The following is a 56130-nucleotide window of genomic DNA, read 5'->3' on the forward strand; positions in this document are numbered from 1 at the left end:
CGACCCGGAATACGCGGCGCTGGTGCAGCTGCGTCCGATCCAGCAGGTGCCGCTCGCCAAGACCGGCGACGCGGAAAAGCGCATGCTGGTGGTGGAGTACGGGCTGAAGGTGAAGACCGAGAAGGCGCATGGCGTGGCGGCGGATCTCGAAACGTCGTAGACGTGAAAAAGGGCGGAGCCGCGAGGCTCCGCCCTTGATCCGCCGGATGGTCAGATATTGCGGCGGACGACGGTCTCGGTGGTAATCGTAACCGGCGCGACGGTGCCGAGAACGCCGCCGAGATAGCCGGCAATAGCGCCAAGCACGAGGGCGATGACACCCAGGATCGCCGTATAGGACGCGGCGCTGGCCGCAGTATCGGCCGCCTTGATGGACTCGCGGCGAACTTCCTCCGCCGTGGCGCGATATTCCTGCTCGTAGCGGGCGACCTGAAGGCGGGCGTCCTCGACCGGAATGTTCTGGGCGCGGGCAATGGCCTGGGCCGCGCGTTCACGCGCTTCGGAAGCACGGGCGGGGTCCCCGGTCACGGCCGCGCGCATGGCCGACACGGCGGCATCGCGCAAGGTCTGGGGATCGCTGCCGGTGGTCTGGGTCACTTGCTCTTCGATACCGGCGAACGGATCGGATTGGCCGATCGCGGGTGCCGCGGCTTGAACCGCGTTACCGACGCCGCCGGCCAGATTACTCAGGCCCTGGAAAGCGCCGCCGACAATACCGCCAACAGCGGAACCGAGCAGGAAAAGCACGACCAGGGTCGTGACGGCCCAGGTGGTGAGACCCTGGAGACCGCCTGTCGGCTTGAAGGGGCGGCCCGAGAGGCGGCTGGCGACATAACCGCCGGCGAAAGCGGCGATCAGTCCGGCGACGACGAACCAGATGGCCGCGGCGATGGAGAGCGAACTGGCGGATGGATTGTCGGCGGTGCCCGGATCGAGCGTGGCGATACCGATACCGACACCCAGCAGATTCAGAATGAACTGGATGATGAGCGCGAGGAACATGCCCGCGAATATTCCGCCCCAAGAGGCGCGGTAGAGATCGAACGGCCGTGATTCCTGCGCGGCGACGAGGACTCCGGGCGCTACCGGGTCGGACGTGACCACGTAATCCGAGCTGACTGACATGAGTTCTCTCCCTGTTTGCCGCCGGGCGGTTTCGCCTCTGTCACGGCCAGTAACGCAGGGAGAACGAGTGGTGCCGGAATGTGTTCCGGCGCGTGGCAGGATGACAATGGCTCGCGAAACGACCGGGGCAGGAAAATCACTCCAGAGCGTTGCGAGGAGGATCGTAATGGTGTGTTCTGCGGATGTGATGTTCGCCTTATTTCGGAGTTTGCATGAACCGCGCGATATACACCGCAATCTTGTTCCTTTTCTGCCTCGTACCGAGCGCCGCCGCTCTCGCGCAGGCGCCGGTGAGTCCGGCAGCGCCGCCTTCCGCCGAGAAGATTCGTCTCGTTCAGGAGATGTACCGTGTCATGGAGTTCGATGACTTGATGAACCAGATGACGGTGAACATGCTCGACCAGATGGATCCGTTGCGAGGCCGCGTGGTCTCGAAGCAGGACGAGGCATTTTTCGAGCAGCTGAAGGGCAGCATGAAACGGGGAATGGCGAGGCTCGTTCCTGAAATGATGGCGGCCACGACGGAGATCTATGCGAGGACATTCACGGAGCAGGAGTTGCGTGATGTCATCACCTTCTATTCATCGGCGTCCGGACAGGCTTTCCTGCACAAAGGCAAGATGGTCATGGCGGAAGCCATGACCGCCATGAACACCGTCATACCGAAGTATGTGGCGTACACCGAAGAGGATTACTGCGCGCAGGTGACATGCGGCGACACGGAACGGCGTCTGTTCGACAACATGCAGAAGGGTGTGGATATCTCGACGGGCAGAAAGCCGCTGGCTGAGTAGTCAGCCTTCGACTTCGTCGCTCCAGACCTTGAAACCGACGAGGTTGTTGGGGCCGAATGTGTGGGTGAGCGGCACATCGGCGGCGTCGCGGCCATGGGCGATCAGGACGCGGCCGATCCGGCGGGCGTTGTTGCGCGGATCGAAGACGTGCCAGCGGCCGCCGAGATACACTTCCATCCAGGCAGCGAAATCGCCGACGCCCCAGGGCTGCGGCGTGCCAATGTCGCTGATGTACCCGGTGCAGTAGCGCGCGGGGATGTTGAGGCAGCGGCAGAAGGCGACGGCCAGATGGGTGAAGTCGCGGCACACACCATGGCCTTCGGCATAGGCTTCGGCGGCGGTGCGGGTGTTGCGCGCACGCTGATAGTCGAAGGTGATGTGGTTGTGGACGAAGTCGCAGACCGCCTGGACTCGGAACCATCCGAGCGGCGTATTCTGGAACAGGCGCCAGGCTTCGTCGGCGAGCTTGTCCGTCTCGCAATAGCGGCTGCCGAGCAGGAACAGCAGCGTCTCGGGCGGAAGATCCTCGACGGGATGCTGGACGGCGCCGTAGTCCACCGGGTCGGGCAGGCCGTTCTCGCGGATGACCGTATCCGTGGTCATCGTAAAGCGTCCGGACGGCGCGACGAGCCGGCTGCACCAGTTGCCGAAGCTGTCGCGGTAGCTTTCAACCGGCACGGACGGTGAGGTCTTCAGATGGTCGGGGTGCTCGAGGCCGCTGACGCGGGAATAGTGGACGTTCAAAAGCGCGATCATGGGCGTCGGCTGGGGGAAGTCGTAGGTGAGTTCGTAGCCAAGCCGAATGCGCATGAAGGTGCCTCTCGAGGAAGGGGCCACATGAACACAGAAACCGTCCAATAGCGATGTGTTTCACCGCTGGTCAGTCCTGTCCGGGGCGCGGAGGGGAAATTTAACGCGAGTGCGCTTGCGGGGTGGTTTGTCCGCACCACATCAAACTCATGAGCGGCGATCCCCAGGCCGCCGACGATATTGGGAGGCATTGATGAAGGCGATGATTTTAGGGTCGTTTTTACTGAGTTTCCTCATAGCTGGCAGCGCGGCCGCAGGGCAGGTGACCTGCACCGATATCGGCAAGCAGAAGCATTGTTCCGACGGTAGCAGCGTCACGCGGGTGGGCAATTCGTTGTATGACAGCCGGGGCGCGTCCTGGAACAGGAACGGCGCTTTCGTGAACGGCACGGACGGCACGACCTATACGCGGCTGGGCAATACGACCTTCGATAACAAGGGCAACAGCTGGACCGAGCTTGGCGCTTTCACGCACGGGTCGGACGGGTCGGTCTGCACCAAGCTGGGACAGCAGACCCATTGCAGGGGCGGCGAGGGTGATCCGGCGCGCAAGGCCAAGCTGGACGGCCTTAACGAAGACTGACGTCACCATCATTCATGGTCTGAACGTCCGCGCGACCTGAGCGCGGGCGGCGGCCTGTCATTTCCGGAGACATCATGGACAGGGTCTTTTCACGGGACGCCTTCACGGGCGTCACGACCTATTGGCTGTACGATGACGGCACCGATACGGCCGTGCTGCGCAAGGAGCAGGACGTGACCGGGATCGTCGAGATGAACAAGGCGGACTTCAACGAGGCCCCTGGCCGCTGGGGCGACGGGCAGCGCGTGGCGTCCATCCCCATGACGGTCTATTGGGAGCTGAAGCGGACGGGCGTCGCGGACGACCAAGGCGCGCTGCGGCGCTGGCTGAACGATCCCGACAACCGGTTCTTTCGCACGCGGCCGGGTGCCGTATGAGGACCGTCGCCGTCTGCGTCCCCGCGCGCGACATGGTGCACACCGCTTTCGCCTTCGACCTGGCGCGCGCGGTCGCGTTTCACACGGCGCATTCGGCGGACAAGGTGCTGCTGTTCCAGTCCATGGGCACGCTGATCTGCAACCAGCGGCAGGAACTGGCGCGCGAGGCGATGGCCGCCGGCGCGGACTGGATCCTTTACCTGGACACGGACATGCGATTTCCCAAGGACACTATCGTCCGGCTGTTGGCGCATGGCGTGCCGGTGGTTGCGGCCAACTACGCGACGCGGCGCACGCCGGTGCAGCCGGTAGCCTTTCGGCAGGCAGGGCTGTCCGACCGGGTGCAGACCGGACCGCAATCGACGGGACTGGAGCCGGTCTTCGCGGTGGGCATGGGCGTGTTCCTGGTGAAGGCGGATGTGATGGCGGCCCTGCCGCTGCCCTGGTTCCAGATCGGCTGGTCGCCGGGATTGGCCGACTTCGTCGGCGAGGACATGCATTTCTGCCGGTTGCTCGGCGAGCACGGCACCGCCGTGGTCATCGATCATGACCTGTCCAAGGAGGTCCGCCATCTGGGCGGGTTCGAATATGACGTTCAACATGCCTGGCTGCTGCGGGAGCCGGCGGAACTGGAGATTGAGTGATGTCGATCACGACCTATACGGAGTTGCAGCAGGCCATCGCCGACTGGATGAACAGGGCCGACCTGTCGGCCACCATTCCCTCGTTTATCGCCAATGCGGAGGCGCGGCTGAACCGCCGCATCCGCTGCCGGGCGATGGAGACCTCGACAAGCCTGTCGCTGAACACGGAGGGGCAGGCGACGCTGCCCAACGACTATCTGGAATGGCGCTTCCTGACCGTGGCGACCTCGCCCGCGTCGGTACCCGAATTCGTGGAGCCGGACAGTCCGGAGTTCCAGTACAAGCACCGGCCTTACGCGCCGCCCCAGTTCTTCAGCATCATGGGCACCACCATTCAGGTGCGCCCGTCCTATAACGGGTCGGCGACCCTGTACTACTACCAGAAGATCCCGGCGCTTTCGGGCGCGAACACGGTCAACTGGCTGCTGACCAAGAGCCCGGAAACCTATCTCTACGCATCGCTGATCGAAGGCGCGATCTACCTGCGCGACGAGGCGGCGGCGGCCAACTACACCGAGCTGATGGTGTCGGCGGTGGAGGAACTGCTGCAGGAGGACCGGGCCGGGCGGAACCGGCGCAGCCCGCCGCCGCCGCTGGCGCCCGCGGCCAAGACCATGGATCTGGCGAAATGAGCATCGCCAGCCTGGACGAGCTGAAACACGCAGTGGCGAACCAGTTCGTCACCGCCGAAGTGGTGGCGCATCTGCCGGCGGCGATCCGGCTGGTGGAGGCCAACATCAATCGCAATGTGCGCGTGCGCCGCATGATGGGCCGTGCGACCGCGGAACTGACGGGGCCGTTCCTGAGCCTGCCCGACGATTTTCTGGCGGCGGCGGGCCTGCAACTGAACGGTGCGCCGACGAGGCGGCTGGAGTTCCGGACCGCCGAGGCGCTGGACGCGCTGAAGCGGGTCCATGCGGCAGGCGGCACGCCCGTCTGGTACTCGCTGATCGGCGGCGAGATCGAGGTGCTGCCTGCGCCCGACGGCGTGTACGAGGCGGAACTGACCTATTATCGCAAGCTGACGCCGCTCTCCGACGCGGCACCCGCCAACTGGCTGCTGACCGATTATCCGGACGTGTATTTCCACGGCACGCTGGCTCTGGCCGGCCCGTATGTGAACGATCCGCGTTCGATGAGCTGGGCTGCCCTGTATGACGCGGCTCTGGAACAGATGATCCTGGAGGACGACCGCGCCCGGTTTCCGCAGGGGCGTGTCGCCATCCGGCCGGTCGGGGTGTTGGGGTAAGAGGGCTTAAATGGCCCTCAAGAATTTACGAGATGCTTGTACCCAGGAGGTATATTGTTGGATTCTTATCCTTTTCATCCCGCTGAATCTGATGTGCCGGAGTTAAGGCAATGGTACTAAAATTTTATTCAAGACAAATAGAACCCCGGACAATTCCAGGTAGGAGTTTGGCAGCGGGAGTTTTATGTCTGTGCTTGGTCGTAGGCCTTATCTCATGTGAAAATGCTGACTCACCGCCCGTCGTCGACATGGATGGTGGGCCGCGCCTGTTCAAGGCCGTGCTGTACGGCAACTATCCCGACGTGAAGCGCTATATTGAAGACGGCGACGAGGTGAATTTCTCGTACCCTGAAGGCATGCCGTTGATAAAGACTGCCGTTGGTGGGTTCGTGGATCAAGATTTCACCGCATCGGTCAGCAGAGGTGAGAAGACGAGCCTGCCAGAGAATAACCATGTCCTGAAGCTGTTACTCGAGGCGGGCGCTGATCCCAACGCACTTGATCACTCGGGACATCCGCCTCTTGCGAGAGCGATTTTTCACGAAAGGCTAGGGTCTATGTATCTTCTCCTTCTGTATGGAGCGGATCCTGACCTTGCAGATTCTGGAGGAGGTACTCCCCGGTGTTTTGCCGCGTCGTACGGCGCCGAGGAGGCGATCGACATGATGTTTCGCTTCGATCCAGATCCTGTCGATTGCCCGAGAGTGAAATTCGACTCGCGCGGCAAACCACTTTCCGCAGAGCAGGAATAAGACCTGCCCTGATGAAAACTTTTCATCGGAAATATTTGAAGAGAACCTGAATGCCGTTGCGGTACATCGCGGCATCATTCGTTGAGCCCGAACGGGTTCAATCTCCATAACCATGGTTTGCGCTGCGATCCGGCGAGACGTTATCAGCGATCGACGCGCGCCACCAGGGGGCTCCTTGCCCATCACACGTGGCACTGCCGCAGGCAGACCGGGCTCTTGAGTAGAGTATCCAGAGGTCTCATGGCTCGTTCGTGAGACGGCTCCCGGAAATAGAAGACATCCAAGCACTACCAACAAGGGAACTCGGTCATGGCTGACACGACAACGACCAATCTTGGGCTGACCAAGCCCGAGGTGGGCGCCTCCTCGGGGACGTGGGGCGGCAAGCTGAACAATGGGCTCGATGCCATCGACGCCATCTTCAAGGGGGATGGGACCGGCACGTCGGTGGGCCTGAGGGTAGGATCGGGCAAGACGCTGGCGGTGGCGGGGACGCTGACCGTGACCGGCTCGACCAACATCGCGCATGACAGTCTGGCCGGCTACGCGGCGAACCGGCACGTGGACCATACGGGTGTCACGATCTCGGCCGGCGGCGCGCTGTCGGGCGGCGGGGATATCTCGGCCAACCGGACGATTTCGCTGAACATCGCGGGGCTGACGGAGGACACGTCGCCGGTGACGACGGCGGACTACATCGTCACCTATGACGCGTCAGCCTCGTCGCACAAGAAAGTGCGGCTGGACAAGATCGATCACGACGCGCTGGCCAATTTCAGCGCCAGCGAGCATGTGGACCATGCATCGGTTTCCGTTACGGCCGGGACGGGGCTGACGGGCGGCGGCACGCTGACGGCGAGCCGCACGCTGGCGCTCGACGTGAACGGGCTGAGCGCGGATGCCTCGCCCGACGAGGCGGCGGACTATCTGGTGACGTGGGATGCATCGGCCGGCACGCACAAGAAAGTGCTGATCCAGAACCTGCCGCTGCAGATCGACCAGTTCCTGATGGTGCGGGTGGTGGAAGCGGCGTCCAGCCTGGCCAACGGCGCCAATCAGGTGGGAAGGATCTACATGCCGCCGGGCGCCAGCTTTTCGGTGATCGCGGCGAAGGCCTATGTGGACACGGCGGGTTCGACCAATGCGACGGTGATCGACGTGAACAAGAACGGGGCGTCGATCTTCTCGTCCAATCTGTCCATTGCCTCGGGCGGCACGGGATCGACGGGCGGCAGCCTGTCCGGGACGCCGACGCTGGCCGAGGGGGATTACCTGACCATCGATATCGATTCCTCCTCGACGACAAAGCCGAAGGGCCTGCAGGTGCTGCTTCAGCTGCGGGCGACGTACTGATGAGCGCGGCCGAGATCGTGGCGTCGGTGGTGCTGCCGCTTGAAGTGGTGCTGGATGAGGGGCGGTCGGTGATCGTCAATGAGCTGCGCGACTGGAATGGCGTGCTGCGCGCGGATGTCAGCGTGATGGCGGGCGGCGTGGAGCAGGCGTTCGGCAATCCCTGGATGGTCGTCAATCCGCCCTGCTGCGTACGGGTGGACGGCGAGGCGGTGCATGACCCGGAAGCGGCGCTGCGCGAGATGATCCAGACATCGGGGTTCTTCCATGGCTAGCTATACATTCTATGCGGCGACGGGCGACGGCTTCCTGGCCTCGACGGCGCCGGACTGGGCAAGCTGCCAGTCCGGCAGCGGTGTGATCGCCAGCGACGACAGCACGACGGCGAGCGTCGGCACCACGTTCCTCGACCTCACGGCGGTGGGCGGCGGCTACAGCTATTCTGCGTATCAGTACTTCCTAGCGTTTCCGACGGCGTCCATTCCCGATGACGACACGGTGACGGCCGCGACGCTGTCGCTGTGGTGCCAGAGCAAGGTGGGCGGCGGGGAATGGTCGGTGGAGGCGGTGGCCTACAATTGGGGCGGTACACTGGAGACGGCGGACTGGCGCAGCGGGGCCGCCTATGGCGGGCTGACGGTGCGGGCGTCGCGGTCGATCTCGGCGATCACGACGGGCCAGTACAATGCCCTGGCAAGCAGTTCGCTGGCCGCGGCGGTGAGCCGGACGGCATCGACGCATCTGCTGGTGTGCTCGTCCCAGTTCGATGGTATTTCGCCCGGCGGTTATGATTTCGTCACCTTCCACACGGCCGACCAGACCGGCACCACCAGCGATCCGAAGCTGGAGGTGACTACGACCGATACGCCGCCGAGCGGTTCGGCGCCTCAAATCTTGTGGATATTGTGATGAGCTTCATTCCTCTGGCACTGCCGCCCGGCGTGTTCGGCAACGGCACCGAACTGCAGGCGTCCGGGCGCTGGTCGAGCGCCAATCTGGTGCGCTGGGCCAATGGCGCGATGTTTCCCGTGGGCGGCTGGTTGCCGTTCACGGACGGCCTGACGGGGCCTGCGCGCGGCGCCATCGCCTGGGTGGACAACAGCGGCGACCGGCATCTGGCGGTGGGTACGCCGGACCACCTGTACGAAGTCAACGAGGCCGGGACGGTCGACGAGATCACGCCCGGAGGGCTGACCAGCGGCAGCGATCATTCGGGCGCGCAGGCCGGCTATGGCTCGCAGCTTTACGGCGAGGAGCCGTATGGCACGCCGCGTAGCGCCACCAGTTCGATCACCGACGCGACCACATGGTCGCTGGATACATGGGGCGAGCATCTGGTTGGTTGTTCGACTTCCGACGGAAAATTGTACGAGTGGCCACTGACGGGTGATGCCGCGGTGATCGCGGATGCTCCGACGGGGTGTGCCGGGCTGGCGGTCACGGCCGAACGGTTCCTGTTCGCGCTGGGGGCCGGCGGCAACAAGCGGCTGGTGCAGTGGTCTGATCAGGAGGACAACACCAGCTGGACACCCTCGGCGACCAATCAGGCCGGCGACAAGGAGCTGGCGACCGTGGGCGCGGTCATGGCGGCGCGGCGGGTACGCGGCCAGACGCTGATCCTGACCACGGTGGATGCTCATGTGGCGGAATATCAGGGGCCGCCCTATGTCTACGGCTTCCGGTCGGTCGGCAGTGCGTGCGGGCTGATCGCGCCGAATGCCTGCGCGGTGATCAATGGCGATATCGCCATCTGGATGGGTGATGCCGGCTCGTTCTACGTCTATGACGGCGGCGTGGCGCGGGCGGTCCAGTCGGACATGGCGGACCTGCTGCGGCGCACCGTGAATTTCGACCAGAAGGCGAAGATCTTCGCCGTCACCAACTCGGATTTCGACGAGGTGACGTGGTTCTACCCCTCGGTAAACGGCACCGAATGCGATTCCTATGTGTCCTACTCGACGACCGAGGGGCACTGGATGACGGGAACGCTGGCGCGGTCCGCCGGCGTGGACAAGGGCGTCTGGCCGTTCCCGCTGTACGTGGCGCCGAGCGGCGGTGTGTTCGAGCACGAAGTGGGCTTCGACTATGACGGCGCCGTGGCGTTCGCCGAGAGCGGGCCGGTGCAGTTGGGCAATGGCGACCAGGTGATGATGGTGCGCCAGCTGATCCCGGACGAGCTGGTGCTGGGGGACGTGCGGGCCAGTTTCCTGACCCGGTTCTATCCGACAGGCGAGGAGAGGACCTTCGGCCCTTATGCCCTCGGCAATCCGACCGATGTGCGGTTTTCAGGCCGGCAGGTGCGGATGCGCCTGGAGGGCGCGCGGGCGACATCGTGGCGGGTGGGGGCCATGCGGCTCGAGGCGCAGCCGACGAGCCTGCGGTGAGGAGGGCGGCATGAGACTTCCCATACCGAACGAGGTCTGGACCCGGGAGTACCAGCAGCGGCTGAACGCCGAGCTGGAGCGTGCCGACGCGGAAAACCGCAAGACGGGGCGCGACATGGAAATGAGCCAGGGCGACGGCGTGCGCCGGGAGCGCTTGATCCTGCGCAGTCCCGACGGCACGCGCTGGGCGATCAATGTGGATGACAGCGGCATTCTGTCCGCGAGCAGTATCTGAGGAGCGAGATCATGGGTTTGCTGGGAATACTGACGGGCGGTGGTGGCGGAACGCCCAAATACGCCAAGAAGACCATGCTGGAGGCGTTCGAGAAGACGAAGCAGGTCGCCAATATGCCGTTCGAGGCCTATACGGCGCCGCGCGTGGCGGGCCTGTCGGGCACTCAGCAGATGGGCATCCAGTCGGCGATCAACAACGCCCGATCGAACGTGGGCGGCGGGGCGGTGAATTCGGCGATCAATCTGGCGCAGCAGGCCGCCGCATATCGCCCGACCATGGTGACACCCGGCACGATGGCGGCAAGCATGCTGGCGCCGGTGGCGGATGTAAGCGCCGCATCCATCGACCGCAACGCGATCGGCAATGTGGTGGCGGATTCGTTCCTGGGTGGGGACGTGTCGGCCTACATGAACCCTTACATCGGGCAGGTGATCGATACGACCATGGCCGATCTGGCGCGTCAGCGGGAGATGCAGCGGCAGGCCGACAATGCGCGGGCGGTGCAGGCGCGGGCGTTCGGCGGCTCGCGCCAGGCGGTGGTGGACGCGGAAACCAATGCCGGCTTCAACAACACGCTCGCCTCGACGGTGGCCGGTCTCTATAGCCAGGGATATGACCGCGCGTCCTCGCTGATGATGCAGGATTACGACCGGGCGATGCAGGCGCGGGCAGCCAATCAGGGCGTGGATGCGTCGGTGGCCGCCCAGAATGCCGGCTTCGGCCAGGCGGCGGCGCTCGCCAACCAGAATGTGCGCTATGACCAGGCCTATCAGAACGCCGCGCTGGCGCAGCAGGCGGCACAGAACAACATGAACGCGGCGATGGAGGCGCAGCGACTGAACCAGGAGGCGGGGCTGGCGGGCGCCAATCTGGGACTGGGTGCGTCGAGCGCGCTGGCCGGTTTCGGCCGGACGCAGCAGGAGATGGCGCAGGCCAACGCGCAGGCGCTTATCCAGGCGGGCACGCTGGAGCAGATGGTGGCGCAGGCCAAGCTGGACGCGGATTACGAGGAATTCATGCGGAAGACCGGCTATCCGGTGCAGATGGCGACCCTGATGCAGGGTGGTGGGCAGATGATGTCAGCGGCGAAGAGCAATCAGGGAAGCGGGCTGCTAAGCGGCTTAGGTTCTCTTGCAACCGGCTTAGGAAATCTAGGGGCAAATTGGTTGGCTCCAAAACCCCAGTAATCCTTTATATCAGTCCGTCTTTGCGCAAGGTGTTAATTGCTCCGCTTATTGCGGCACCAGCAATGCCAATTTTATAGTTTCCTTTCGCAACAGAGGTAGCCCTCCATAAGACCGTTCTATTTACATTGGTGCGTAGCTCGATATTAAATTTTCCCAATGGAGTTTTCCAGGTCCGGCCCGGTAATGTAGTTTCTTCTCCGGTTCTAAAGTCTTTTGTTACATGGGTTTTGGTGCTTCTCTCCTCAAAGCCTAACTCGATAGTCTTGACTAAAAGAGTTGCCTCTGCTTCTGAAGAAGACAGGATTTCGTCAGCCTGATCGTCGCGGGTGGGAGGGATGACCTCGATCCCGCGCGTTGCGTTAATTCCGAGCGCTTTGAGAAGATCTACGGCCGCTCCTTCTACATCTGCCCGCTCATCCAGTGGAACATCTGGTGCGTAAACGACAATTGACATAATCTTTTTTCCTGTAAATAATGGATCTGTAAATCCAAAAACTTTAACATTATAATCTAAAGAATTCGAAATTATGTCGGCTTTGCATGGATTATATGAAAATATCAAAAAAAATAAAAATGAATAAATGGTTATGTGTTCCTTCTTCATTCTGTCTTGCCCTAATTTTCTGATGGATGGATGTATGGGGTTGAAACTCTATCGTCGCTCTCATCCAAACTATCCCGCAATTCCGCCGGGTTTTCCATGGTGACCGGTTCGACGCGCATGACGATGATCAGGCCGGACCGAGAATACCACGTGGCGTAGTGGCCTTGCTTGCCGTTTCCGCCGCCGTCGCAGGTGGTGTGAAGAACACGGTAGATCGTGCCGTTGTCCTGGGTTTCGGGCGTCTCCAGTTCCACGGCGAAGCTGCCGGGGCAGCGGGCCGCCTCCTTGCCCATGAGGGCGCCGAGGATCGCGTCGCGGCCCGCGGGCTTGATGCCGCCGCGAACAGCGGTGGCGCCCAGTTCTCCCTCGGCGCCGCGCCACGCGACATCGTAGCCGGGCAGCAGGGTGGCGATCTCGTCGCCCATCAGGAACTGCTTGTCGGTCTCCTGATTGCGGGCAAAGACGTTGGCCATGATCGCCATGACCTGGGACGCCTCGGGCCTCGTGGAGCCGGGGAGGTCGAACAGGCTGCCCGCGCTCGGTGCGCCGCGCGCGGCTGGAGATGCTGACGGGGCCGGGGGCGTGACCACGCAATCATGCAGGGCGGGCATGGCCTCGGCCAGACCGGTGAGGTCATAGGTTTCGCCGCCCTTCCTGGTGCGGACGTCTAGAACCGTGGCTAGGCGCAGGCGTTCGAACACGGCCTGGTCGTCCGGGGGCGTGAAATAGGCCTGCAGCGTGTCGGCGTAGGGTACATTGAGCTGTGTCGCGACGGTCACGCCATCCAGCATCATGTCAGCCTCGGCGGTTTCCCTGGTGAATTTCCAGCCATCGTGGGCGGCGAGCAGGCTGAGGCCGCCATCGGCGAACAGGGCGATGGCCACCAAGGTGCGGCTGTTTGAGGCCATGGTCAGCGTGCAGGAATTGATGGTGTTGTCGGCCCTGACGAAGCGGGTGCCGATCCATTGCCCCAGGCGGAATGCCTTTTCCTGCCGGTATGCTTCTTCGTCGTTGCCAGCGGCAGCCACAGGCGCTGCTTGAATGAGAAGGCCGAGCGCGGCGGCGATGAGGAGAGGGTGCGTCATGTCAGAAGCTCTCCTCGATGCCGCGCCCGATGGCCGCGCCGGTCTTTTCCACATCCTCGGCATCGCCGGCGTCCAGCGCGATGGTCGCGGTGGCCAGGAGGATGCCCTCATTGGTGACGAACATGACGTAATAGGCTTCTTCGGTCGCGCCATCGGCGCCGCAGCGGGTAAAGACCTCCTTGATGAACGCCGTGTCGGTCTGTTCGGACTTTCTGACGCCGGAGACGAAATCGCCGGGACAGCGGGCGGCGTCCATGGCGACCGTGTTGGACGACGCCAGATCGAGATCGCTTCGCGCCGCGCTGGTGAACATGGTGGCCGCGCCCAATGTGCCGTCCGCATTGCGCCACACCACGTCGTAATCGGGCAGAGCTTCCTGAAATTCGGAGGGGGCGAGGAAGGTGTGGCCGGTCATGCCCGCTTCGGACAGAAGGTTGACTACATAGGCCATCAGCTCGGCGCGGTCGACACGGACGGCGCGGGACGCGGAAGTCGCGCCGGCATGACCGTCGGGCTGTTCCGCGGCGACAGCCTGTTCGGCGCACTGCACCAGCGCTCCGAGGACCGGGCTGGCGTCGGCGAGGCCGAAGGTCGCGCTGCCGGCGGGGGTGCGGACGGACAGGACGCGGCCGCGCGACAGCACCTGATAGGCGTTCATGGCCTGATCACCGTTCTCGTAGCGGATGAGCATGGAGCGCTTGTCATTGGCCCAGAGCTGATCGGCGAGGCTCTGGCCATCGACCGACAATGTCGCCATGAGGGTGGTGCCCTCCTTGAGCTTCCATCTGTCGGATGCGATGGAGATGGCCAGTTCACCGCCGCGGCCGATCGCCAGGACCAGCGCGTCCCGACCATTGGGCAGGGTCATGGCGGCGCAGTGACTGAACGCGCCGTCTTCGGAGAAGCGGAAGCCTTCCCACTGGCCGATGGTGAATATCTTGTCATCACTGGCGTGCGCGGCCGGCAACACGGCAAGCAGCCATAACAATACAGCGTAAAATAATCTCATTTCCCAAGCCCCGAGCCACGGCTGAAGCCGCTTGAAAAAGCCTATCAGCAGCGGGAACGAAAGGGAAACGGATTCCGGCGTAGATCTAGATGTCCAGCCGTCGTGGCGCGCTGGCTTCTTCAAAACAAGGAACTCGGATGGAAAGCGGTCAAGAGCCGCCCGCGCGCAGGTCGGCGGGCGGGTGGGAGCGGCATGTTCAGACCGGCATGCTGACGCTGATGCTGGGCGTGCTCGGCTATATCGGCAGCCAGTACACGGCGCAGGATACGCGAATCTCGGTCGCGGAGGTTCGTATGGGCGCGGGGGAGAAGAACGTCGCGGCGATGGCGGCGCGGATGACACGGTTCGAGGACCAGCGTGACCGCGAGATGGCGGAAATCCGGTCCTATCTGCAGCGCATCGAGGACAAACTGGACAGGAAGGCGGACAAGCCATGATCGATCCCAGGCAATTCAGGCGGCTGGTGAACGCGACGCTGACCGGCCTGAGGCCGGTGCCGTATTCGGCGCAGGCGGAAAATCTGCTGCTGATGACGGCGGCTCATGAAAGCCGGCTCGGGCAGTATCTCTGGCAACTGAAGGGGCCGGCGCGGGGCGCCTGGCAGATGGAGCCGGCGACGCTGGACGATCATTATCGCTGGATGCAGGCAACGCGCACGGACCTGTTGCAGGCGGTGGAAGGCCTGCGGCCGGCGGCGTTGAAGCGGGAGGACGCGCTGGTGGGGAACATCCCCTATGCATGCGCCATGGCGCGGGTGCATTACCTGCGCCGTGCGGAGCGGATCCCCGAGGATCTGGACGGCATGGCGGCCCTCGCGAAGAAGGTGTTCAACACCGAGGCGGGGCGGGCGACGCCGGCGGCTTACAAGCGCGCCTATCTGGAGTTCTATGGATGACCGGGGCGGGGGAGTCCGCGGAGCCCGGGTCCCGGCGCAACCGTTGGGGAACATGGCGCATCAGGCGGCGGATCATTCACGCCACCCTGGGCTTCTGCGCCATGCAGGCCGGGTATCTGACGCTCTGGGGCGCGGATACGAGGCTGAACGAGACGCTCGCCGTGGGCGCGTATGCGCTCGCGGGCTCGGTGATCGGGGCCTATGTGTTCGGCGCGGCGTGGGAAGACATCAGCATGAAGCGATCCGCCCGGTATGAGAGCGGGTATGGCGGCGGCTATTAGAATTCGCCTGATTTCTCATATTCCATCTGCAAATCATTGAAATCGTGGAGATATGAATGTGGCTTTCTCTGCTGCGCTGGATTGGTGCGCACAGGATGGCGCTGACGGCGGGCGCGGTCGTACTGGTTCTTGGGGGGATAGCCTGGGGGCTCTGGCATGTCCACCGGACCGGATATGTGGCGGGCGCGGCCTCGATGCAGGCCCGCTGGGACGCCTCGGCGCGGGAGGCGGAAAAGCGGGCGCGGGCCGAGGAACGGCTGGTCCAGCGAGCGGTGGATGCCATCGGCGCGCGGCTCACGGCCGATCTTGCCCGCATCCGCATCGAGCACAAGACAATCAACAGGAGAATCGTGGATGAGGTGCGTTCTGTTCCCCTTTATGGCGAGTGCCGTCTTGGTCAGCGGGTGTGGGACGACCTCAATACCCTGCGAGCGGCCACTGATACCGGCACTGCCGGCCGAGGCGGCGATGCCGTGTCCGGCGCTGCCGCCCCTTGGTGACCCGACCATGGGAACCCTCGCGATCGTTCATGGCGAGACCATCACCGTCTATGCCGAATGCCAGCGGCGGCAGGCGGCTTCGGTGGCGGCCTATGGCGCAGCAATGAAGATCGTAAACGGAGTAAAATAGTTAATTTACAATATGATATGGTTTATTTCTCGATGGATAAGTCAGTCTCGAATTAAGACTCTGGTGACCGTTATCCCGCTTCGAATGTTTGACTCCTCGTGTTCCATGAATTAGAACAAAAAGAGAACATTTGCGGTATGATGGTCCCATGGTAGGGATTCGGCACGATCAAATTCTGGCAGGCCTGCGTGAGCGTATCCGGCGGATCGAAGGCGTCGGAGAGGCGGCGGGTCATGGCATTCTTTCTCTGGGCATGGAGGCGGTCGATCGCGTGCTGCCCGAGGGCGGGCTGGCGCTTGCCGGTGTCCATGAGGTGCGCGGCAGCGGCGATGGGGCTGCGACGGGGTTCTGCGCGGCATTGCTCGCCCGGCTGAACCGCGTCGATGGCCGGCCGATCCTGTGGCTCGAGCGTGGCGAGGACCTCTACATGCCCGGTCTGGCGCGGTTTGGCCTTATGCCGGGGGCGGTGCTGACCGTGTCGGGCATCAGGCGCGACGCCGACATGCTGTGGGCCCTGGAAGAGGCGCTGCATTGCGGGGCGCTGTCCGCCGTGGTGGGCGAGATTCGGGCGGCCGACTTCACGGCCAGCCGGCGTCTGCAACTGGCGGCGGAGGCTGGCGGGGTCACGGCGCTGTTGTTGAGCGAGGGGCAGGGCGGCGGGGCCGCGACGGCGCTCAGCCGCTGGCAGATCACCTCGGCGCCCAGCCTGGGAGACGGCATGCCGGGCGTGGGCTGGCCATGCTGGCAGGTGGAACTGGTGCGTTGCCGCAATGGTCGCTCCGCGGCCTGGACAGTGCTGTGGAGACAGGACGGCTGGGCCGCCGTGGAGAGGATGTCGCCCGGAGAAGAGTTTAATTCCGGCATAAGGATGATGGGATAAGCCAATGGCTGGTCATCATAAAAAGAGATTCCTATGCGTCTGGTTCCCTTGGTTCATGACCGAGCGGCTCGTCCGCAAGGAACCGGAGTTGGCCAAGCGGGCGCTGGGCGCCATCGAAGAACAGCGCGGCCGCCTCGTGGTCGCGGCCGCCAACCAGAGAGCGCTTCGTGCCGGTCTCCGGCCGGGCATGGTGCTGGCCGATGCCCGCGCGATCGAGCCGACCTTGCAGACCCGCTTCGTCAACCGGGCCGCGGACAGGGCGGCCTTGGTGCGGCTGGCCGGCTGGGCGACCCGGTATACGCCCTGGGCGGCATTGGCGGAGCAGGACAGCCTGTTTCTCGATCTTTCGGGATGCTCACATCTGTTCGGGGGCGAAGAGGCTCTGGCCGAAGATCTGACGACGCGGCTGGAAGGCTTTGGTCTGACCTGCGCCGTTGGTTTGGCCGACACGCCGGGCGCCGCCTGGGCGGTGGCACATCAGAGCGGCGAGAAGATTACGATCCTGCCGCCATTCGGCGCGCTGACCGATGCAATGGACGCGCTGAAAGATATTTCAATCAGTGGGTTACGGCTTGCCTCTGATGATCTGGATGGATTGGCTTCCTTTGGATTGCGCAAGATCGGCGGTCTCTATCCCCTGGCCCGGCGGACCTTGACCGAACGGTTTGGCCCGGCGCCTGTGCTGCGGCTCGATCAGGCGCTGGGGGTCGTGGATGAGCCGATCTCGCCCTTCGCGCCGGTGGCGCCGCGTGAGCGCCGCGCGGCCCTGGCGGAGCCGGTGTCGACCCGGGAAGCCATCGAGGGCGTCCTGCATGGGCTGCTGGACGAGCTGTGCCAGACATTGAACCGTTCCGGAGAAGGTGCACGAGCGCTGACGCTGTCGTGTCACCGGGTGGATGGCACGGTGTCGAGGATCCGGATCGGTACCAGCCGACCATCCCGCTGGCCGCAGCCGCTGTTCAGGCTGTTCGCCGAACGGCTGGACGGGGTCGATCCCGGCTTCGGTATCGATGTCATGGTGCTGTCAGCGACGCAGGTAGAGCCGCTGAAAGCCATCCAGGGAAACTGGCATGTGAAAGGCGGCGCCAAGGCCGGACTGGCGGATCTGGTCGACCGGCTGGGGAACCGGTTCGGCTTTGGGCGTATCACACGGCCGCAGCCCCGCCAGAGCTGGCTGCCGGAGCGGGCGATCGATGACGGCCTGCCCTTCGCCGAACTGGCGGGGGAGGAATGGCCGTCGGGGCGCGAGCGGCCCTTGCGGCTGCTGGCATGGCCGGAAGAGGTCGAGGCAGTGGCGCCCGTACCCGATGATCCGCCCATGCTGTTCCGGCGCCGTGGCCGCTCCTACCGGGTGCGTGCGGCCGATGGGCCCGAGCGGCTGGAGGGCGAATGGTGGCTGAAGGATGAAGCACCGCGGGATTACTACCAGGTGGAGGACGAGGCCGGTCGCCGCTATTGGCTGTACCGACAGGGACTGTACGAGCCCGGCAGCCAACCGAAGTGGTTTCTCCACGGTGTGTTTGCGTGACGGCGTATGCCGAACTTCAAATCACCAGTAATTTCAGCTTTTTGAGGGGAGCTTCTCATCCTCATGAGCTGATGGGGCAGGCGGCTTCCCTGGGGCTTGCCGGGGCTGCCATCGCCGACAGGAACACTCTGGCGGGGGTGGTGCGGGCGCATGTGGCGGCCAAGGAACATGGTATCAGGTTGGCGGTGGGGGCGCGGCTGGATTTGACGGATGCCTCGAGTGTCCTTTGCCTGCCGACGAGCCGGCCGGGATATGGGCGACTTTCGCGCCTGATCACCAAGGGGCGCCGCGCGGCACCCAAGGGGGAATGCCGCCTGACGCAGGAAGATGTTGTCGAGGCCGCGGCGGATAATTTGTTCATCGCCTTGCCGCCGGTTTATCCCGGACCTGATTACCGCGACGAGCTGATGCGGTGGCGGGACGTTCTGAACGCGCCGCTTTATCTGGCTGCGACCCATTACTATCGCGGTGACGATGCCAAGCGCCTGAAGCGGCTGGCCGACCTGTCGGCCTCCCTTGGAGTGCCGATGGTGGCGACCGGCGACGTGCATTATCACGCGCCGTTCCGCCGCCGGTTGCAGGATGTGCTAACCTGTATCCGCGAGCACTGCACCATCACCAGCGCGGGATGGCGGCTGGGAGCCAATGCGGAGCGTCACCTGAAACCGCCGGAGGAGATGGCGCGGCTGTTCCGGGCCTACCCGGACGCCATCCGCCGCACCGTGGAGGTGCTCGAGCAATGCCGGTTTTCGCTGGATGAGTTGAAGTATGAGTATCCAGACGAAATCACAGAGAACGGCCGTAGCCCACAGGAAGAATTGGAGTTTCTGACGTGGATGGGTGCCCGGGAACGCTATCCCTGCGGGGTTCCCGCCAAGGTCGAAAGCGGTGTCCATAAGGAACTGGCGCTCATCTCCCTGAAGGAATACGCGCCCTATTTCCTGACCGTCCACGACATCGTGCGCTTCGCCAAGGACAACAAGATCCTGTGCCAGGGCCGCGGTTCCGCCGCCAATTCGGTGGTCTGCTATTGCCTCGGGATCACCTCGGTCGATCCGATGCAGATCGACCTACTGTTCGAACGCTTCGTGTCGGCCGAGCGGGACGAGCCTCCGGATATCGATGTGGATTTCGAACATGAGCGCCGCGAAGAAGTGATGCAGTACATCTTCGCGAAGTACGGGCGCGAGCGGGCCGGGATCGTCGCCACGGTCATTTCCTATCGCAGCAAGGGCGCCATGCGCGACGTGGGCAAGGCCATGGGGCTGAGCACGGATCTGGTCGAGCGCCTGACGCGCACCATCACCTGGTGGTCGGGACCGCTGGATCCGGACCGGGCGCGCGAGGAAGGGCTGGACCCGGAAGACCGGACCCTCATGCTGGCGCTGGAGCTAGCAGGCGAATTGCGAGGCTTTCCACGGCACCTGTCACAGCACACGGGCGGCTTCGTGATGTCGCGGGGGCCGCTGTGCGAGGTTGTGCCCATCGAGAACGCGGCCATGAAGGACCGCACCGTCATCGAGTGGAACAAGGACGATCTGGACGAACTAGGCCTGATCAAGGTCGATGTGCTGGCGCTGGGCATGCTGACCGCCATTCGGCGAACGTTCGCGTTCATCGAGAAACATGATCATCAAGTCTTTGATATTGCTTCTATTCCACAGGACGATCCCGGCGTTTACGAGATGATCCAGAAGGCCGATACGATCGGGGTTTTTCAGATCGAGAGCCGGGCGCAGATGGCCATGCTGCCGCGGCTGAAGCCGAGGGAATTCTATGATCTGGTGATCGAGGTGGCGATCGTCAGGCCGGGGCCGATCCAGGGAGACATGGTGCATCCCTATCTCCGGCGCCGGAATAATCAGGAAACGGTCGAGTATCCCAAACCTGAACTCGAGGCGGTGCTCAAGCGCACGCTCGGCGTGCCGCTGTTCCAGGAACAGGCTATGAAGATCGCGATCGTCGCGGCAGGGTTCAGCCCGTCGCGAGCGGACAAGCTCCGTCGCGCCATGGCGAGTTTCCGGAACATGGGGACCATCGAACAGTTCCGGGGTGAAATGGTCGAAGGCATGGTGGCGAACGGCTATGAGCGGGATTTCGCCGAACGCTGTTTCAAGCAGATCGAGGGGTTCGGGGATTATGGTTTCCCCGAAAGTCACGCCGCGAGCTTCGCGCTGCTCGCCTATGTGTCGGCCTGGCTGAAGCACCATTATCCGGAGGCGTTCACGGCCGGCCTACTGAATTCCTATCCCATGGGCTTCTACGCACCGGCGCAACTGGTGCGCGATCTCATCGATCATGGCGGAGAGGTACGACCTGCCGACATCAACCATTCCAATTGGGACTGCACCCTGGAAGCGGGTGCTGAGGGACGGCATGCCTTGCGTCTGGGGTTGAGGCAGATCAAGGGCTTACGTGAAGAAGAAGTTAAAAAGCTTCAAGCCTGCCGGGATGGCGGATATCGCTCCCCGCTAGATTTGTGGCAGCGGGCCGGTCTGCTGCCCGCCACGCTGGTGCGTCTGGCCGAGGCGGATGCATTCCAGTCTCTCGGATTGGACCGGCGGCAGGCTGCCTGGGCGGTAAAGAGCCTGACCGATGCCAAGCCGCTGCCGTTATTCGAAGGGCTGGATTATGGGGCCAAGGTGGAGCGGGAAGACTATCTGCCGGCCATGGGGCTTGGCGAGCATGTCATCGCCGATTACCAGACGACGCAACTTTCCCTGAAGCGCCATCCTGTGGCCCTGCTTAGGGAAAAGCTTGAGGCGGAGGGTGTGCAGCCCACGGGAAACCTGGTCGCGGCGAGGCACGGCCAGCGGATCACGATTGCCGGGGTCGTGCTGGCCCGTCAGCGGCCGGGTACGGCCAAGAACGTCATGTTCATCACGCTGGAGGATGAAACGGGTGTCGCCAATCTGGTGGTGTTCCCGGGAGTCTACGAAGCATATCGGCGTCCCACTCTGACGGCGCGTTTGATGGCTTGCCGGGGAAAGGTGGAAAAGGCGGAAGGCGTTACGCATGTGATCGTCGAGAAGGTTTTCGAGATCAATGCCTGGTTGGCGAGCCTGACCGAACAGGCCGGAGAGACGCCGGCTGCCTTTCTCGACAAGGGTCGCTTCTTTCATTGAGAGGGTGCTTGCCGGTGACGCGGATCGGGGTCACTCTGCGGCGGATTCAGTCAAAAGGAGCCGTCCGTGAAAGTTCATGGTTCACCTGCATCGCCTTATGTCCGCAAGGTCCGCGCCGTCGCGGTGGAACTGGGCGTGCCACTCGAGCTGGTGCTTGTCGACGCCCAGACGGCGCAATTCGATTTTGGCCGGATCAACCCGGTTCACCGCATTCCGGCTCTCGAACTCGAAGATGGGGAGGTGCTGTTCGACAGTCCGGTGATCTGCGAGTATCTGGATGCCACCTATGAGGGCGGCCTGTTTCCCCCGACGGGCCCGGAACGCTGGCGTGTGCTGAGACTGCAGGCGCTGGGCGATGGCGTCATGGATGCCGCCGTGCCCAGGCGCGGCGAGACAATGAGACCGGAACAGCAACAGTCTCCGGCACGGATAGCGGCGTATCAACGGTCGATCCGACAGGTCCTCGACGCGCTCGAACTTGAGACAGCCGGATTGAACGGTGTGAATATCGGCACGATCGCGATCGCGTGCGCGCTCGGATATCTGGATTTCAGATTTCCGGGCGATGAATGGCGAAAGGGCCGGCCAGCGCTGGCGGCATGGGAAAGCGAGTTCTCGCGCAGACCGTCCATGGCGCAGACAGGGCCGGATTAACCAGCATCAGCCTATTTTTTCTTGCTGGGTATCGTGCCCGTACCCTTGGGCAGGATGGCAAAGGGAAGCGCTGCGGGTGCGGCCGCCGCCTTGTCCTTCTTTGGCTTCTTGATCTCGCGATTACTTTTCTTCTGGCCCTTGGCCATGTCGTCTCTCCTGAGCGCCTGTGCTTGTGGGAAGAAAGCAGCGGCAACCTGCTAAGATAGTGTCCCGGACATCACCATGCCCGGCCTCAAGCATCAAAAATCGGAGGCTTGAAGTGTATAAAGTCCTTTGCGGCCGCGAGAATAAAGCCGGCTCGCCACCATCAGGATGCGTTCACGGTGGAAATCGAACGTGTCGAGAAATCCCTCCTCATCGCGCTGATTGCCCGGGTTTATACGGACGAGAGCATCTTCGCTGACTGCGAACGACACTTCATGCATGTCGTCATGACCCAGAAAACGAATGCATTGACGCTTTGCGTCGTAATTTCGGCTGGCATTGGGGAAGTTAATTGACATGCGCGCATCCTACTCTTTTTCGGATGCCTGTGTCCGATTTCTCTTCCGTGTTCAGCGATTAATCTGAAGCGTTCCAGTCTATTCCCGACATCAGGCCCGATTCTACAAGCGACCCTGATGTCAAATATTGGCGCGAGGCCTCGTAAGCCGCCGACAGGTTCGGTTCGATCTCAAGACGTTCCAGATATAAGCGGTACTCCGCCGACCCCGCATAGTGGTTATTCAACACCTTTGCCCTGACGGCCCGTTCGTGAAAATCTCCGAGAAGCTTGAAATGCGCCAGGCATCCGGTTGGAGTGCCGAAATTCAGCGTGAACGGATAGAGTGCATGGGAATAGATCTGCACCACGTCCGCATCCCAGCGTGCCAGCGGGGTCTTGGCGATGTCGGACCGAAACCCCTTTGCCGGTGTGCTGAACAGCCTTTGGCGCGGCCCGCCTTCGTGATGGACGATACGCGGCTGCACCCACCGCGCGGTCTCGGGTGCCGCGACGCTGTAACCGTCGCCATCATATAGCGGGCACAGATCGAACAGCCTGTCCGATGGCGCCGGGACCAGGTCACGAATAGCGCCGTCGCCATACATGTCGAGCATCATGCAGGGAAGCGATCGTCGTCCGGCGTGCTCCAGATGGCGAATGAGCCGGTCGAGACCATGATTTTCACAGCCATCATAGACCAGTTGCTCGTCCGCATCGGCATAGAGAACCCATTGTCCAGGCAACAGCCTTTGGATCAGGGCGTTCGCCCAAAGAACGCCGAACCGCGAATCCTTGAAGCTGGCATCGGTGGCGTAGAGATCGCTGTCGTGCTGATCAAGTATCAGGTCGCGGGTATGGTCGATCGACCCGTTATCGAGAAAAATGAAGCGGCTGATTCCAAGCTGGCGGTAGTGCCTGAGGAAATCAGGTAGGCGTAGCGCCTCGTCGCGGACGACGCAGATGCATGATATGCCTTGTGACGGCGCATGGCTATTCGCTCTGACTTGTCGGATCAGCGGCAAGGCGCGCTGGCTATGCAGCCGGACCTTTGCGGCCAGCAGCCTGCCCGCCGGCGCTGACCGCTTCAGCTTGTCGATGAATGAGGTTGGCATGGAAGAGAGGCCTGACCGGCGTGGGGCAATTGTTTGCGCACGCTATCGCGAGACGGGAAACCAGGCAATCGGCATGGCCTATTGCGGAGATTTAGCCCTTCGTATAGGGTTCCCGCCATCCACTGGGGAGTAGCCGCTTCCATCGAAGGAAGGGGCGCGTCAACAAACTTGGCTTCGGCCATGGCGCGTTCAGCCTGCGGGCTTGGCGAGACCATGGGTTCGGCGCGCCGATTATGGGTCGGGCGGTCGCCGAGCCATGGTTTATGCCCGACCCAGGGATGGATTAATGGACGCTTTCCTCGTGTCGACCGGTGTGGTGGCGATTGCCGAAATCGGCGACAAGACACAACTTCTCGCGCTTGTCTTGGCGGCGCGCTTTCGGAAACCCTTACCAATTGTTCTGGGCATTCTGGCTGCCACCCTCGCAAATCACGGAGTAGCAGCCGTTATCGGCATGGCGGCCGCCGGCTGGCTGCAAAGCGATATCTTCCAGTGGGCGCTCGGGGCATCGTTCGTCCTGATGGGGCTTTGGGCCTTGAAGCCGGATACGCTGGAAGAGTCCGAGAAGAGCCGGGCGAGCGGTGCCAGCGCTTTCCTCGTGACCCTGGTAGCGTTCTTTTTCGTCGAGATCGGCGACAAGACCCAGATCGCAACCATGGCGCTTGCCGCGCAGTTCCAAAGTGTTCTCTGGGTCACGGCCGGCACCACCCTGGGCATGATGCTCGCGAACACGCCTGTGGTCCTTCTCGGAGAGGCGGTAGCAACGCGTCTGCCGCTCCAGGCGATCAGATTGGTCGCCGCTGCCGTGTTCGTCGCGCTCGGCGCAGTGATCCTGGCGCGCGCGGCGGGATGGTTCTAGGCAGTGGCGTCGGAACCCGTTTGACTATTGGCCAGAAGCAGACGAATCCGGTCCGTTAACTGGGCCAGCGGGAAGGGCTTGCGCATGATCTCGAAGTCTCGGATATCGCCAAGATCGGCGATTTCCTCTGGATCTACATGGCCGGTCATGCACAGAATCCGGCATTCAGGTAATAGCGTCCGGACGGTCGTCGCAAATTGCAGTCCGTTGAAATTTCCAGGCAGCGCGATATCGGTCAGGACAATGTCCGGCCGGACACTGCCGCTCTTCAGCAATTGCAGCGCGACATGGGCGTCCGGACAGGCGTGAACGGTCAGCCCTGCCTGCTGCAGCACCCGAAGCATTGAGCGCCGCAGGGCATCGTCATCGTCCACAAGAACCATGACTTTCTCGCTCGTCGAGATCGGTGCGCGACTGGCCTGCGCTGGAGCGCTGTGAGCCATTCGGGGATGGAATGCCGTAGAGCGCGGGAAGAACAGATGGAATGCGGCTCCCCGTCCTGTTCCGCTGTCCAGATCGATGGCACCACCTGACTGCTGCACGAAGCCGTAGACCATGCTGAGGCCGAGACCCGTGCCCTTGCCAAGAAGCTTGGTGGTAAAGAAGGGCTCGAACAGTTTCGCCTTGATTTCATCGGAGATACCATGGCCTTCATCGACGACTGAAATCCTCACGAAGTCGCCTTTCAGTGGCTCCCCATCGACTGAGCTGACCTGACTGCCGTCCATTGCGGCATTAGCGGTCGCGATCATCACCCTTCCTCCCTGAGGCATGGCGTCGCGCGCATTGATGACCAGATTGAGCAGGGTATTGTCCAGCTGAGCCGGATCGACCTCCACCTCCCAGAGATCCGAGGAAAGATCCATGGCGATCGACACCGTGTCGCCCACCGAACTACGAAGGATCGGATAGAGGTCGCTGACCCGCTGGTTGAGGTCTATCCGCTGAGGCTTGAGCAGCTGCTGGCGCGAGAAGGCGAGCAGGCGATGCGTTAGATCGCCGCCGCGTTGGACGGCCGCGAGCGCGGTGGTGATCAGCGACTGATCTGGCAGATCTGACGGAAGGCCATCCTGCAGCAGTTCCATGGAGATCTGGATGGTCATCAGCAGATTATTGAAGTCGTGCGCGAGGCCTCCGGTCAGTCTGCCTACTGCCTCAAGGCGTTGTGCGTGGATCAAGGCCGCTTCAGTGGCACGCAGGGCCGTAACGTCGACGACCGCAGAAAGACGGCATATTTCATCCTCGTACTCGAACGGAATGATGTTGGCGATGATCGAAATCGGCTTTCCCGTGACGGTTCTGAGCTGAAGTTCGCGTCCCTCCACAAAGCCCTGCTCCTCGAACTCGGCATTCATGCGCATCCGGTCCGCCACGTTCCGGTAGGCGTCTTCCGCCAGCAGCGCCGAGAGATCTCCATTGAGTTCATAAAGATCGTGAAACGCCTGGTTGGCGACGAGAATTTCACCGCTCCCAGATCTGCTCAAGGACACCGGAATGGGCAAGGCCTCAATCAGCGACCATAGCGTGCGCTCCTGTTTTCGGACGGCCTCCTCGCGGCGGATATGCTCCGACATGTCGCGGGTGACGATAAGGACCTCGAAGACGCCGCCATCCGAGGTCTTGAGCGGCGTGACCAGCACTTCGTAGATCAGGGGAGGATCCCCGAAATCATCCGTGATGATCTCGCGCTGGACTTCGCCGGTGTCGAGAGCGGCGCGGACCATCGCCATCGCCTTTACCGCATTTGGCCCAGCCAGATCCTCGTAGCTTCGGCCCAGCATCTGCTCCGCTTGCAGGCCGAACACGCTGACCAGGGCATCATTGACAAAGGTCAGCCGTGCGTCCTTGTCAGCGATCCCGGCGGGGAACGGATATTGCGCCATGGCCAGCCCAAACCGCCTCTCGCGCAACGCCAACTCCGCCTCGAACCGCCGTACATTGGATATGTCTATAGCGGTCAGCAGCAACGCCTCCCGCCCATCCACAGGCTGTGGCATGCGCTGCATTCGCAGTTCGACGGGAATTTCATGTCCCTCCTGGACCAGGCTTCCCAGCCATTCCGCCGAGGTGGCGGCGCCGTCCAACACGGGCCGCCAGGACAGTTCATCCGGGAACAGGCCTTCAAGCCTGGTTCTGATTTCGGGCCGCGTCCGCCAGTCCAGCGAAAGTCCGAACAGTCGTCGGGCAGATTCATTGCACAACAACGTCCGATGAGGTGCCTGCGCTTCCGTGATGATCACGGGAACCCCAGCAACACGGAACACTTCCGCCAGCAGCTGACCGCGCTGTTCCAGCCGTCGTGAAAAGAGGAAGACCACGGAAAAGAGTAGACCAGCGCTCAAGACGACGAACGCGAGCCCCTTGACGATCTCCAACTGCACCAGATCGTCACGGCTGAAAGGCTCTCGGCCCAGCACGGTACTGGAGATAACGATATAGGCGGCGGTGATCACCAGGTAGGCTAAGGCCACCCCGATGGCGAAGCGAAGGGGTAGTCGAGATGCAGGTGTCGTCTGGTACCTCGAAGCGCGCTCTGAATGATCACTCATGGCAACCGCCTTTCCGAACTTCGCGGTGGGATTTACCAAAAGCAGGGGGCGCGGTCTTACCCCGTCTCAATGCATCTATCCCAATCGCTGAATTGTACCGCCAACCCGCCAAGAAGGAAATGGCGACGCAGACCACTGCTGTACTGCTGGTTATTTCACGCTACCCTAGCCGACTAGGCGGGAAGGGGAGAGCGATGCATGCGGCAGAGCCAAGCTTTCGGATTTGGACATGGTCCCGACATCGACATGTTGCGGGACAGTGTCTCGCGTTTCGCCGAGCGGGAAATCGCGCCGCGGGCAACGGAGATCGATAGGTCCAACGCTTTTCCCGCAGATCTCTGGCGCAAGCTTGGCGAGCTTGGTGTTCTCGGCATCACGATCCCCGAGGCGCTGGGAGGACCTGGTCTCGGTTATCTGGCCCATGTCGTGGCCATGGAAGAGATTTCCCGCCACTCCGCGAGCGTCGGCCTGTCTTACGGGGCGCATTCCAACCTGTGCGTCAATCAGGTCGTTCGTCATGGAAGCATCGATCAGCACGCCCGGTATCTGCCAGGGCTCATCGCGGGATCGACCGTGGGCGCGTTGGCGATGAGCGAGGCCACGGCCGGCTCCGATGTGGTTTCCATGCGGCTGCAGGCGGTACGGCGAGGTCAGAGCTACGTGCTGAACGGCACGAAGATGTGGATCACGAACGGGCCGGACGCCGACGTGATCGTGGTCTATGCCAAGACCGACCCGGGCGCCGGCGCGCGCGGCATTACGGCATTTCTGGTCGAACGCGGCATGCCCGGCTTCACCACCGGCGACAAACTGGACAAGCTGGGCATGCGCGGCTCGAACACCTGTGAACTGATATTCCGCGATTGCCTGGTGCCGGTGGAGAATGTTCTCGGCCGCGAAGGCCAGGGCGTGGAAGTGCTCATGTCGGGCCTGGACTATGAGCGGGTCGTTCTGTCGGGCGGTCCGCTTGGCATCATGGCGGCGTGCATGGATACGGTGCTGCCCTATATCCGCGAGCGCGAGCAGTTCGGGCGTCCGATCGGCACGTTTCAACTGATGCAGGGCAAGATTGCCGACATGTATACGACCTGGACCGCGTGCCGCGCCTATGTCTACGCGGTGGCCCAAGCCTGCGACCGGGGTGAGGCCACACGAAGGGATGCGGCTGGCTGCATTCTCTATGCGGCCGAGAAGGCGACGTGGATGGCGCTCGAGGCGATCCAGGCTCTTGGCGGTAACGGCTATATCAACGATTACCCTACGGGCCGCCTGCTCCGTGACGCCAAGCTCTATGAGATCGGCGCCGGGACCAGCGAGATTCGTCGCATGCTTATCGGCCGGGAACTCGTCGGAGCCAGCACCTGAACCTCGCGCGATTGTCATTCGCCATCTTCCCCAGTCTCTGTACGCTTTAGTCGGGGGCGTCGGGGGGAGACCATCCATGTTCAAGATTCTGTCGATCGATGGCGGCGGGATTCGCGGCGTCATTCCTGCTTATCTTTTGCGGGAGATCGAGACAGCGACAGGTAAACGGATCGCGGAGCAATTCGATCTTGTCGTCGGTACATCGACCGGCGGAATCATCGCCATCGGCCTGACGTTGGCCAACAACCGGGGCAAGCCGAAATACACGGCGGCGGATCTTCTCGATCTGTATGAGCAACAAGGAAAGCTGATCTTCGAACGATCATTCTGGGATGGTTTGACCGATGCGCACGGGATCATCGACGAGCTCTATGACGCCAAGAACATCGAGAAGATCCTCAAGAAGCTGACCGGGACCGCGCGTCTGAAGGATGCCATCAAGCCGCTGGTGGTCACCGCCTATGACCTGGAGAGGCGGGAGCCCTATTTCTTCAAGTCGATCCGGGCGGGCCAGCGTCCCGAAGAGCGGGACCATTTCATGTGGGCGGCGGCCCGCGCAACATCCGCCGCGCCCACCTATTTCGAGCCCATGTTACTGGATACCTCGACGACCGGAGACGCCGTCCGGCGCGCGCTGGTGGATGGCGGCGTGTTCGTGAACAATCCGGCGTTGTGCGCCTATGTTGAAGCGATCGATCTGGGCGCCCGGCCGGACGATATCATGATCGTGTCGCTGGGAACGGGGGTCAACACGCGCGCGATTCCCTATCAGAAGGCCAGGGACTGGGGCTACGCGAAATGGGCCAAGCCGATCATCAGCGTGATGATGGACGGAGCGGCCGACGCGGCTGACTACCACCTTCAGCTTCTGCTGCCCGAGCGGGAAGGCAAAAAGCGCTATTTCCGTTTCGACACCCAGTTGGACAAGGCGCTGGATGACCTGGATGCCGCCCATTGGGCAAATATCGAGGCGCTGAAGAGCGAGGCTCGGGATATTCTTCGTGAGCAGGCGGAGGACTTCACCCGGATGCTTGGCCAGCTCAATCCTGGCTGATCAGTGGAGTGTCGGGTCGAGGACGGTACGCACCTTGGCGGCAAGAGCCTGAAGTGTATAGGGCTTTGACAACAGTTCGACATCCGTCTCGAGCCGCGAGCGCATGACGAGGTCGTCGCCGATATAGCCCGAGGTGAACAGTACCTTGCCCTTGGGGAAGATTTCCAGAAAGCGGTCGGCCACATCCGGGCCTGTCATGCCACCGGGCAGGACGACGTCCGAGATCAACAGGTCGATCTTCTCGGCCTCATTGGCGACCTGCATGGCCTGAGGGCCGTTTTCGGCGGAAACCACCGCGTATCCGAGGCGCTTCAGCGCATTGACGATGAACTGCCGGACATCCGGATCGTCCTCGACGACCATGATCTTATCGCTGCCTTCCTGGATTTCTCTCAAATCACTCATGATTTCCTCCGAATTTCCCTGCTGAATCTCGGCGCGGGGCAGATACAGCGTCACCGTTGTGCCCTTGCCGGGTTCACTCTCAATATCAACGTTGCCTTTGGATTGGGTGACGAACCCGTACACCATGCTGAGGCCGAGGCCGGAGCCCGTCGCCCCTGGGCTCTCGCCCTTTTTGGTGGTGAAGAAGGGCTCGAATGCTTTCTCTAGAATCTCCTGGCTCATGCCAGTGCCGGTATCCCGGATGACAATCGCGACGATGTCTTCGCCGCGCCGTTGCCTGCCTTGTCCGCGGCGGGGATGCGCCTGGGTGGTGATGGTAAGCGTCCCGCCCTCCCGCATGGCGTCGCGAGCATTGAGCGCCAGGTTCAGGATCGCATTCTCAAGTTGTCCTGGATCGACGGTCGCACGCACCGACTCCGCGTCGAATTCTGTCCGGATGGCGATGGTCTCCGGGAAGGTCCGCTCCAACATGCCAGTCAGGTCACCGAGCAAACGGTTGACATCAGTCGTCCGTGGATGAAGCGCCTGCTGCCGCGAGAAGGCCAGCAGGCGCTGGGTCAGCTCCGCGCCTCGTTCCGCTGCCCGCGCCGCCGATTCGGCAAAAGCCTTCAGTTCAGTGTTGGCCGAAACCTGATCGGCGATCAGGTCGACATTGCCCAGGATGGTCGTCAGCAGGTTATTGAAGTCGTGGGCAACGCCGCCGGTAAGGCGGCCTACGGCCTCAAGGCGCTGCGCGCGGTCCAGCCGTTGTTCGATCTCGACCTGCCGTTTCAGATTGCGCTCCAGGGCATGTTCAGCGGCGACGCGCGCGGAGACGTCCAGCGCCACGCCGACAATGCCGGTGATCTTGCCGTCGGGCCCATGGCGGGGGCTGATATGGGCCTCAAAGGATACCGAGGGGCTGCATTGCCATTCGAAGCGCGCGGCCTTTCCGACGAGGACCCGTGCGAGGTAGCGCCGGATTTCGGGGACGTCGCGGAACAGATCGTACATCGATGTTCCCGGCGCGGGACGCACGATGTTCGCGCCTTCCTCGACCAGTTGCTTGATCCGGTCAAACCCGCGTCCGCAGACAAGGCTGATCTCCCCCGAAGCATCCGCGGTCCATAGCAGAATCGGCGCGTTCTCGACAATGTTGGTGAGCAGGGAATTGCTGAACTTGAGTTGCCGTTCCTTTTCACGGCTGTGGCTCATGTCGGCGAACGAGCCGATGATGGCCGTGGCGGCGCCGGACGAGTCATGGGTCAGCGAGGCGGACAGGTCTACTTCCCTGACCTGGCCATCGGCGCGGCGCGCGATTACCTCGCCCCGCCAACTGCCTTGCTCGCGGATCGCCGCGAAGATTTCTTCAGCCTTGCCGGGATCGCTGAAGAAATCGTGCGCGTGGTGACCGACGACGTCCTTGGTGGTGCGGGCGCCGACCAGCTTGATGAAGGAGCCGTTGGCATACTGCACTTTGCCGTCGAGGCCGGCGATCGCGACACCACTGAGGGAACTCGACAGCGCGGTTTCCTGTATACTGCGCTGTTGACGGTACTGGGCGCACAATAGGATGGCCAGGAGCATGGGAACGCTGCTGAGCGTCAGCAGGAGTTGGCTGGTCGCAAGGTTTCCAAAACTGACGCTGGCTGCGTCGATGATGCCCGCCTGCATGCTGGCGGCGATCGCAATGAGAACCACTGACGCCGTGCCCAGCAGAATGCGAAGGCCGCGGATCGTAATCAGTACGTAGAGTGAAACGCAGGCTGCGGCTCCCCATATAACCGCCCCTGCGGCATTGATGCCGCCTAAATTTGCCCCATCCAACATGGTGAGCCTGCGCCTTTGGCCGTTCTCGTCATCCCCAGCGCTACGCTCAGGTTATAGTAATGGCAAATAATTTTTTTTATTTAAAACTTGTATCAAACGGACGAATTCTTGGTGATTGCGGGTTGGGTAAAATTTTATTTAAAATTACAGAAAAAGTACAAGCCGTGGGTCAGCCGTTACGTATCCGTTGGGCGTCTGTGCGCAACGTGGCGGTGATCCGTCGGACAAGATCGGCGGGCGCGGGTTCATGCGCCCGACACTCGATCAATTCGCCGGACAGTCGGCGCATCAGCTGGATCACCGTATCGTTCCAAGGCCCCGTTTCCTGAACGATCACCAACGACATACGATCGGCTGGGGCGCCGTGCTGAAGGATGTCGTCGGCCGTCAAAAACACCAGAACGCCTTTACACATGCGATTGGAAAGGGCTCGAGCCATGCGCTCTGGAGCGGACAAATCGCCATTCTCGACCACGACGCCATCGAGCGTCATGGTCTGTCCGTCGACAACGGCAAGTCCGTCGAGGTTTTGGCTTCGGAAGGCCTCGCGACATGTCTCGGCCAGTGTCACACCCTTCGCCGCGTCGGTCACGACGACGGCGATTGGTATCCGGCCCAGCCCTGGGCCGAGAATCAGCGTTCCCAGCGCGACTTCGTCGAAGCCTGAGGCGCAATGGACATCCAGGCCGGGATTCAGGTTTATTTCAATGATCGCTCCCGGCAGCTCGCGCCACGAGCGCGCCACATCCGAAGTCATGTAGTCGATACCGATGGCGTGAGCCGCCACGTTGCGCGCGATGCATTCGGCCATGGCCTTCACATCGGGGTGGACTGCCTTGAAGACATCATCAGGTTCGCCGCCTGTGCTGATGTTCGCGTTGCTCCTCAGCCATATGCGTTGCCCTTTTGGCAGCACAGTCTGGAGATCAACCTCCTGCCGAACAAGCTGACGCACGAGCGTGTCATCGATCCTGACCTGTCTCAGGTAGCGAGCACTTGCCGGATTCTTTCTGCGTGTGGCATTCAGCTCGGCAATCAGGTTTTGAATGGTATTCTTGCCGTCTCCCAGGACGGAGGCGGGCCTGCGCCTCGCGGCCGCTACCAGCGTGCCGCCCACCACCAGAAGCCGGTGATCGTCGCCCTCGACCATTCGTTCGACGAGTACGGGTTGAGACGTGAAGACGCGGGCTTCGTCGAATGCGCGCCGAATATCTTCCGGCGCCTGTACACCGACCGTCACTCCTTTTCCCGTACCGCGATCGGCAGGCTTTATCACCACCTCCCCGCCCAGAGTCGCCGCGTGAGCGACGGCCTCATCCGCCGTCGCGGCTGGGAGGTGGACGCTGGCCGGGAAGCCCATCCGTTTGATGAACGCGGCCGATATCACTTTGTACCGCGCGACGTCACTGGCCTGGGCGCTGTCCAGATCTGACTGCGACTGGAAAAAGACACGAGAGGCATGGCCCCAGCCGAACTGCCAGAAACGCTCTTCCTTGATGGCTCTCGCGACAGGAATGTTCTGGGCATTCGCCGCGAGGATCAGAATGCGGGCCATCATGTCCGGATGCGACCTTTGACACCGTACCGATAATTGCCGCAGGGCTTCGATTGCGTGGTCGTTCCTTGCCGGGCGGCCGGCAGCGATGTCCTGAATGATCGAGAGGCCCATCAGCAGAGTCTGTTCGGCGACACCGGCATCGACATATCCCGTCCAGATGACAAAACGATTGCCTTCCGCGGTCCGCGCACCCGCGTTCTGGATCAGCGCGCCGTTGGCGTTGAGAAAGCCCCTGGTCCATTGTGCCGCCAGTTGAATGACCTGAACGGGCGTGGAAGCGGCAGGGTTCGGCGAGGGTGGAAGCCAAGTCGGGTAAGCCACTTGCAGAGCGGCGGCAACGTCGCCGTTTAGGGATAAAACTTCGTCGCTCGATAATTCGATCTCCCAGACTACAACGGCGTGATTGGCGAAGTGGTTAGGGCCACTGAATACTTTCCTGCGCGTGCGCCGCATTGTTGGGTCCCTTCAGAGATGATCGAGCCGGACCATACTATCGAATGAGTCAAAAACTTCAGTAAACCGCAGGGTCTCGGATCGAGAGGGAGATCGCGTCGCCGAGGAATCGTCACGCACTTCTGCAAATATCCGGCTCCTGTGGCATTCTCGCGACTGAAACCGCGCGAACTGAAAGGTGGGGCAGGTGGCACTGGGAGAGGAACTGCTGAAAGCAGGGCTGATCGAGGCAGAGGACGTCCGGCGCGCGCTCGATCACCAGAAAGTCCATGGCTTGCCGCTGGGAGAATGTCTGCTCGAGATCGGCGCGATCAGCGCCGCCCAACTCGACGGGTTCTTCAACTATGCATTGCCGCCCCTGTCGCGGATCGAGGACACCGGGCTCAACCGCTTCTTCCTGCTCGATCTCATGCTGAAGATCATGTTCTCGTATGGTCTGGAGACGAAGCGGGCGATTGCCGACGAGATCAAGCTGCCACTCGGTATCGTCGACAAGTTGATGGATCTGGCCTACGAGCGGCGTCTGGTCGAATCCCTCGGCGCGACCGACCAGTCCCGGCTGGTGGCGGAAATCCGCTACGGACTGAGCGACCAGGGGCGCCAGTCCGCGACCCGTGCCCTCGAAATTTCCCAGTACGCTGGACCAGCGCCCGTTACCCTGGAACAGTTCTCCGCGCAGGTGGGCCGGCAGCGGATCGTCAATGACAGGGTCGACAGCGAGAGGTTGCGCCGGTCGCTTGCCCGGCTCACCCTCTCTCCCGATCTGCTCGATGGTCTCGGACCGGCTGTCAACTCGGGCCGTTCGATCCTGTTCTATGGTGAGCCGGGCAACGGAAAGACGTCCATCGCGGTCGCCATCGCCGACAGTTTCGAGCAGTACATCTACGTCCCCTATGCGCTGACGGTCGGCGGGCAGGTCATCAATATCTATGATCCGGCCGTGCATACGCTCGTCGGCGCGAGCCACGACGCCGAACCGCACAAGGAAGCGCGGATTTCCCTGCTCAAGACCGCGGACGATCCCCGCTGGCTCCGCTGCCACCGGCCCATCGCGATTGCGGGCGGCGAGCTGACCCTGAGCATGCTCGACATCAACTACAATGACAGTCTGCGCTACAGCGAGGCGCCCTTGCAGCTCAAGGCCGTCAGCGGCGTCTTCCTGATCGACGACCTCGGACGCCAGGAAGCGCGGGTCGAGGACATTCTGAACCGGTGGGTCTTTCCGCTGGAACGCGGCATCGACTTTCTCACCTTGCCAACGGGCAAGAAGTTCGCGGTGCCATTTGGCAGCCTGATCATCTTTTCGACCAACAAGCCGCCGTCGCAACTGGTCGACGACGCCATGCTCCGGCGCATTCCTTACAAGTTCTACATCGGCGGCCCGTCACTCGATGAGTATACGGTCATCTTCCGGAATGCGTGCGCGGCCGCTGGCCTTGCGTTCTCCCAGGACCTGCTCGACGAACTGATCGAGAATTTCTATCCCGCCCACAATCTGCGCATCGCGCGCTTCCATCCCGCTTTCATGCTGCGCCACGTGGTCGCCAGTTGCCGGTACCACGGCAAACCGCCATCACTGGAGCGCGCTCTCCTCTTCGAGGCGGCCGAACATCTGGTGGTGCGGGATTAAAAGTCCGATGGCCAGAGAATCTGCCGTGAGGCGTCCCTGACATCCGTCAGACCGGTCAGGGCCACCGAGACATCCAGCTCGTTGCGGATGATGGACAACGCCTTGGCGACGCCCGTTTCGCCGCCCGCGGCCAGGCCATAGAGATGGGCGCGGCCCAGCAGACAGCCGCGCGCGCCCAAGGCGAGCGCCTTCAGAACGTCTTGCCCCGACCGCACGCCGCCATCGATGAACACTTCTCCCCGCCCGTCGACGGCCTCGACGACGCCGGGCAGGGCCGAGATGGTGGAGGCGGCGCTGTCCAGATGATTGCCGCCATGATTTGAGACGCTCACCGCGTCCGCGCCGCTATCCATGGCGAGACGGGCGTCCTCGCGATCACAGACGCCCTTCACGACCAGTTTCCCCGGCCAGATACCCCGAAGCCAGTCCAGATCCTTCCACGTGACCGACGCGTCGAGCTGCGCGCCCACGTTCGGCAAGGTCGCGGGCACCTGCATCCGGCCCTCGAAATTATGGAACGCGACTTTCTTTCCCGTCAGGGTCCGCAGCACCCAGCGAGGACGTGACGCGAAATCGTAAATCGTGCGCGGCGTCATCTTCGGCGGCAGCGACATGCCGTTGCGGACCATCCGGCTCTGCAGCCCTGATACCGTCCAGGTCGTGGTCAGGACGAGCACCGGGCTCTTCGCGTCGGTTGCTCGCTCAACGAAGGATCGCACCAGTCCCCGGTCCTTGAGGATGCTGAACTGGAACCATACGGGTCCGACGGCCGCGGTCACTTCCTCCAGCGAGCACACCGACATCATGCCAAGGGTAAACGGAATACCTGCGGCCTTGGCGGCGCGCGCGGCATGAATCTCTCCATTCCCGCCCCACAGGACGCCGGAAAGGCCCGTTGGAGAAATCGCCGCCGGCATGGAGACAGGCTGGCCGACCATGGTCGTGGCCAGTGATCGGGACGACACGTCCTGCAACACGCGCTGGCGAAAGCGCAGTCTGCGGAAGTCGTCGCGGTTGGCGCGCAACGTCACTTCATCGAAGGCGGCGCCGTCGATGAAGTCGAATACCGGGCGCGGCAGTGCCCGGCGCGCCGCCTCGCGCAGATCGGCAATCGTGGCGATACGGTCCATGCGCGTTTCCCTCCCCAAGACTCGCCTCGTGAGTATCGACGTGCACGGTGCGTCGCCGCAAGGGATTGCGCAACAGGCGTTGCATTTCCCCTCCGGCAGGCTTGAGGGGGTTTTCCTCCCATTGGCAAAGCGCGTGCCCGTGTCATTATGGGCGCTGGATCGAATGGGGAGTCTTGAGAATGGAACAGTTGAACGGGCGTGTGGCGGTCATCACCGGCGGCGCGAGCGGTATTGGTCTGGCGACCGCACGGCGCTTCGCGGACGAGGGGATGAAACTGGTTCTGGCCGATATCGAGCAGGCATCCCTCGACCGGGCGGTCGCGGAATTCCGCGACCGCGACGTTCCCGTGATCGGCCTCAGGACCGATGTGGGCGAGCGCGCGCAGGTGCAGGCACTTGCCGACGCCGCTTGGGATGCCTTTGGTGCCGTGCATGTGTTGTTCAACAACGCGGGCGTGGCCGTCTACGGACCGGTGCAGGAGATGAAGCACGAAGATTGGGAGTGGTCGATTCGCGTCAACCTCTGGGGCGTCATTCACGGCGTCGAAGCCTTCGTGCAGCGCATGCTGGATCAGGACGAGGAAGGCCACATCGTCAGCACGGCCTCATTCGCGGGTCTGGTGCCCAATAGCGGACTCGGCGTCTATTGCGTGACCAAGTACGGCGTCGTCGCGCTGTCGGAATGCCTCTATCGCGATCTTCGTGGCACAAAGCTCAGCGCGTCGGTTTTGTGTCCAATGCTGGTGAAAACCAATATTGGCGACAGCGCGCGCAACCGTCCCGAAGAACTTGGTGGATCGTCCATGGTGCGTAAACGCAATCAGGAAGAGCAGGAATCGCTGCAGGGCCGCACGCTTCAGGCGCCCGAGGTGGCCGATCGCGTGTTGCGCGCCATCAAGCGCCGCGAACTGTACATCATCACGCATGAAGAGAGCCGGGAGTTCGTGCGCCGCCGTTTCGAGCGCATCGATCGGTCGTTCGACGCTGTTTCCTGACTGCGGAAATAGGAGCAAACTCCAGTATTGATAATTCCAGCCCGCCCGATAGGCTGTAATCGAGAACGCGGTCAAAAGTCATATGTGCTGAATTTTTGTGGCAGCAATGCCCGGATGACTGTGTTATACCTAAAGTCATGCGTGCTTGTCCAAGGGGGTCTTGGCGCACGTCACAAGGGACGGAGGCGACATGCAGCTCACATCGAATACGGGTCGGGGGCGCGCTCGTGAGGGCACGCGGCAGGCGGAAAAAAGCGATCAGACGCGGCGCCTGATCCTGGACGCGGTGATCGTCTGCCTTGCCGATCTTGGCTATACCAACACGACCATGACGGTGATCGCCAAGACAGCGGGCCTGTCCCGCGGGGCGATGCAGTATCATTTCGAGACCATGACCGACGTGTTGCGCGCCACCTTGGGGCACATCCAGCAGCTGCGCCTCGTGGCGCTCAGGCGGACGGCCGCGGAGGCCCCCAGAAGCGAGGGCGGGGATGGTTTCAGCCAGCGTGTGGAAGGCCTGTGGCGTTTTCTGTTCGATCCGGTGAGTGTGGCATTCTTCGAGATTTCCGTGGCGTCGCGGACGGATCACGACCTTGCCGCCCTCATGCGACAGGCGCATCAGTCCTTCTGGGACGAATGGGTCGCCACGGCACTTGAGGCGTTTCCCGAGTGGCAGGGGCGACAGTCCGATCTCGAACTGGCCTGTGGTCTGGCCCACACATTGCTTGAAGGCCTGGCCCTGCAGCAGCTGACCCATCAGGGCAGCCCGGTGCGTGGGGAAGTCCTGAAGACCTACCTGATCGACCGCGTCCGCGAAATCTTCGAACACGGCGCACCGGGCGCGTCTCGTAACTAGTGGGTCGCCTCCGTTGCCGACTGCCTCGGTGCATCTCAGGGCATAATAAAATCATCTTTGATTAACTTTACGTTGATCCGACGCTTCAACAGTGAAATGTTACCATCCAGTACGGTGCGCTCAATGGGCGCCGTCAGGCGGCCTGCAAGAGCCGTGACGGGGGAGACAACCCCCACTCTGAAACGGATGGGGAAGATTTATGAGAGGGTTTATTTTAGCTGCGGCCGCATCGGCCGCGATTTCCGGTGCGCCGAATGTGGCTCACGCTCAGGTACAGGAGGCGGCGTCCCTCGAAGGGAGACGGCTCGAAGAGGTGGTGAGCACCGCCCGCAAGCGGGAAGAGGCCGCGCAGACCGTACCGATCCCGACAACGACACTCAGCCAGGAGTTCATCGAGAACAAGTTCGAGACCGACCTTTCCGATCTCGATAAATACGCGCCAAACGTCGAGCTGGGCGGCATCGATTTCACTGGCGGCGGGCTGTCCGCCAGTATCCGCGGTGTCAGCTTCAGCGATCTCGAGAAGAGCTTCGAGCCCGCCGTTGGTGTCGCGATCGATGGCGTTTTCATGGGCTCCAATTCCGGCGTTCTGATCGACATGTTCGACATCGAGCAGGTCGAGATCCTCCGCGGTCCTCAGGGCACGCTGTTCGGAAGAAACACCATTGGCGGCGTCATCAACATTCGCAAGGCGCGGCCGACAGGCGAGTTCGGCGCCAAACTCGGCATCCGCTATGGCAGCAGCAATCGCCAGGATTACAAGCTGTCGCTGAACGTGCCCATCATCGAGGGTATCCTCGCGGGCAAGGTGACGGCGCTCATCAACAAGGATAATCAGTTCACCCGCAACATCTACAGTGGCAAGCACGAGGACGGACAGGATGTAACGTCCATCGCCACCAAGCTGTTGTTCACGCCGAACGACAACTTCGAAGCACTGTTCAGCTTCGAATACCTGCATGACCGCTCCGAGTTTGAGGGCGCCGTCAACCTCACTCTGGACGAGGCGGGTATCGTCGCGGCCTTGTCCAATGATCCCAATCGGGTCGGGCGGACCACGTTCTGCACCCTGTTCGGCGCGATCCCGACGGTCACGGGCGGGGGCGCGGGCTGTGCCGCTGCCTCGTACGACTACGCCAGGGCCAACAAGTTCAAGGTGTCCTTCACCCCGCCAGGCATTCCGTTCAAGAGCTACATCGACAGCGTCTTTACCGCGCTGGAGATGAATTGGGACCTTGGCGACTACCGGATCTCGTCGATCACCGGGTACAAGGACCAGGACGAACTGCTGGACGAGGAGAACACGGGGTCGCCGTTCGCCGGCCTGCCGTTCCTGCCATTCACGGACCAGACCGGCCTTGCGCGCGCTGTCCGGACCCAGACATCCTGGCAGTTCAGCCAGGAGTTACGCGTTGCCAGCAACTTCGACGGTCCGTTCAATTTCGTCGCGGGCGCGTATTTCTATAAGTCTCACTATAATCTCGACCCTCAGGTATTCGGCGTTTTCGGCGGGCTGGCGCAGAAGTTCGAGACCGAGCAGACATCGCAGTCCTACGCCCTGTTCGCCGAGGCCAATTACAACATGACCGACAAGCTGCGCTTCACCGGCGGGTTACGCTATACCTGGGACAAGAAACACTTCATCACCAATACCTTCGATACCGCCGGCGTGCCGTTCGACTTTCCGGCGGTCCAGTCGCAAGTGTTCCCGTCGCTGGACTATGATGGCGACGGCATTCCCGACTGGCCCATCGACGAACGCGCCAACTGGTCCGAACCGACATGGCGGGCGGGTATCGACTATCAGTTCACCAACGACCTGATGGCGTACTTCATGTACTCCCGTGGCTATCGGGCTGGCGGCTTCAACGGTCGCTGCGCCACGCCGTCGGCGTGCAATACGCCCTACGACCCCGAAATCGTGGACAACTTCGAACTGGGCTTCAAATCCGACTGGTTCGACAACCGCCTGCGGTTCAACATGTCGGCGTTCTACCTCCAGTATGACGACAAGCAGGAAGAGGTGCTGACGCCCTCGCCGAATGGTCTCGCCACCGAAACCAAGGTGCAGAATGCCGCCAGCGTCACCGTCAAGGGCGTCGAGATGGAATTCCAGGCGCTGCCGGCCGATTGGCTCAACGTCTACGGGTCGGCGGGCTACATGCGTTCGCGCTACAAGGAATACCTGGTGTTCGATCCGGCGGCGAACGACTTCGTCGATGTCAGCGCGACGGCGCGTCTCCGCTCGGCCCCCAAGTGGAACTTCAACGTGGGCGCCGACTTCATGGTCAATGTCGGCAACAGCGGCCTGGTGACGTTCAATGCCAACTACAAGTGGACCGACGAGTTCTTCTCCTCGCCCTTCGCCGATCCGGTTGGTGACCTGACCGGCTGGTACCGTGAGGTTATTTCTGCATACGGGCAGGCGGATTTCTCGCTCAATTACAAAGGGCCGCTTTTCGGTAGCTCGGCGGAATACAACCTGTCGCTCTTCCTCAAAAACGCGTTCCACGGCGGCGGCCGCATCGGGCGCGTTCTCGATGCCGGACCATTCTTCTTCGGCTCGCTGCAGCCGGGCCGGATTTGGGGCATCGAGTTCAACGTCGCTATTTAGGGACCTCGACGCGCGGCTCTCCCCTGTGCCAGCGCGATGGCCGCCCGGAGTGATCCGGGCGGCCTTTTTTCATGGAGCCGCTTGCCGGAAATGAGAAGGGCGGCGCCATCGCTGACGCCGCCCTTCTGAAAGATGGAGACTGTCCGCTTTATCGGGCGCCTACCCAAGCCGCGTGGAAGCCGAACGGCACACGGTGCGGGATCGCGATACGGGCGACCGGCTCACCGTCGAAGTTCCGGGCATCGATCACCACGCACTCGCTGGACCGCGTGTTCTCGTCCCACACGAAGGTGATGACATAGCCGTCATCTTCGGCCGTGGCTCCCTGGATCGGCGCGAACACGCCTTCGCCGCCGAAGCGGCCAGGGCCGAAGTCGTGAACCTGGGTCTTGCCGGTCGCGTAATCGTGTTTCAACAGGGCATCGAACATGGCGCCGTGCCTGTCGTCGAAACGCGCCGAATAGATGTAGCGGCTCTTGCGCCCGGCATACTGGTCGTTGATCCGGGTAAAGTCGGAATGGTTCCGGTCGAGCGGGCGCTCGGTGACGGCCCCTGTCTTCATGTTCAGCCGCCATTCGTAGAGAACGCCGGTCATGGACTCGCTGCTGCCCTCATCCATGTTATCGGCCGCCCCGATCACGTCGGTTGTTTCCGCGCGAGAGGCGAGCACCACTACCTCGTCGCCGTCCTCCCACGCATTGGCCGTGTGAAAGGCGAAGCCGGTGGCGACATCGAACCACTTCACGTCCCTGTCACCGCCCATGCGCGGAACCACACCGATCCGTGTCCCATTCGTCGGTTCCCAGGCGAGCACCCGCCCTCCTTGCATCGCCCGCATGATGTCGAAGGTCAGCGGCATGTCGAGGAAAACGGTGTACTGCTCGGTGATCGCGCAATCGTGCATCATCACACCCTTGGGAATACTGATCGGGCTCGTGTGCACGATCTCGCCGGACGGATCGACGACGCTGTAGCTCACGAAAGGCGGCATCGGCGCATAGCCGAAGGTCATCATCTCGCCGGTCGCCGGGTCCACCTTGGGATGGGCGGTGAAGGCGTGCCGCAGCCTGCCATTGAAGTCGACCTTGCCGATCGTATCCAGCTCGGGAATCGCGATCTCGTGCGGCTCGCCGCCTTCCCACAAGGCATAGACCCGGCCGTTATGCTCAACCAGCGCCGTATTCGCGGCATTTTTGGAAATGCCTCCTTCCGGCGGTGCGTTGGGCGGGCCGGCCATGCGCGCCTTGATTCCCCGCCAGATCCAGCTGCCCTTGGCCTGCTCCTTCAGGAAGCCCTCCGTCCTGACATATCGGTTGCGATAGGTCGCCTGTCCGTTGCTGAATTCGACGCCATGGAGCATGCCGTCGCCATCGAACCAGTGATACTCGAACACGTCCGGGATGAATTGCGGGTTAGGGCCGATTCTGAGAAAACTACCGTTCAAATCCTCCGGAATCTGTCCGGCGACCGTGAGATCCCGGGCCGTATGCTCCTCCCGCACCGGAGCGAAATTGCCGCTCAGGAAATAGTTGAATGGCTCCGATTTAAGCTGGGTCGACATGGCGACCTCCCCCGTTTGTACATGGAAAAGGGGATTTTAGGCCTATTACCAACCGGTAACAATCGAATTCGGCTATCTGACGTCGACTATCAGCTTGCCGAAATTCTCTCCGGAAAACAGCTTGGCGAAGGCGGCGGGCGTGTTCTCGATGCCGGTGACAATGGTTTCGCGATATTTGAGTTTGCCGTCACGGAGCCACGCCGCAGCCTCGTCGATGTACTCTTGAATCTCGGCGGCGTGGTCACGGACGGAAAATCCTCGCATGTTCAGCCGCTTATTGATGAAGTCCAGGATGTTGGGCACGCAGGGTTGCGGCGCTCGCTGATATTGCGAGATGGCCCCGCAGATCAGGATACGTCCGCCCAGACGCATGTTCCGAAACACGGCGTCGAACACAGCGCCGCCGACATTCTCATAATCCACGTCGATTCCTTCGGGACATGCCGCTGAAACGGCGGCGGTCAGGTTCGATGCGGTCCGATGATTGAAGGCGGCGTCAAAGCCTAGCTCGTCGGTGAGCCAGGCGACCTTGTCGTCGGTACCGGCGCAGCCTGCGACACGGAGTCCCCGAATCTTGCCGATCTGACCCGCCATGGAGCCGACAGCACCGGACGCGGCCGAGACGAACAGCGTCTCGCCGGCAGTCAGGGCGCCGTAATGTTTTAGTCCCGACCAAGCGGTCAGACCGGTGAAGCCAAGGGCGCCGAGATAGGCCGATGCCGGCGCGACATTGATGTTCACGTGGCGGGCCGCGGTCCCCTCGACGACGGAAATCTGTTCCCAGCGGCCCATGGCGAAAACCCAGTCGCCTTCCTTGAAGTCGGGATGCCGCGACGCCCATATCTGTCCGACCACGCGGCCCTCCAGCGGGCGTCCGATCATCTCGGGCGTATTGAGTATATTGCGCATGTAAGGATCGAGCGACAGATAGTGGTTCCGGATCGCCACCTGTCCCGGAAGAGGGTCAGCAACTTCGGCGGAAATTATTTTGAAGGAGTCGGCACTAACGCCGCCATTGGGGCGTTCTGCGTACACGACCTGTATGGTAGTCGGGTGTGACATGCGTTCTCCGTCGCCTCGGGTCTGAAGGGTGTGGCATTTGGACCGGCAGCAAGCCGGTCTGTAAAGGAGTAAAAAAATGAAGTTCTCGACCTTGATTGCGGCGGTGGCCCTCGTTGGCGGTTTGGCGGTCGCTGGTTGCGACTCGAATGACGGCCCGATGGAAGAAACCGGCGAAAAGATGGACAACGCAGCCGAAGAAACCAAGGACGCGATGCAGGACGCGCATGAGGATGCGGGTGATGCCGTCGAAGACGCCGGCGACCGTATCGAAGACGCGACGGACAACGCCGACCCGGCGACCGAAGCGGCAGGTGACCGCATTGAGGATCAGACCGACAAGGCTGACTAAGTCGCCTGTCGCAAGAATAAAAGGGCGCACCGAGGTGCGCCCTTTTTTCGATCCGCGTGGCATGCCGAAAAAAGGCATCCAGATGAAGCCCGGGCTTTTTAAAGCCCTGCTTCCGCGCATCAGCCGATACCCAATCTGCCCCCGAACGCGCTGAGCAACAACCTAGCTGCTTCCGTAGGATTAGCCGTCCCGGGCGCGGCGGTGTCTTGCCTCATTCGGCGGGCAGCGCGCGGATGGCGGTCGGCGCCAGCGGTTTCAGCAGCGTCATCACGATGGCGGCTGGCACGAGAATGCCGATGAATATTTGCAGCGCCGTCTCGTAGCTGCCGGAGCCGTCGCGAAGATTGCCAGCGAACCACGGGCCCAGTGCGGTCACGAGGGTGAAGGGACCAACAAGGCCCATCACCCGACCGAAGGATTTGGGGCCAAACCGGGTACTGATGATGGAGGCGAGCAGTGGCAGGAAGCCGCCGGCGGCCAGGCCCAGCAGCGCGCTCGCCACCAGGAGCAGCCCATAGCCCGGCTGCAGCATGAACACGGCCATGCAGGCGACGAGGAGGGAGTTTGCCAGCCAGTAGAGCTGCCGCAGATCCCAGCGATCGGCGACGGCGCCAAAGAAAATCTTGCCGAGCGCCGCGCAGCCGGCGAATGCCGAGACAAGAAACGAGATATTCTGCGCGCTGATCCCCGAATCCTTCGCCAGCGGACCCAGATTATGCTGCACGCCGGCCAATGCGGTGGTCATCGGGACAAACGCGAATATCATGATCCAGAAGGTACGTTCGCGCAGGATACTCATGGTCGTCCACTCCGGGTAGACCGTCGCCGCGCGTGCCGCGCTTACCTCGGATTCAGGGTCCGCCTCGATGCCGATTTCTTCCGGCCCGTTACGGACGATCCACCACACGAGAGGAACGACCGTCGCCAGCGTGATCGCCGCCAGTATCAGATGCGCGTCACGCCAGCCCACTTGGACGAACAGCCACGTGACGAAAGGCGGCATGAAAAATCCGCCCAGAGATGTGCCGACGGTTGAGATGCCAACGGCGAAACCGCGCCGGCCGCGAAACCATTTGGCGGCCAGCGTCTGCGCGGCAAGCGGTCCGGCGAGCAACATGCCGAGGCCGATCAGCGTGCTGTAAATCGCCAGGATCTGCCAGACCGCCGTGACTTGGGAAATCAGCGCGATACCAAGCACCGAGAGGACCGCGCCGCCGCACACGAGCTTGCGGATGGACAAGGCATCCATGGCTCTGCCGGCGAAGGGCGCGAGCGCCCCTTGGACGACGGTGAAGATGGTGACCCCGAGCATGACCTCGCCGAAGGAGGCGTCGAACTCGGTCACCCATTCATTGGCCCACAACGTATAGGAAAACAGTGTGAAGCCGAACAGGATTGCCTGAAACGCCATGGCGACCGCGATAACGTTCCACCCGTGATACCACCGCATCGTTCTTCCTTCCCGCTCCCTCGGAGCGGCTATTCAGCCAGCGCCACGACAGGTTTGGGATCGCGATCCACATTGCGCAGAAATGCGATCGCGACGCCGGCGATGACGATCATTCCCAGAAACACTTCGAATGCCCTGACGTAGCTGCCCGAAATATCGAAGATATGTGCCGCCAGTGGTGGCCCGACGATGGCCACCGGCATGGTGAAGGGTCCGAGCAGCCCCATGACCCGGCCGAAGGCTCTGTGACCGAAGCGTCCGGCGACCACGGCACCCAGCAGCGGCAGGAACCCGCCGGTCGCCATCCCTAGCAGGCCGCTGGCCACCATCAGCAGCTCGAACGACAGTTCCTCGCGCAGCAGCAGCATTGCCGCCGCCAGGATGAGGGAGGCCGTATAGAACAGCATCCGATGGCTGAAGCGGTCTGCGGCGGCGCCGAAGGCGATCTTTCCGATGATCCCGGCAAAGGCCATGATCGACATCAGGATCGCCGGATTTTCGCCGGCAAGGCCCCGGTCCTGCACGTAGGGCACCAGATTGGCCTGCACCCCGCTGAACACCATGGTGAGAAAGCCGAAGGCGATGGCGGCGGACCAGAAGCTGCGTTCGCGCAGAATGCCGCGCGTCGTCCAGACGTGGGTTTGTGCCGCCTGGGCGATCAGATGTGGTTTGGTCGACTCCTCTTCGGGTTCCATGCCTTTGTCCTCGGGCGTGTTGGCCACGATGGTCCACACCAGAGGCACGATGACGGCGAGAACGATCACCGCCATCGTGAAGTGGGCGTATCGCCAGCCTTCGGCCGCGATCAGCAGCGTGACGATGGCCGGCAGTATCAGGCCGCCGATCGAGGTGCCGACCGAAGACCAGCCGATCGCCAGTCCCCGTCGGGCACGGAACCACTTTGCCGCGAGGGTCGAGGATGCCAGCGGCCCCGCGAGCAGGACGCCCACCGAAACCAGGAAAGCATAGGCCGCCACGAAGACCCAGATATTCGGCGCGGCACCCGCCAGTACGAAACCAGCGGCCATGGCGACGGCGCCTCCGATGACCAACCCTCGGATCGAGAGAGTGTCCATGGCGCGGCCGGCGAAGGGCGCCATCAATCCCATGACGACGTTGAGCAACGTCAGGCCGAGCATGACATTAAACCGGTCGACGCCGAATTCTTCGCTCAGCGGCTTTACCCAGAAGCCGTAAACATAAACGGTCAGTCCGAACGTGATGGCCTGGAATGTCATTCCAACGCCGACCACGTTCCACCCGTAGTACCAAGGCATCCCGCTCGTCTCCCCAGAGAAGCGTAGCCTCAGCTTAGGCAGGGTCGTCGGGCGGCGTCTACATTTATGTCTGCTTTTTTTGCGGGCCTGCCCGCGCGCGGCTAGGCCGTTATCTTGGCAGTGCGCGCCTTGTACAGGGTCATCGCCACGGTCTTGCTGTCGATGGCGTCGGTCATGGTGAACTTGCCGTCGCGGACCGCGTTCATCAGCCCGGCCATGGCGGCATCGGCATCGCCATCGATATCGTAGACCGCCATGTAACGGGCCGGACCATCACCCGTCTGGGCCGGCTCGAAGCGCTGCGCGGCGGTAAAGCCGGGCAGCCCCAGAACTTCCGGCATGTGCACGGTCTCATACCAGGTGTTGAATTCATCCTCGCGGCCGGACTGCGCGTTGCTGATCGCGACCAGCAGGTGATCCGCCATGGCTCGTCTCCCCTCATGATGTCTGTCGCCGTCAGGTTAGCCGAAGCGGGCGGGGGCGACTAGATTTCTTCGGTCTTGCGGATGACGCGGCCCACGACCTCGACGCCGTCGGTGGCCGCGATTGCCAGATATTCCGGATCGGTGCTTTGCGGCTCCAGCCTCGGCGGCGGACCCTTGCGCCACGTCTTGAACGTGGCCCGCCCTTCGTGGCGGAACACGTAGTGGCGGCCATCGACCAGAGTTCGGTCGGTCAGATCGACAATGATTGTCGTACCCTCCGGCGCGATCTTGTCCATGCTCTGACCCCTGACCGTCAGGGCGATCAGCTTGTCATGCCGGTGAAACACCGGCACCCATTCGGCGGCCTCGCCCGGCGGGTAGGCATCTACCGTTTCGGTCAGGCCGCCGGCCTCGACCCAGCTGATCAGCGGCGCCTGGACCAGCCCGGCCGCCGGGACGGCGGGCGGCGGGGGGTCACCGTGGCCATGCCCGGACAGCCATGCGGCGTCCACCTCGAGCACTTCCGCCAACTCCAGCAGATACCGCGGCGCGTCGACCTCGCCCTGTTCCAACTGGTTGACAGACTGTTGGCGCACGGCGCTTTTGCCGCGCATGCCGCGCCGTGCGCTGACCCGCCGGGCCAGTTCCGCCTGGCTCCAGCCACGGGCCTCGCGCGCATGGGTCACTCGTTCCGCCAATGTGCTCATCACGCCTATATACAATTTATTTTGTAAAACCGCCACCAAATTCGCCGAAAGGACAACTAGTAAATTTGTTGACGTCCAGCCGGCGACTCACCTAGCATACAAATGTTCTTGTTTTGTTCCTTTGGAGGGTCCTTTGAAAACTCCCGCTTACAAATGGGCACGATTGAAAGATGTGAAATCCCGCTGTCGCCTGTGCCAGATCGTGCTGGTCGGGGGTGCGCCGCCAAGTCCCTGCTTCCGCGCGGAATGCCGCTTTTCCCGGACACCACCCGAGTGGGAGGGGGTAAGCGCCATCGGCAGTTCGCTGGGCGGCGGAGATTATTCCGAGGCCCGCTAACGCCGCGCATGGATGCAGCCTGCGGCATCCCTTATTGTTATAAGCATGCACACAATGGGTAAGGGGCGCTCGACATGATCCGTGAAATCTGGCTGGCCGGTGCGTGCCTTCTTGCGGCAGGACTGCCGGCCGCGGCTCTTGCACAGGCGGCCCCAGAGCCCGGGCCACAAGTGCAGCAGACCCAGCCGGCCACTCCACCGGCGGGATACCTCGACGTCCAGATGCGTCTCGACGATCTGGTCGAATTCTACGGCTCGGGCACCGACTCGTTCAGCTTCATGCTCAGGGATATTTCGGTTGGGTATACCCTCACGGCCAAGGGCCGTGGCATCGCCAGCGGCATCCAGCTCAGCACGCCACGGCAAAGTGTCGACCAGTCCGTTCCCGCCGGCAAGGAGCCGCGAGCGTTCAGGATAGAGAAAGGGCGCAACGACCAGCCGCGTCTCGTCGTGCGCACCACCGCCGAAAAGAAGGCCTTTGCCGTCTATGGCCAGTTCGTGCGGAGCGACTGGAGTAGTTTTGCCGAAGGCCGTTCCGTCACCATTCTGGTCCCGGTCGAGGATTTCAAGCTGCTGAGGCTGCTGTCTCCGCCGCTCGCGGGCGGGCTCGTCACCGTGCTTCGGGCCGATATGGACCAGGCCGGCCAGCTTCCGGGCGTGGCCTTCGGCAAGCCGTCGGTGCTCGGCATAAGGCCCGAGGCGGCCCAGGTCGTGATCCAGGGAAATCGCAACGGCCTGACGGTCAGCTACCCCTCCGCCATGCTGACGATCGAGACGCCGTTGGCCGCGCCGCGCTGAATCAGTTGGATGCGGGACCTCCGCATCCTAGTTCCTGGGCGTGTGACAAGCGGAGACGGACGGCGCGATGAAGCCAGTGAGATGGTCTTGCCTTTTGGGCTTAGTCGGCTTTTGCCTCGCGGCGGGGCCGACGTCGGCGCAAGCGCCGGACGCCACGCTGGACGTCCGCATCCGCATCGAGACAATGAGCGAGCGATATGGGCGTGACCAGGAGCCTTTCAGCTTCGCCGTGCGCAGGCTGCAATTGGCCTATGTCCTGTCGGCGAGTGGGAGCGGCATGCTGGCCAGCCAGCGGTTGAGCTATCCCAAACAGTCTCTTGACGAACAGTTTCCCGGGGCCAGCGCGCCGCGTGGCTTCAGGCTGGAACGGGACCGGTCGGGCCAGCCCAGGCTCAGCATCTGGGCGGAAGGTCTGGAGCGGGACGCCTACGTGCCCGCGCGTTTCCTGAAGGGCGACTGGAGCGCGCTCGCGGCGGGCCGTCCCGTCGCCATGACCGTCTCGGTGGACGATCTCGAACGAATCCACGGTGTCGGCGCCCAACTGGGCGAGGCCGTGACGCTGGGGCTCCGCGAGCGTCTGGCGACGGCGATCCCGTTCTTTCGTATCCGGATCGGCGATTTGCGCCAGACGGGCATGACCCTCGCCGAGGATCGGGCTGTCATCCAGGGAACCAGCGAGGCACTCACCGTGGTCTATCCGGACGCCGAGGTCAGTTATGCGGCGCCGGTGTCTGTCGGACGCTGAGCGGATCGCCGGCCCAGTGTGGCGGCGGCGATATTGGCGATCACGAACACCAGGAAAAAGCCGGCCAGACCATAGACGAGCCCGTCCGGATCGATCAGGTCCATGGCCTGCCCGAGCACCGGCGGTCCCCCCATCGCGCCGGTGTTGTACGCCAGGATCAGGGCCGCGTTGGCCGAGGCCAGCGCCAGGCCCGAATAGCGATGGCCGAGCATGGTCAGGGCGACCGTGTACATCCCGGTGATCGTCCCACCCCAGATGAACAGCACGGGCCACATGAACAGCGTGTCCTTCAGCGCCGGCAGGCAGGCGCCGCCCAGCACGCCGATGACCGCGCACAGCATCAGCACGCGCCTCGGCTCGGTCTTGTCCGCTAGCCAGCCGACGGGATATTGCAGCAGGATGTTGCCGGCGGCGATCACCGTCAGCTGCGTGGCCGCCGTCGTCTCGCTGAAGCCGGACCGGACGCCATAAACCGGCAACAGCCCGAAAATGCCTGTCTCGATGGCGCCATACATCAATCCGGCCAGGATGGCGATGGGGCTGCCCTTGATATACGGCCACGGGGATTTGTGGCCGTGCCGGTCCAGGTACGGGCGATCCTCCCGTGCCATGGCGATGGCCATCATGGCGATGGTGACAAGGCCGGCGGCGCACAGGAAAGGCGTCCAGCCTCCGACGCCCGTGAACCGCATCAGCAGGGGACCCAGTCCGAATCCGGTTGAAATACAGGCCGCGTAGATTCCCAGCAGCCGCCCGCGGTTTTGCGGCGTGGCGATCTGGTTGATCCAGATTTCGCTGATCAGGAACGGCACGACGACGCACACGCCCATCATGAACCGCAGGATGAGCCAGATCCGGTAATCGTCCAACGCCTTGAAGAGCACCAGGATCAGGGCCGTCGCCGCCAGCGTGCCGAACAGCAGCCGGAAAGGGCCGACCCGCACCGCTATTGACGGGATGAAGGGTGTGAACACCAGGGCGCCAAGCGCCGTCATCGCGCCGTTGAGGCCGATGGCCCGGCCGCTGAGCCCTTGGCGTTCCAACAACAGATTGAGCAATGGCCCGGTCAGGCCGAAGACCAGCCCTACAACGCCGATCATGGTCACGATGGCCGCCAGGCTGCGAATGCGCGAGCGGCCGGTCACGGACGTCAGGCGTCGGAGATGGCTACCCGGGGCTCGTCGCCGAAGCCATGCATCAACTTGGCCCACTGGAACGCCACCAGCGCGCCCTTGATCCGGGGCAGCAACCAGAGCGACATGGCGAGCGTGCCGAACACACCGATCAGCAGGTGGTGCCACAGCGGCGGAAACAGGGTGCGTTCGTAAAGCACCATCAGCGGCACGATCAGGTGGCCAACGATCAGGATGGTGAAATAGGGTGGCGCGTCATCGGCGCGGTGATGCGCCAGCTCCAGGCCGCAGACCTCGCAATTGTCGCGAACCTTCAGGAAGGCGCGAAAAATGTGGCCCTTGCCGCACTCCGGGCACTTGCCGGACCAGCCGCGCTTCAGGCTCTGCCAGACCGAACGATCGGGCTGGGCACCGAAATGGATGGCGGCGTCGTCGGTCGTGGAAATCATGTTCGTCCTCACCGTCTGCGCGGATAGCGCCCACCCTTGTTGCCCTGCTTGCCGCGGGGCCGGCGGGTGCCGGCATCATAGATGACCTCGAAGCGAAGGCCACCGGTAATCGGCGCGGCCTCGGCCAGTCGCACGGTTACCGGGTCGCCCAGACGGAAGATGGTGCCGCTTTCGCCGCCGACAAGGGCGTGGGCCTTCTCGTCGTGACGGAAGAACTCCCAGCCGAGCGAACTGATCGGGGCAAGACCTTCGGCGCCGGTTTCATCCAGCGCGATGAACAATCCGAAGCGGGAAACCCCGGAAATCCGCCCTTTGAACTGGCTGCCCACCTTGTCCGACATGAACGCGGCCATGTATCGGTCGTTGGCGTCGCGCTCGGCGACCATGGCGCGCCGTTCGGTCATCGAGATGTGCTCGCCGATCTCGTTGAAGTTCGCTGCGGCGTCATCGCGCAGGCCGTCCTGCCCCAGGCGCAACCCTCGGATCAGCCCGCGATGCACCAGAAGGTCCGAATAACGGCGGATCGGCGAGGTAAAATGGGCGTAGCGCTCGAGCGCCAGACCGAAATGCCCCTGGTTCTCCGGCCCGTAATAGGCCTGGCTCTGACTGCGCAGGACCACCGTGCTGACGATGTGCGACTGCGCCGTATCCTTCGACCGGCTCAGTACATTGTTGAAATGATGTGGCGTCAGGCGCTGGCCTTTGGGCAATTTCAGGCTCAGCGTATCGAGAAACTCGCGCAGCGCGGCCAGTTTCTCCTCGGCGGGCGGCTCGTGCACCCGGTACATGCACGCCGTACGGCGCTTTTCCAGTTCCTCGGCGGCCGCCACGTTGGCCGCGATCATGAACTCCTCGATCAGCTTGTGCGCGTCGTAGCGCTCGCGCAGCGCGATACGCTTGACGTTGCCCAGCTCGTCCAGTTCCACCTTGCGTTCCGGCAGGTCGAGGTCCAGCGGGCCGCGCTTGGTCCGCTCTTTCACCCGGGCGAAATAGGCGGCATAGAGCGGCTTGATGACTGGCTCCAGCAACGGTCCGCTTTCTTCGTCCGGATGTCCGTCATACGCCGCCTGGACACGCTCGTAGCTCAGATTGCCCGCCGAGCGCATGAGGCCGCGCACGAATTTGTGGCTCAGCTTGTTGCCGTTGGCGTCGAACCACATGGAGACGGCGAGACACGCCCGGTCCACGCCGGGCAGCAGCGAGCAAAGGTCCGACGACAGCTCGTGCGGCAGCATGGGCACGACCCGGTCGGGAAAATATACCGAATTGCCGCGCCGGTAGGCCTCCCGGTCCAGGGCGCTGCCGACGCGGACATAATGCGCCACGTCGGCGATGGCGACGATGACGTGCCAGCCGCCGGGATTTTTCGGATCCGGGTCGGGTTCTGCCCACACCGCGTCGTCATGGTCGCGCGCGTCCACCGGATCGATGGTGACCAGCGGAATGGCGCGAAGATCGGTCCGGTCGCCCAGTTCGACGGGTTGCGCGGCGTTGGCCTCGTCCACCGTGTCCCGGGGAAATTCGGTCGGGATGCCATGGGCATGGATCGCGATCAGGCTGGTGCTGCGCGGCGTGTTCAGATCGCCGAGCCGCTCGACGATGCGGGCATGTTTCAGGCCCAGGCGATTGGTCTTCGAGCCGCGCACCTCGACCAGTACCAGCTCGCCATCCTTGGCCCCGCCGCTATCTTCCTGTTCGACGATCAGCTCGTGGCGTTCGCGCTTGTCTGTCGGCACGACGCGCGCTTCCTTCGCCCGGTAGACCCCGAGCATGCGGTCGCGCGTGGCTTCCAGCTTCTTGAGGACCTTGGCCTCATACCCATCGTGCTGGCGCTCCAGCCTGGCGAGCACGCGGTCACCCGCGCCCAGCGTCCCCGTCGCCAGCTTGCCCGGGGCGACGATGATCCGCGGCGGATCGGATTTCTTGTCGGTCCATTTGACCGGCTTGGCCAGCAGTTCGCCGTCCACGTCCTGGCCGGTGATCTCGATCACGGTCACGCTCGGCAGCGCCGTCACCGATTTCACGCTCCGGCGATGACCCTGCTCGAGCAGGCCTTCGCTGGCCATGTCGCGCAGCAGATCCTTCAGCAGGGCACGTTCGTCGCCCCGCACGTGAAAGGCGCGCGCGATCTCGCGCTTGCCCACGATGCCGGGGCTTTCTTCCACGAAGCGGATGATGTCTGCCTTGGTCGGGAAGGGCGTCGGTCGAGCCTGGTCCTTCTTGCTCACCGGGCTTACTCGGCCCCCGCGGCTGTCTTGGGGGCTTTTTTCGGCGCCGCCTTCTTCGCTGTGCTGCTCTTGGCGGCAGCCTTCTTGGCCGGGGCTTTCTTGGCGGTCTTGGCGGCGGCCTTCTTGGGCGCCGCGGCCTTCGCCTTGCCCTTCTTGGGTTGGCCGGCCTTGGCTTCCAGCAGAGGCAATGCCTCCTCCAGGGTGAACGTTTCCGGCTCCGATCCGCGCGGCAGGGTGGCGTTCACCTTGTTGTGGGTGACATAGGGGCCGAACCGGCCCTTCATCACGTTCACCGGCTTTCCGTCCGCCGGATGCTCGCCCAGTTCCTTCAGGACGCTGGCGCTGGCCTGCCGGCCGGGCCGGGATTCGGCGAGCACGGAAACCGCGCGGTTGATTCCGATGGTGAACACTTCGTCGCTTGAGGGCAGGTTGGCGTATTTGCCGTCATGGTTGATGTACGGCCCGTAGCGGCCGATGCCGGCGGCGATGGCCTTGCCCGTTTCCGGATGGATACCCACCTCGCGCGGCAGCGACAGCAGGGCGACGGCCTTTTCCAGGTCGATGCTTTCCAGCGGAATGTCCTTCGGGATGGACACGCGCGGCGGCTTCACGCCCTCTTTCGCCTCGCCCCGCTGCAGGTATTGGCCGAAACGGCCCCCGCGCAGCGAAATCTCGTCGCCATTGTCCTCGCCCAGCACCTTGGTGCCGTTCAGGCCTTCGCTGGCGCCGTCGCCGCTGGTGCCAAGCTGGCGGGTGAATTTGCATTCCGGATAGTTGGAGCAGCCGATGAAGGCGCCGAACTTGCCCAGCTTCAGGCTCAGGCGGCCATCGGCGCAGGACGGACAGGCGCGCGGGTCCTTGCCTTCCTCGACCAGCGGGAAGATATGCGGCCCCAGCAGATCGTTCAGCGCATCCAGTACCTGGGCGACGCGCAGGTCCGCCGTCCCCTCGATGGCGTTGCTGAAATGCGCCCAGAACTCGCGCAGCACGGTCTTCCAGTCGATCTTGCCGGCGGAAATCTCGTCGAGCTGTTCTTCCATCTGCGCCGTGAAATCATATTCCACATAGCGGCTGAAGAAGCTCTCGAGGAACGCCGTGACCAGACGCCCCTTGTCCTCGGGCACGAAGCGGTTGCGATCCATGCGCACATAGCTGCGGTCGCGCAGCACGTCCAGGATCGAGGCATAGGTCGACGGTCTGCCGATGCCCAGCTCTTCCATCTTGCGGACCAGGCTCGCTTCCGTGTAGCGCGGCGGCGGCTCGGTGAAATGCTGTTCGGGAATGATCTTCTCGCGGCTGACCGCGTCGCCGGCGGCAAGAGCGGGCAGGCGGCGGTCGTCATCGGACTCGTCCGTGTCGTCCAGGCCTTCCTGATAGAGGGCGAGGAAGCCGGGGAAGGTCAGCACCGATCCGCGGGCTCGCAGCATGACCTTGCCGTCCTCGGCGGCGATGTCCGCCACGGTCCGCTCGAACTGCGCGCTCTCCATCTGGCTGGCGACGGTGCGCTTCCAGATCAGCTCGTACAGCTTCAGCTGTTCCTCGGTCAGCGCGCGGGACACTTCCGCCGGACGGCGGTGCAGGTCGGTCGGGCGGATGGCCTCGTGGGCTTCCTGCGCGTTCTTGGCCTTGGCCTTGTAGATGCGCGGCTGCGGCGGCACGTAGCGGTCGCCGTAATCCTTGGCGATCAGCGACCGCGCGCCGGAAATGGCCTCGCCCGCGAGCTGGACGCCGTCGGTACGCATATAGGTAATCAGGCCGACGGTCTCGCCGCCGATATCCATGCCCTCATACAGCTTCTGCGCGATGCGCATGGTGCGCGAGGCCGAGAAGCCCAGCTTGCGCGCGGCTTCCTGCTGCAGGGTCGAGGTCGTGAACGGTGCGGCGGGATTGCGCTTGGCCGGCTTGCTCTCGATGGTCGAGACGCTGAAGCCGCGCGCCTGGATGGCCGCGACAGCCTCTTTCGCCGCCGCTTCCGTCGACAGGTCGAACTTGTCCAGCTTCTGCCCGTTCAGCTCGGTCAGCGACGCCATGAAGGGATCGCCCGACGGCGTTTTCATGGCGACGTCGATGGTCCAGTATTCGCGCGGCTTGAAGCTTTCGATCTCCAGCTCGCGCTGGCAGATCAGCCGCAGCGCCACCGACTGCACCCGGCCGGCCGACCGCGCGCCGGGCAGCTTGCGCCACAGGACCGGCGACAGGGTAAAGCCCACCAGATAGTCCAGCGCGCGCCGCGCCAGATAGGCATCGACCAGTTCCTGGTCCACGTCGCGCGGGTTGGCGATGGCGTCCAGAACGGCCGACTTGGTGATTTCGTTGAACACCACCCGCTTCACCTTCATGTCGGCGAGGCCCTTGGTGTTCTTCAGAATCTCCATGACGTGCCAGGAAATGGCCTCGCCTTCGCGATCCGGATCGGTCGCCAGATAAAGGATGTCGGCGCCTTTGGCGGCGTCGGAAATGTCCTTCATCCGCTTCTTGGAATCGCTGTCGACTTCCCAGCTCATGGCGAAGTCCTCGGCCGGCCTGACCGAGCCGTCCTTGGATGGCAGGTCGCGC

The 56130-nt window shown here is 62.8% G+C and carries 55 protein-coding genes and 1 riboswitch (1 of these 56 only partly in view); of the genes, 33 read left to right on the forward strand and 22 right to left on the reverse strand.

All coding sequences use genetic code 11. The features are described 5' to 3' along the window. On the forward strand, nucleotides 1-160 hold a 160-nt coding region (locus WJU17_RS00005; RefSeq protein ID WP_346327360.1), incomplete at its 5' end, for a DUF5309 family protein. A 50-nt stretch (nucleotides 161-210) separates the two neighbouring features. On the opposite strand, the gene WJU17_RS00010 is transcribed toward WJU17_RS00005, so the two are convergent. Then, nucleotides 211-1125 carry a PhnA-like protein gene (locus tag WJU17_RS00010; protein WP_346325294.1) on the reverse strand — a complete coding sequence of 305 codons (915 nt, stop codon included), beginning with the start codon at nucleotides 1123-1125 and terminating at the stop codon, nucleotides 211-213. Between the two features lie 353 nt (nucleotides 1126-1478). Here WJU17_RS00010 and WJU17_RS00015 point away from each other — a divergent pair, with 353 nt between their 5' ends. Continuing rightward, nucleotides 1479-1919: a DUF2059 domain-containing protein gene (locus tag WJU17_RS00015; protein WP_346325295.1), complete on the forward strand. Its 441-nt coding sequence runs from the start codon at nucleotides 1479-1481 to the stop codon at nucleotides 1917-1919. On the opposite strand, the gene WJU17_RS00020 is transcribed toward WJU17_RS00015, so the two are convergent. Further along, entirely contained in the window at nucleotides 1920-2729 is an 810-nt protein-coding gene (locus WJU17_RS00020; RefSeq protein ID WP_346325296.1) for a transglutaminase family protein, read from the reverse strand. Nucleotides 2730-2922: 193 nt separating this feature from the next. On the opposite strand from WJU17_RS00020, the gene WJU17_RS00025 reads away from it, so the two are divergent. The 12 genes from WJU17_RS00025 (at nucleotide 2923) to WJU17_RS00080 (ending at nucleotide 11490) form a co-directional block, all read left to right on the forward strand. Continuing rightward, entirely contained in the window at nucleotides 2923-3312 is a 390-nt protein-coding gene (locus tag WJU17_RS00025) for a hypothetical protein (protein WP_346325297.1), read from the forward strand. Nucleotides 3313-3386: 74 nt separating this feature from the next. Continuing rightward, nucleotides 3387-3689 carry a hypothetical protein gene (locus tag WJU17_RS00030; protein WP_346325298.1) on the forward strand — a complete coding sequence of 101 codons (303 nt, stop codon included), beginning with the start codon at nucleotides 3387-3389 and terminating at the stop codon, nucleotides 3687-3689. Continuing rightward, entirely contained in the window at nucleotides 3686-4333 is a 648-nt protein-coding gene (locus WJU17_RS00035; protein ID WP_346325299.1) for a hypothetical protein, read from the forward strand. Before WJU17_RS00030 ends, WJU17_RS00035 begins: the two co-directional genes overlap by 4 nt. After that, nucleotides 4333-4965, forward strand: coding sequence for a hypothetical protein (locus WJU17_RS00040; protein WP_346325300.1), 633 nt, complete (start codon nucleotides 4333-4335; stop codon nucleotides 4963-4965). The genes WJU17_RS00035 and WJU17_RS00040 overlap by 1 nt, the downstream gene beginning before the upstream one ends. Further along, nucleotides 4962-5582 carry a hypothetical protein gene (locus WJU17_RS00045; RefSeq protein WP_346325301.1) on the forward strand — a complete coding sequence of 207 codons (621 nt, stop codon included), beginning with the start codon at nucleotides 4962-4964 and terminating at the stop codon, nucleotides 5580-5582. Before WJU17_RS00040 ends, WJU17_RS00045 begins: the two co-directional genes overlap by 4 nt. 194 nt (nucleotides 5583-5776) lie before the next feature. Further along, nucleotides 5777-6334 (forward strand): ankyrin repeat domain-containing protein, encoded by a 558-nt coding sequence (locus WJU17_RS00050; RefSeq protein ID WP_346325302.1) that lies wholly within the window; start codon nucleotides 5777-5779, stop codon nucleotides 6332-6334. Nucleotides 6335-6643: 309 nt separating this feature from the next. Further along, the gene (locus WJU17_RS00055) at nucleotides 6644-7687 is read left to right on the forward strand and encodes a hypothetical protein (protein ID WP_346325303.1); all 1044 of its coding nucleotides are present in this window, start codon (nucleotides 6644-6646) and stop codon (nucleotides 7685-7687) included. After that, on the forward strand, nucleotides 7687-7959 hold the full coding sequence (locus WJU17_RS00060; RefSeq protein WP_346325304.1) for a hypothetical protein: 273 nt from the start codon (nucleotides 7687-7689) through the stop codon (nucleotides 7957-7959). The genes WJU17_RS00055 and WJU17_RS00060 overlap by 1 nt, the downstream gene beginning before the upstream one ends. Beyond that, complete coding sequence (locus tag WJU17_RS00065; RefSeq protein ID WP_346325305.1) at nucleotides 7952-8593, forward strand: hypothetical protein; 642 nt, start codon at nucleotides 7952-7954, stop codon at nucleotides 8591-8593. The genes WJU17_RS00060 and WJU17_RS00065 overlap by 8 nt, the downstream gene beginning before the upstream one ends. Further along, nucleotides 8593-10068, forward strand: coding sequence for a hypothetical protein (locus tag WJU17_RS00070; protein ID WP_346325306.1), 1476 nt, complete (start codon nucleotides 8593-8595; stop codon nucleotides 10066-10068). Before WJU17_RS00065 ends, WJU17_RS00070 begins: the two co-directional genes overlap by 1 nt. Nucleotides 10069-10078: 10 nt before the next feature. After that, nucleotides 10079-10303: a hypothetical protein gene (locus WJU17_RS00075; RefSeq protein WP_346325307.1), complete on the forward strand. Its 225-nt coding sequence runs from the start codon at nucleotides 10079-10081 to the stop codon at nucleotides 10301-10303. Between the two features lie 11 nt (nucleotides 10304-10314). Further along, a complete protein-coding gene (locus WJU17_RS00080) occupies nucleotides 10315-11490 on the forward strand; it encodes a hypothetical protein (protein ID WP_346325308.1) in 1176 nt (391 codons plus the stop codon). Nucleotides 11491-11494: 4 nt separating this feature from the next. Here WJU17_RS00080 and WJU17_RS00085 read toward each other — a convergent pair whose 3' ends face one another. From WJU17_RS00085 to WJU17_RS00095, 3 genes are read right to left on the reverse strand one after another with little or no spacing between them, the layout of a single operon-like run. Further along, nucleotides 11495-12094, reverse strand: coding sequence for a hypothetical protein (locus tag WJU17_RS00085; protein ID WP_346325309.1), 600 nt, complete (start codon nucleotides 12092-12094; stop codon nucleotides 11495-11497). An 11-nt stretch (nucleotides 12095-12105) separates the two neighbouring features. Then, nucleotides 12106-13179 carry a hypothetical protein gene (locus tag WJU17_RS00090; RefSeq protein WP_346325310.1) on the reverse strand — a complete coding sequence of 358 codons (1074 nt, stop codon included), beginning with the start codon at nucleotides 13177-13179 and terminating at the stop codon, nucleotides 12106-12108. 1 nt (nucleotide 13180) lies between these two features. Then, nucleotides 13181-14188, reverse strand: a complete 1008-nt coding sequence (locus tag WJU17_RS00095) for a hypothetical protein (protein ID WP_346325311.1) — start codon at nucleotides 14186-14188, stop codon at nucleotides 13181-13183. Between the two features lie 137 nt (nucleotides 14189-14325). On the opposite strand from WJU17_RS00095, the gene WJU17_RS00100 reads away from it, so the two are divergent. The 9 genes from WJU17_RS00100 to WJU17_RS00140 all read left to right on the forward strand — a co-directional run bounded on the left by WJU17_RS00100 (nucleotide 14326) and on the right by WJU17_RS00140 (nucleotide 22181). Further along, nucleotides 14326-14625 (forward strand): hypothetical protein, encoded by a 300-nt coding sequence (locus WJU17_RS00100; RefSeq protein ID WP_346325312.1) that lies wholly within the window; start codon nucleotides 14326-14328, stop codon nucleotides 14623-14625. Then, entirely contained in the window at nucleotides 14622-15083 is a 462-nt protein-coding gene (locus WJU17_RS00105; RefSeq protein WP_346325313.1) for a hypothetical protein, read from the forward strand. Before WJU17_RS00100 ends, WJU17_RS00105 begins: the two co-directional genes overlap by 4 nt. Then, the gene (locus WJU17_RS00110; protein WP_346325314.1) at nucleotides 15080-15364 is read left to right on the forward strand and encodes a hypothetical protein; all 285 of its coding nucleotides are present in this window, start codon (nucleotides 15080-15082) and stop codon (nucleotides 15362-15364) included. Before WJU17_RS00105 ends, WJU17_RS00110 begins: the two co-directional genes overlap by 4 nt. A gap of 56 nt (nucleotides 15365-15420) precedes the next feature. Beyond that, entirely contained in the window at nucleotides 15421-15864 is a 444-nt protein-coding gene (locus WJU17_RS00115; RefSeq protein ID WP_346325315.1) for a hypothetical protein, read from the forward strand. A gap of 7 nt (nucleotides 15865-15871) precedes the next feature. Further along, nucleotides 15872-15994, forward strand: coding sequence for a hypothetical protein (locus WJU17_RS00120; protein ID WP_346325316.1), 123 nt, complete (start codon nucleotides 15872-15874; stop codon nucleotides 15992-15994). A gap of 148 nt (nucleotides 15995-16142) precedes the next feature. Beyond that, nucleotides 16143-16874: a hypothetical protein gene (locus WJU17_RS00125; RefSeq protein WP_346325317.1), complete on the forward strand. Its 732-nt coding sequence runs from the start codon at nucleotides 16143-16145 to the stop codon at nucleotides 16872-16874. Between the two features lie 4 nt (nucleotides 16875-16878). After that, the gene (locus WJU17_RS00130; RefSeq protein ID WP_346325318.1) at nucleotides 16879-18402 is read left to right on the forward strand and encodes a DNA polymerase Y family protein; all 1524 of its coding nucleotides are present in this window, start codon (nucleotides 16879-16881) and stop codon (nucleotides 18400-18402) included. Continuing rightward, nucleotides 18399-21527: an error-prone DNA polymerase gene (locus tag WJU17_RS00135; RefSeq protein ID WP_346325319.1), complete on the forward strand. Its 3129-nt coding sequence runs from the start codon at nucleotides 18399-18401 to the stop codon at nucleotides 21525-21527. Before WJU17_RS00130 ends, WJU17_RS00135 begins: the two co-directional genes overlap by 4 nt. Nucleotides 21528-21593: 66 nt before the next feature. Then, complete coding sequence (locus WJU17_RS00140; protein ID WP_346325320.1) at nucleotides 21594-22181, forward strand: glutathione S-transferase N-terminal domain-containing protein; 588 nt, start codon at nucleotides 21594-21596, stop codon at nucleotides 22179-22181. An 11-nt stretch (nucleotides 22182-22192) separates the two neighbouring features. Here the strand turns inward: WJU17_RS00140 and WJU17_RS00145 are convergent, their stop codons facing one another. The 3 genes from WJU17_RS00145 to WJU17_RS00155 form a co-directional block, all read right to left on the reverse strand. Next, the gene (locus WJU17_RS00145) at nucleotides 22193-22327 is read right to left on the reverse strand and encodes a hypothetical protein (protein ID WP_346325321.1); all 135 of its coding nucleotides are present in this window, start codon (nucleotides 22325-22327) and stop codon (nucleotides 22193-22195) included. 93 nt (nucleotides 22328-22420) lie between these two features. Beyond that, the gene (locus WJU17_RS00150) at nucleotides 22421-22684 is read right to left on the reverse strand and encodes a DUF1488 domain-containing protein (RefSeq protein WP_346325322.1); all 264 of its coding nucleotides are present in this window, start codon (nucleotides 22682-22684) and stop codon (nucleotides 22421-22423) included. A 58-nt stretch (nucleotides 22685-22742) separates the two neighbouring features. Continuing rightward, nucleotides 22743-23777 carry a glycosyltransferase family 2 protein gene (locus WJU17_RS00155; protein WP_346325323.1) on the reverse strand — a complete coding sequence of 345 codons (1035 nt, stop codon included), beginning with the start codon at nucleotides 23775-23777 and terminating at the stop codon, nucleotides 22743-22745. A 112-nt stretch (nucleotides 23778-23889) separates the two neighbouring features. Continuing rightward, a riboswitch (yybP-ykoY riboswitch) is annotated at nucleotides 23890-24053 on the forward strand. Nucleotides 24054-24063: 10 nt separating this feature from the next. On the opposite strand from WJU17_RS00155, the gene WJU17_RS00160 reads away from it, so the two are divergent. Further along, a complete protein-coding gene (locus WJU17_RS00160; RefSeq protein WP_346325324.1) occupies nucleotides 24064-24636 on the forward strand; it encodes a TMEM165/GDT1 family protein in 573 nt (190 codons plus the stop codon). Here the strand turns inward: WJU17_RS00160 and WJU17_RS00165 are convergent. Continuing rightward, nucleotides 24633-27185, reverse strand: coding sequence for a PAS domain-containing protein (locus tag WJU17_RS00165; protein ID WP_346325325.1), 2553 nt, complete (start codon nucleotides 27183-27185; stop codon nucleotides 24633-24635). The two genes, WJU17_RS00160 and WJU17_RS00165, sit on opposite strands and share 4 nt — an antisense overlap. A gap of 198 nt (nucleotides 27186-27383) precedes the next feature. On the opposite strand from WJU17_RS00165, the gene WJU17_RS00170 reads away from it, so the two are divergent. Beyond that, nucleotides 27384-28550 (forward strand): isovaleryl-CoA dehydrogenase, encoded by a 1167-nt coding sequence (locus WJU17_RS00170; protein WP_346325326.1) that lies wholly within the window; start codon nucleotides 27384-27386, stop codon nucleotides 28548-28550. Nucleotides 28551-28626: 76 nt separating this feature from the next. Next, entirely contained in the window at nucleotides 28627-29604 is a 978-nt protein-coding gene (locus WJU17_RS00175; RefSeq protein ID WP_346325327.1) for a patatin-like phospholipase family protein, read from the forward strand. On the opposite strand, the gene WJU17_RS00180 is transcribed toward WJU17_RS00175, so the two are convergent. Both WJU17_RS00180 and WJU17_RS00185 read right to left on the reverse strand, forming a co-directional pair. Further along, nucleotides 29605-31818, reverse strand: a complete 2214-nt coding sequence (locus WJU17_RS00180; RefSeq protein ID WP_346325328.1) for an ATP-binding protein — start codon at nucleotides 31816-31818, stop codon at nucleotides 29605-29607. Nucleotides 31819-31987: 169 nt separating this feature from the next. Next, nucleotides 31988-33829, reverse strand: a complete 1842-nt coding sequence (locus WJU17_RS00185; RefSeq protein ID WP_346325329.1) for a hypothetical protein — start codon at nucleotides 33827-33829, stop codon at nucleotides 31988-31990. Nucleotides 33830-34016: 187 nt separating this feature from the next. Between WJU17_RS00185 and WJU17_RS00190 the strand changes: the two genes are divergently transcribed. After that, the gene (locus WJU17_RS00190; RefSeq protein WP_346325330.1) at nucleotides 34017-35459 is read left to right on the forward strand and encodes an ATPase; all 1443 of its coding nucleotides are present in this window, start codon (nucleotides 34017-34019) and stop codon (nucleotides 35457-35459) included. Here the strand turns inward: WJU17_RS00190 and WJU17_RS00195 are convergent. Then, on the reverse strand, nucleotides 35456-36589 hold the full coding sequence (locus WJU17_RS00195) for an alpha-hydroxy acid oxidase (RefSeq protein WP_346325331.1): 1134 nt from the start codon (nucleotides 36587-36589) through the stop codon (nucleotides 35456-35458). The genes WJU17_RS00190 and WJU17_RS00195 overlap by 4 nt on opposite strands. 179 nt (nucleotides 36590-36768) lie before the next feature. On the opposite strand from WJU17_RS00195, the gene WJU17_RS00200 reads away from it, so the two are divergent. The 3 genes from WJU17_RS00200 to WJU17_RS00210 all read left to right on the forward strand — a co-directional run bounded on the left by WJU17_RS00200 (nucleotide 36769) and on the right by WJU17_RS00210 (nucleotide 41054). Then, the gene (locus tag WJU17_RS00200; RefSeq protein WP_346325332.1) at nucleotides 36769-37584 is read left to right on the forward strand and encodes an SDR family NAD(P)-dependent oxidoreductase; all 816 of its coding nucleotides are present in this window, start codon (nucleotides 36769-36771) and stop codon (nucleotides 37582-37584) included. Nucleotides 37585-37774: 190 nt separating this feature from the next. Continuing rightward, nucleotides 37775-38440 carry a TetR/AcrR family transcriptional regulator gene (locus tag WJU17_RS00205; RefSeq protein WP_346325333.1) on the forward strand — a complete coding sequence of 222 codons (666 nt, stop codon included), beginning with the start codon at nucleotides 37775-37777 and terminating at the stop codon, nucleotides 38438-38440. Between the two features lie 316 nt (nucleotides 38441-38756). Then, complete coding sequence (locus tag WJU17_RS00210; protein WP_346325334.1) at nucleotides 38757-41054, forward strand: TonB-dependent receptor; 2298 nt, start codon at nucleotides 38757-38759, stop codon at nucleotides 41052-41054. Between the two features lie 148 nt (nucleotides 41055-41202). Here the strand turns inward: WJU17_RS00210 and WJU17_RS00215 are convergent, their stop codons facing one another. Both WJU17_RS00215 and WJU17_RS00220 read right to left on the reverse strand, forming a co-directional pair. After that, the gene (locus WJU17_RS00215) at nucleotides 41203-42615 is read right to left on the reverse strand and encodes a carotenoid oxygenase family protein (RefSeq protein ID WP_346325335.1); all 1413 of its coding nucleotides are present in this window, start codon (nucleotides 42613-42615) and stop codon (nucleotides 41203-41205) included. 72 nt (nucleotides 42616-42687) lie between these two features. After that, nucleotides 42688-43677, reverse strand: a complete 990-nt coding sequence (locus WJU17_RS00220) for an NADP-dependent oxidoreductase (RefSeq protein WP_346325336.1) — start codon at nucleotides 43675-43677, stop codon at nucleotides 42688-42690. Nucleotides 43678-43753: 76 nt separating this feature from the next. On the opposite strand from WJU17_RS00220, the gene WJU17_RS00225 reads away from it, so the two are divergent. Continuing rightward, entirely contained in the window at nucleotides 43754-44026 is a 273-nt protein-coding gene (locus tag WJU17_RS00225) for a hypothetical protein (protein ID WP_346325337.1), read from the forward strand. 211 nt (nucleotides 44027-44237) lie between these two features. Here the strand turns inward: WJU17_RS00225 and WJU17_RS00230 are convergent, their stop codons facing one another. The 4 genes from WJU17_RS00230 to WJU17_RS00245 all read right to left on the reverse strand — a co-directional run bounded on the left by WJU17_RS00230 (nucleotide 44238) and on the right by WJU17_RS00245 (nucleotide 47885). Next, a complete protein-coding gene (locus WJU17_RS00230) occupies nucleotides 44238-45476 on the reverse strand; it encodes an MFS transporter (RefSeq protein WP_346325338.1) in 1239 nt (412 codons plus the stop codon). A 29-nt stretch (nucleotides 45477-45505) separates the two neighbouring features. Further along, nucleotides 45506-46753 carry an MFS transporter gene (locus WJU17_RS00235; RefSeq protein ID WP_346325339.1) on the reverse strand — a complete coding sequence of 416 codons (1248 nt, stop codon included), beginning with the start codon at nucleotides 46751-46753 and terminating at the stop codon, nucleotides 45506-45508. A 101-nt stretch (nucleotides 46754-46854) separates the two neighbouring features. Next, a complete protein-coding gene (locus WJU17_RS00240) occupies nucleotides 46855-47178 on the reverse strand; it encodes a hypothetical protein (protein WP_346325340.1) in 324 nt (107 codons plus the stop codon). A gap of 59 nt (nucleotides 47179-47237) precedes the next feature. Continuing rightward, nucleotides 47238-47885 carry an XRE family transcriptional regulator gene (locus tag WJU17_RS00245; protein ID WP_346325341.1) on the reverse strand — a complete coding sequence of 216 codons (648 nt, stop codon included), beginning with the start codon at nucleotides 47883-47885 and terminating at the stop codon, nucleotides 47238-47240. A gap of 411 nt (nucleotides 47886-48296) precedes the next feature. Here WJU17_RS00245 and WJU17_RS00250 point away from each other — a divergent pair, with 411 nt between their 5' ends. After that, nucleotides 48297-49019: a hypothetical protein gene (locus WJU17_RS00250; RefSeq protein ID WP_346325342.1), complete on the forward strand. Its 723-nt coding sequence runs from the start codon at nucleotides 48297-48299 to the stop codon at nucleotides 49017-49019. A 184-nt stretch (nucleotides 49020-49203) separates the two neighbouring features. Beyond that, complete coding sequence (locus WJU17_RS00255; protein ID WP_346325343.1) at nucleotides 49204-49764, forward strand: hypothetical protein; 561 nt, start codon at nucleotides 49204-49206, stop codon at nucleotides 49762-49764. On the opposite strand, the gene WJU17_RS00260 is transcribed toward WJU17_RS00255, so the two are convergent. The 4 genes in view from WJU17_RS00260 to topA are tightly spaced (at most 8 nt apart) and all read right to left on the reverse strand, a layout consistent with a single transcriptional unit that may run on beyond the window. Beyond that, the gene (locus WJU17_RS00260) at nucleotides 49734-50909 is read right to left on the reverse strand and encodes an MFS transporter (protein WP_346325344.1); all 1176 of its coding nucleotides are present in this window, start codon (nucleotides 50907-50909) and stop codon (nucleotides 49734-49736) included. The genes WJU17_RS00255 and WJU17_RS00260 overlap by 31 nt on opposite strands. Before the next feature lie 5 nt (nucleotides 50910-50914). Continuing rightward, nucleotides 50915-51346, reverse strand: coding sequence for a DUF983 domain-containing protein (locus WJU17_RS00265; RefSeq protein ID WP_346325345.1), 432 nt, complete (start codon nucleotides 51344-51346; stop codon nucleotides 50915-50917). An 8-nt stretch (nucleotides 51347-51354) separates the two neighbouring features. Next, on the reverse strand, nucleotides 51355-53574 hold the full coding sequence (gene rnr, locus WJU17_RS00270; RefSeq protein WP_346325346.1) for a ribonuclease R: 2220 nt from the start codon (nucleotides 53572-53574) through the stop codon (nucleotides 51355-51357). 5 nt (nucleotides 53575-53579) lie between these two features. Next, a protein-coding gene (gene topA / locus WJU17_RS00275; protein WP_346325347.1) for a type I DNA topoisomerase crosses the window boundary here: on the reverse strand, nucleotides 53580-56130 show its 3' portion. Its footprint extends 95 nt past the window's final position; the window shows 2551 of its 2646 coding nt (coding positions 96-2646); its start codon lies beyond the right edge, outside the window — the gene reads right to left on this strand; the stop codon is at nucleotides 53580-53582.

It is taken from the genome of Iodidimonas sp. SYSU 1G8, assembly GCF_039655775.1.
Classification (GTDB): Bacteria; Pseudomonadota; Alphaproteobacteria; order SMXS01; family SMXS01; genus RI-34.

What these genes read in the sequence shown, in the direction of transcription:
- WJU17_RS00010 (WP_346325294.1), bottom strand. Translation starts at nt 1,125, where the DNA reads ATGTCAGTCAGCTCGGATTACGTGGTCACGTCCGACCCGGTAGCGCCC.
- WJU17_RS00015 (WP_346325295.1), top strand. Translation starts at nt 1,479, where the DNA reads ATGGAGTTCGATGACTTGATGAACCAGATGACGGTGAACATGCTCGAC.
- WJU17_RS00020 (WP_346325296.1), bottom strand. Translation starts at nt 2,729, where the DNA reads ATGCGCATTCGGCTTGGCTACGAACTCACCTACGACTTCCCCCAGCCG.
- WJU17_RS00025 (WP_346325297.1), top strand. Translation starts at nt 2,923, where the DNA reads ATGAAGGCGATGATTTTAGGGTCGTTTTTACTGAGTTTCCTCATAGCT.
- WJU17_RS00030 (WP_346325298.1), top strand. Translation starts at nt 3,387, where the DNA reads ATGGACAGGGTCTTTTCACGGGACGCCTTCACGGGCGTCACGACCTAT.
- WJU17_RS00035 (WP_346325299.1), top strand. Translation starts at nt 3,686, where the DNA reads ATGAGGACCGTCGCCGTCTGCGTCCCCGCGCGCGACATGGTGCACACC.
- WJU17_RS00040 (WP_346325300.1), top strand. Translation starts at nt 4,333, where the DNA reads ATGTCGATCACGACCTATACGGAGTTGCAGCAGGCCATCGCCGACTGG.
- WJU17_RS00045 (WP_346325301.1), top strand. Translation starts at nt 4,962, where the DNA reads ATGAGCATCGCCAGCCTGGACGAGCTGAAACACGCAGTGGCGAACCAG.
- WJU17_RS00055 (WP_346325303.1), top strand. Translation starts at nt 6,644, where the DNA reads ATGGCTGACACGACAACGACCAATCTTGGGCTGACCAAGCCCGAGGTG.
- WJU17_RS00060 (WP_346325304.1), top strand. Translation starts at nt 7,687, where the DNA reads ATGAGCGCGGCCGAGATCGTGGCGTCGGTGGTGCTGCCGCTTGAAGTG.
- WJU17_RS00065 (WP_346325305.1), top strand. Translation starts at nt 7,952, where the DNA reads ATGGCTAGCTATACATTCTATGCGGCGACGGGCGACGGCTTCCTGGCC.
- WJU17_RS00070 (WP_346325306.1), top strand. Translation starts at nt 8,593, where the DNA reads ATGAGCTTCATTCCTCTGGCACTGCCGCCCGGCGTGTTCGGCAACGGC.
- WJU17_RS00075 (WP_346325307.1), top strand. Translation starts at nt 10,079, where the DNA reads ATGAGACTTCCCATACCGAACGAGGTCTGGACCCGGGAGTACCAGCAG.
- WJU17_RS00080 (WP_346325308.1), top strand. Translation starts at nt 10,315, where the DNA reads ATGGGTTTGCTGGGAATACTGACGGGCGGTGGTGGCGGAACGCCCAAA.
- WJU17_RS00085 (WP_346325309.1), bottom strand. Translation starts at nt 12,094, where the DNA reads ATGAAGAAGGAACACATAACCATTTATTCATTTTTATTTTTTTTGATA.
- WJU17_RS00090 (WP_346325310.1), bottom strand. Translation starts at nt 13,179, where the DNA reads ATGACGCACCCTCTCCTCATCGCCGCCGCGCTCGGCCTTCTCATTCAA.
- WJU17_RS00095 (WP_346325311.1), bottom strand. Translation starts at nt 14,188, where the DNA reads ATGAGATTATTTTACGCTGTATTGTTATGGCTGCTTGCCGTGTTGCCG.
- WJU17_RS00100 (WP_346325312.1), top strand. Translation starts at nt 14,326, where the DNA reads ATGGAAAGCGGTCAAGAGCCGCCCGCGCGCAGGTCGGCGGGCGGGTGG.
- WJU17_RS00105 (WP_346325313.1), top strand. Translation starts at nt 14,622, where the DNA reads ATGATCGATCCCAGGCAATTCAGGCGGCTGGTGAACGCGACGCTGACC.
- WJU17_RS00110 (WP_346325314.1), top strand. Translation starts at nt 15,080, where the DNA reads ATGACCGGGGCGGGGGAGTCCGCGGAGCCCGGGTCCCGGCGCAACCGT.
- WJU17_RS00115 (WP_346325315.1), top strand. Translation starts at nt 15,421, where the DNA reads ATGTGGCTTTCTCTGCTGCGCTGGATTGGTGCGCACAGGATGGCGCTG.
- WJU17_RS00120 (WP_346325316.1), top strand. Translation starts at nt 15,872, where the DNA reads ATGGGAACCCTCGCGATCGTTCATGGCGAGACCATCACCGTCTATGCC.
- WJU17_RS00125 (WP_346325317.1), top strand. Translation starts at nt 16,143, where the DNA reads ATGGTAGGGATTCGGCACGATCAAATTCTGGCAGGCCTGCGTGAGCGT.
- WJU17_RS00130 (WP_346325318.1), top strand. Translation starts at nt 16,879, where the DNA reads ATGGCTGGTCATCATAAAAAGAGATTCCTATGCGTCTGGTTCCCTTGG.
- WJU17_RS00145 (WP_346325321.1), bottom strand. Translation starts at nt 22,327, where the DNA reads ATGGCCAAGGGCCAGAAGAAAAGTAATCGCGAGATCAAGAAGCCAAAG.
- WJU17_RS00150 (WP_346325322.1), bottom strand. Translation starts at nt 22,684, where the DNA reads ATGTCAATTAACTTCCCCAATGCCAGCCGAAATTACGACGCAAAGCGT.
- WJU17_RS00155 (WP_346325323.1), bottom strand. Translation starts at nt 23,777, where the DNA reads ATGCCAACCTCATTCATCGACAAGCTGAAGCGGTCAGCGCCGGCGGGC.
- WJU17_RS00160 (WP_346325324.1), top strand. Translation starts at nt 24,064, where the DNA reads ATGGACGCTTTCCTCGTGTCGACCGGTGTGGTGGCGATTGCCGAAATC.
- WJU17_RS00165 (WP_346325325.1), bottom strand. Translation starts at nt 27,185, where the DNA reads ATGAGTGATCATTCAGAGCGCGCTTCGAGGTACCAGACGACACCTGCA.
- WJU17_RS00170 (WP_346325326.1), top strand. Translation starts at nt 27,384, where the DNA reads ATGCGGCAGAGCCAAGCTTTCGGATTTGGACATGGTCCCGACATCGAC.
- WJU17_RS00175 (WP_346325327.1), top strand. Translation starts at nt 28,627, where the DNA reads ATGTTCAAGATTCTGTCGATCGATGGCGGCGGGATTCGCGGCGTCATT.
- WJU17_RS00180 (WP_346325328.1), bottom strand. Translation starts at nt 31,818, where the DNA reads ATGTTGGATGGGGCAAATTTAGGCGGCATCAATGCCGCAGGGGCGGTT.
- WJU17_RS00185 (WP_346325329.1), bottom strand. Translation starts at nt 33,829, where the DNA reads ATGCGGCGCACGCGCAGGAAAGTATTCAGTGGCCCTAACCACTTCGCC.
- WJU17_RS00195 (WP_346325331.1), bottom strand. Translation starts at nt 36,589, where the DNA reads ATGGACCGTATCGCCACGATTGCCGATCTGCGCGAGGCGGCGCGCCGG.
- WJU17_RS00200 (WP_346325332.1), top strand. Translation starts at nt 36,769, where the DNA reads ATGGAACAGTTGAACGGGCGTGTGGCGGTCATCACCGGCGGCGCGAGC.
- WJU17_RS00205 (WP_346325333.1), top strand. Translation starts at nt 37,775, where the DNA reads ATGCAGCTCACATCGAATACGGGTCGGGGGCGCGCTCGTGAGGGCACG.
- WJU17_RS00215 (WP_346325335.1), bottom strand. Translation starts at nt 42,615, where the DNA reads ATGTCGACCCAGCTTAAATCGGAGCCATTCAACTATTTCCTGAGCGGC.
- WJU17_RS00220 (WP_346325336.1), bottom strand. Translation starts at nt 43,677, where the DNA reads ATGTCACACCCGACTACCATACAGGTCGTGTACGCAGAACGCCCCAAT.
- WJU17_RS00225 (WP_346325337.1), top strand. Translation starts at nt 43,754, where the DNA reads ATGAAGTTCTCGACCTTGATTGCGGCGGTGGCCCTCGTTGGCGGTTTG.
- WJU17_RS00230 (WP_346325338.1), bottom strand. Translation starts at nt 45,476, where the DNA reads ATGCGGTGGTATCACGGGTGGAACGTTATCGCGGTCGCCATGGCGTTT.
- WJU17_RS00235 (WP_346325339.1), bottom strand. Translation starts at nt 46,753, where the DNA reads ATGCCTTGGTACTACGGGTGGAACGTGGTCGGCGTTGGAATGACATTC.
- WJU17_RS00240 (WP_346325340.1), bottom strand. Translation starts at nt 47,178, where the DNA reads ATGGCGGATCACCTGCTGGTCGCGATCAGCAACGCGCAGTCCGGCCGC.
- WJU17_RS00245 (WP_346325341.1), bottom strand. Translation starts at nt 47,885, where the DNA reads ATGAGCACATTGGCGGAACGAGTGACCCATGCGCGCGAGGCCCGTGGC.
- WJU17_RS00250 (WP_346325342.1), top strand. Translation starts at nt 48,297, where the DNA reads ATGATCCGTGAAATCTGGCTGGCCGGTGCGTGCCTTCTTGCGGCAGGA.
- WJU17_RS00255 (WP_346325343.1), top strand. Translation starts at nt 49,204, where the DNA reads ATGAGCGAGCGATATGGGCGTGACCAGGAGCCTTTCAGCTTCGCCGTG.
- WJU17_RS00265 (WP_346325345.1), bottom strand. Translation starts at nt 51,346, where the DNA reads ATGATTTCCACGACCGACGACGCCGCCATCCATTTCGGTGCCCAGCCC.